This window comes from Methanobrevibacter sp., from assembly GCF_015062935.1.
In the GTDB taxonomy this organism is placed as follows: domain Archaea; phylum Methanobacteriota; class Methanobacteria; order Methanobacteriales; family Methanobacteriaceae; genus Methanocatella.
The window spans coordinates 113,417-164,167 of sequence record NZ_SUTM01000003.1 but is presented as its reverse complement, the minus strand read 5'-3'; the positions used below and the strand labels follow the sequence as shown (position 1 = coordinate 164,167).

At 34.8% G+C, this 50,751-nt stretch carries 51 protein-coding genes and 1 tRNA gene (1 of these 52 running past the window's edge); 29 read left to right on the top strand and 23 right to left on the bottom strand.

From position 1 onward, the window contains the following. The first annotated feature begins 156 nt into the window (after window positions 1-156). The 5 genes from E7Z81_RS02455 to E7Z81_RS02435 all read left to right on the top strand — a co-directional run bounded on the left by E7Z81_RS02455 (window position 157) and on the right by E7Z81_RS02435 (window position 8,761). Window positions 157-300 (top strand): hypothetical protein, encoded by a 144-nt coding sequence (locus tag E7Z81_RS02455; protein WP_292743724.1) that lies wholly within the window; start codon window positions 157-159, stop codon window positions 298-300. Window positions 301-309: 9 nt separating this feature from the next. Then, window positions 310-1,122, top strand: a complete 813-nt coding sequence (locus E7Z81_RS02450) for a hypothetical protein (protein ID WP_292743721.1) — start codon at window positions 310-312, stop codon at window positions 1,120-1,122. Beyond that, on the top strand, window positions 1,112-2,521 hold the full coding sequence (locus tag E7Z81_RS02445; protein WP_292743718.1) for a phage terminase large subunit: 1,410 nt from the start codon (window positions 1,112-1,114) through the stop codon (window positions 2,519-2,521). Before E7Z81_RS02450 ends, E7Z81_RS02445 begins: the two co-directional genes overlap by 11 nt. Before the next feature lie 188 nt (window positions 2,522-2,709). Then, window positions 2,710-5,187 (top strand): MBG domain-containing protein, encoded by a 2,478-nt coding sequence (locus E7Z81_RS02440; protein ID WP_292743715.1) that lies wholly within the window; start codon window positions 2,710-2,712, stop codon window positions 5,185-5,187. 46 nt (window positions 5,188-5,233) lie between these two features. Continuing rightward, a complete protein-coding gene (locus tag E7Z81_RS02435; RefSeq protein ID WP_292743712.1) occupies window positions 5,234-8,761 on the top strand; it encodes an Ig-like domain repeat protein in 3,528 nt (1,175 codons plus the stop codon). A 164-nt stretch (window positions 8,762-8,925) separates the two neighbouring features. Here E7Z81_RS02435 and E7Z81_RS02430 read toward each other — a convergent pair whose 3' ends face one another. The 8 genes from E7Z81_RS02430 to E7Z81_RS02395 form a co-directional block, all read right to left on the bottom strand. Then, window positions 8,926-9,390, bottom strand: coding sequence for a type II toxin-antitoxin system CcdA family antitoxin (locus tag E7Z81_RS02430; RefSeq protein WP_292743710.1), 465 nt, complete (start codon window positions 9,388-9,390; stop codon window positions 8,926-8,928). Window positions 9,391-9,500: 110 nt separating this feature from the next. Further along, window positions 9,501-11,477, bottom strand: a complete 1,977-nt coding sequence (locus tag E7Z81_RS02425) for a minichromosome maintenance protein MCM (protein ID WP_292743707.1) — start codon at window positions 11,475-11,477, stop codon at window positions 9,501-9,503. A gap of 12 nt (window positions 11,478-11,489) precedes the next feature. Continuing rightward, window positions 11,490-11,990, bottom strand: a complete 501-nt coding sequence (locus E7Z81_RS02420) for a hypothetical protein (protein WP_292743704.1) — start codon at window positions 11,988-11,990, stop codon at window positions 11,490-11,492. A 23-nt stretch (window positions 11,991-12,013) separates the two neighbouring features. Continuing rightward, the gene (locus tag E7Z81_RS02415) at window positions 12,014-12,565 is read right to left on the bottom strand and encodes a hypothetical protein (protein WP_292743701.1); all 552 of its coding nucleotides are present in this window, start codon (window positions 12,563-12,565) and stop codon (window positions 12,014-12,016) included. A 14-nt stretch (window positions 12,566-12,579) separates the two neighbouring features. Beyond that, entirely contained in the window at window positions 12,580-12,714 is a 135-nt protein-coding gene (locus E7Z81_RS02410) for a hypothetical protein (protein ID WP_292743698.1), read from the bottom strand. Beyond that, complete coding sequence (locus E7Z81_RS02405; protein ID WP_292743695.1) at window positions 12,707-13,030, bottom strand: hypothetical protein; 324 nt, start codon at window positions 13,028-13,030, stop codon at window positions 12,707-12,709. Before E7Z81_RS02405 ends, E7Z81_RS02410 begins: the two co-directional genes overlap by 8 nt. A 158-nt stretch (window positions 13,031-13,188) precedes the next feature. Then, on the bottom strand, window positions 13,189-13,347 hold the full coding sequence (locus tag E7Z81_RS02400) for a hypothetical protein (protein WP_292743691.1): 159 nt from the start codon (window positions 13,345-13,347) through the stop codon (window positions 13,189-13,191). 745 nt (window positions 13,348-14,092) lie between these two features. Further along, window positions 14,093-15,088 (bottom strand): tyrosine-type recombinase/integrase, encoded by a 996-nt coding sequence (locus E7Z81_RS02395; protein ID WP_292743688.1) that lies wholly within the window; start codon window positions 15,086-15,088, stop codon window positions 14,093-14,095. A gap of 228 nt (window positions 15,089-15,316) precedes the next feature. Here E7Z81_RS02395 and E7Z81_RS02390 point away from each other — a divergent pair, with 228 nt between their 5' ends. Genes E7Z81_RS02390 through argS form a run of 4 tightly spaced genes read left to right on the top strand, consistent with a single transcriptional unit; the run spans window position 15,317 to window position 19,377 of the window. Then, window positions 15,317-15,946, top strand: coding sequence for a cobalt-precorrin-8 methylmutase (locus E7Z81_RS02390; protein ID WP_292743685.1), 630 nt, complete (start codon window positions 15,317-15,319; stop codon window positions 15,944-15,946). Window positions 15,947-15,955: 9 nt separating this feature from the next. Continuing rightward, the gene (hemL, locus tag E7Z81_RS02385) at window positions 15,956-17,230 is read left to right on the top strand and encodes a glutamate-1-semialdehyde 2,1-aminomutase (protein ID WP_292743681.1); all 1,275 of its coding nucleotides are present in this window, start codon (window positions 15,956-15,958) and stop codon (window positions 17,228-17,230) included. Between the two features lie 4 nt (window positions 17,231-17,234). Then, window positions 17,235-17,660, top strand: coding sequence for a signal peptidase I (locus E7Z81_RS02380; protein WP_292743744.1), 426 nt, complete (start codon window positions 17,235-17,237; stop codon window positions 17,658-17,660). 16 nt (window positions 17,661-17,676) lie between these two features. Next, entirely contained in the window at window positions 17,677-19,377 is a 1,701-nt protein-coding gene (gene argS / locus E7Z81_RS02375; RefSeq protein ID WP_292743678.1) for an arginine--tRNA ligase, read from the top strand. A 221-nt stretch (window positions 19,378-19,598) separates the two neighbouring features. Here argS and E7Z81_RS02370 read toward each other — a convergent pair whose 3' ends face one another. From E7Z81_RS02370 to E7Z81_RS02350, 5 genes are all read right to left on the bottom strand, one after another. Beyond that, window positions 19,599-20,132, bottom strand: a complete 534-nt coding sequence (locus E7Z81_RS02370) for a nitroreductase (RefSeq protein WP_292743675.1) — start codon at window positions 20,130-20,132, stop codon at window positions 19,599-19,601. Beyond that, window positions 20,129-20,545, bottom strand: coding sequence for a MarR family transcriptional regulator (locus E7Z81_RS02365; protein WP_292743672.1), 417 nt, complete (start codon window positions 20,543-20,545; stop codon window positions 20,129-20,131). Before E7Z81_RS02365 ends, E7Z81_RS02370 begins: the two co-directional genes overlap by 4 nt. Beyond that, window positions 20,535-21,905, bottom strand: coding sequence for an MATE family efflux transporter (locus E7Z81_RS02360; RefSeq protein ID WP_292743669.1), 1,371 nt, complete (start codon window positions 21,903-21,905; stop codon window positions 20,535-20,537). Before E7Z81_RS02360 ends, E7Z81_RS02365 begins: the two co-directional genes overlap by 11 nt. A gap of 125 nt (window positions 21,906-22,030) precedes the next feature. Then, entirely contained in the window at window positions 22,031-22,648 is a 618-nt protein-coding gene (locus E7Z81_RS02355) for an Ig-like domain repeat protein (RefSeq protein WP_292743666.1), read from the bottom strand. A gap of 178 nt (window positions 22,649-22,826) precedes the next feature. Beyond that, window positions 22,827-23,429 (bottom strand): Ig-like domain repeat protein, encoded by a 603-nt coding sequence (locus E7Z81_RS02350; protein ID WP_292743663.1) that lies wholly within the window; start codon window positions 23,427-23,429, stop codon window positions 22,827-22,829. 129 nt (window positions 23,430-23,558) lie between these two features. Between E7Z81_RS02350 and purD the strand changes: the two genes are divergently transcribed. From purD to argF, 3 genes are all read left to right on the top strand, one after another. Next, window positions 23,559-24,869: a phosphoribosylamine--glycine ligase gene (gene purD / locus E7Z81_RS02345; RefSeq protein WP_292743660.1), complete on the top strand. Its 1,311-nt coding sequence runs from the start codon at window positions 23,559-23,561 to the stop codon at window positions 24,867-24,869. Window positions 24,870-24,893: 24 nt separating this feature from the next. Next, window positions 24,894-25,739 (top strand): TMEM175 family protein, encoded by an 846-nt coding sequence (locus tag E7Z81_RS02340; RefSeq protein WP_292743657.1) that lies wholly within the window; start codon window positions 24,894-24,896, stop codon window positions 25,737-25,739. Between the two features lie 124 nt (window positions 25,740-25,863). Next, the gene (gene argF / locus E7Z81_RS02335) at window positions 25,864-26,772 is read left to right on the top strand and encodes an ornithine carbamoyltransferase (protein ID WP_292743654.1); all 909 of its coding nucleotides are present in this window, start codon (window positions 25,864-25,866) and stop codon (window positions 26,770-26,772) included. A 7-nt stretch (window positions 26,773-26,779) separates the two neighbouring features. Here argF and E7Z81_RS02330 read toward each other — a convergent pair whose 3' ends face one another. Beyond that, a complete protein-coding gene (locus E7Z81_RS02330) occupies window positions 26,780-27,046 on the bottom strand; it encodes a zinc ribbon domain-containing protein (RefSeq protein ID WP_292743651.1) in 267 nt (88 codons plus the stop codon). Beyond that, a complete protein-coding gene (locus E7Z81_RS02325; RefSeq protein ID WP_367262998.1) occupies window positions 27,024-27,338 on the bottom strand; it encodes a DUF2085 domain-containing protein in 315 nt (104 codons plus the stop codon). The genes E7Z81_RS02330 and E7Z81_RS02325 overlap by 23 nt, the downstream gene beginning before the upstream one ends. Window positions 27,339-27,464: 126 nt before the next feature. On the opposite strand from E7Z81_RS02325, the gene E7Z81_RS02320 reads away from it, so the two are divergent. The 3 genes from E7Z81_RS02320 to E7Z81_RS02310 are packed head-to-tail and all read left to right on the top strand — an operon-like array spanning window position 27,465 to window position 30,175. After that, window positions 27,465-29,159: an acetolactate synthase large subunit gene (locus E7Z81_RS02320; RefSeq protein ID WP_292743646.1), complete on the top strand. Its 1,695-nt coding sequence runs from the start codon at window positions 27,465-27,467 to the stop codon at window positions 29,157-29,159. Then, window positions 29,160-29,645, top strand: a complete 486-nt coding sequence (gene ilvN, locus E7Z81_RS02315; protein WP_292743643.1) for an acetolactate synthase small subunit — start codon at window positions 29,160-29,162, stop codon at window positions 29,643-29,645. Window positions 29,646-29,647: 2 nt separating this feature from the next. Continuing rightward, the gene (locus E7Z81_RS02310) at window positions 29,648-30,175 is read left to right on the top strand and encodes a carbonic anhydrase (protein WP_292743598.1); all 528 of its coding nucleotides are present in this window, start codon (window positions 29,648-29,650) and stop codon (window positions 30,173-30,175) included. 5 nt (window positions 30,176-30,180) lie between these two features. Here the strand turns inward: E7Z81_RS02310 and E7Z81_RS02305 are convergent, their stop codons facing one another. After that, window positions 30,181-32,307: a carboxypeptidase-like regulatory domain-containing protein gene (locus E7Z81_RS02305; protein ID WP_292743595.1), complete on the bottom strand. Its 2,127-nt coding sequence runs from the start codon at window positions 32,305-32,307 to the stop codon at window positions 30,181-30,183. A 182-nt stretch (window positions 32,308-32,489) separates the two neighbouring features. Between E7Z81_RS02305 and ilvC the strand changes: the two genes are divergently transcribed. Then, the gene (gene ilvC, locus E7Z81_RS02300) at window positions 32,490-33,482 is read left to right on the top strand and encodes a ketol-acid reductoisomerase (protein WP_292743592.1); all 993 of its coding nucleotides are present in this window, start codon (window positions 32,490-32,492) and stop codon (window positions 33,480-33,482) included. Window positions 33,483-33,526: 44 nt separating this feature from the next. Next, complete coding sequence (locus E7Z81_RS02295; protein ID WP_292743590.1) at window positions 33,527-34,531, top strand: methanogenesis marker 12 protein; 1,005 nt, start codon at window positions 33,527-33,529, stop codon at window positions 34,529-34,531. 3 nt (window positions 34,532-34,534) lie between these two features. Here E7Z81_RS02295 and E7Z81_RS02290 read toward each other — a convergent pair whose 3' ends face one another. Then, window positions 34,535-34,744, bottom strand: coding sequence for an LSM domain-containing protein (locus tag E7Z81_RS02290; protein WP_292743587.1), 210 nt, complete (start codon window positions 34,742-34,744; stop codon window positions 34,535-34,537). 78 nt (window positions 34,745-34,822) lie between these two features. Here E7Z81_RS02290 and E7Z81_RS02285 point away from each other — a divergent pair, with 78 nt between their 5' ends. Next, window positions 34,823-34,966 carry a hypothetical protein gene (locus E7Z81_RS02285; protein WP_165814077.1) on the top strand — a complete coding sequence of 48 codons (144 nt, stop codon included), beginning with the start codon at window positions 34,823-34,825 and terminating at the stop codon, window positions 34,964-34,966. A 5-nt stretch (window positions 34,967-34,971) separates the two neighbouring features. Here E7Z81_RS02285 and surE read toward each other — a convergent pair whose 3' ends face one another. Continuing rightward, the gene (surE, locus tag E7Z81_RS02280) at window positions 34,972-35,748 is read right to left on the bottom strand and encodes a 5'/3'-nucleotidase SurE (RefSeq protein ID WP_292743585.1); all 777 of its coding nucleotides are present in this window, start codon (window positions 35,746-35,748) and stop codon (window positions 34,972-34,974) included. A 125-nt stretch (window positions 35,749-35,873) separates the two neighbouring features. Between surE and E7Z81_RS02275 the strand changes: the two genes are divergently transcribed. Continuing rightward, a complete protein-coding gene (locus tag E7Z81_RS02275) occupies window positions 35,874-36,788 on the top strand; it encodes a restriction endonuclease (RefSeq protein WP_292743581.1) in 915 nt (304 codons plus the stop codon). On the opposite strand, the gene E7Z81_RS02270 is transcribed toward E7Z81_RS02275, so the two are convergent. Both E7Z81_RS02270 and cfbB read right to left on the bottom strand, forming a co-directional pair. Next, a complete protein-coding gene (locus tag E7Z81_RS02270) occupies window positions 36,774-37,835 on the bottom strand; it encodes an oligosaccharide repeat unit polymerase family protein (protein ID WP_292743578.1) in 1,062 nt (353 codons plus the stop codon). The two genes, E7Z81_RS02275 and E7Z81_RS02270, sit on opposite strands and share 15 nt — an antisense overlap. A 1-nt stretch (window position 37,836) precedes the next feature. Further along, a complete protein-coding gene (gene cfbB / locus E7Z81_RS02265) occupies window positions 37,837-39,192 on the bottom strand; it encodes a Ni-sirohydrochlorin a,c-diamide synthase (protein WP_292743575.1) in 1,356 nt (451 codons plus the stop codon). A 164-nt stretch (window positions 39,193-39,356) separates the two neighbouring features. Between cfbB and E7Z81_RS02260 the strand changes: the two genes are divergently transcribed. The 3 genes from E7Z81_RS02260 (at window position 39,357) to E7Z81_RS02250 (ending at window position 42,820) form a co-directional block, all read left to right on the top strand. After that, window positions 39,357-41,180 (top strand): threonine--tRNA ligase, encoded by a 1,824-nt coding sequence (locus E7Z81_RS02260; protein ID WP_292743572.1) that lies wholly within the window; start codon window positions 39,357-39,359, stop codon window positions 41,178-41,180. A gap of 66 nt (window positions 41,181-41,246) precedes the next feature. Beyond that, a complete protein-coding gene (locus E7Z81_RS02255; RefSeq protein ID WP_292743742.1) occupies window positions 41,247-42,488 on the top strand; it encodes a bifunctional 5,6,7,8-tetrahydromethanopterin hydro-lyase/3-hexulose-6-phosphate synthase in 1,242 nt (413 codons plus the stop codon). A gap of 50 nt (window positions 42,489-42,538) precedes the next feature. Then, window positions 42,539-42,820, top strand: coding sequence for a zinc ribbon domain-containing protein (locus tag E7Z81_RS02250; protein WP_292743569.1), 282 nt, complete (start codon window positions 42,539-42,541; stop codon window positions 42,818-42,820). 42 nt (window positions 42,821-42,862) lie between these two features. Here the strand turns inward: E7Z81_RS02250 and E7Z81_RS02245 are convergent, their stop codons facing one another. Continuing rightward, the gene (locus E7Z81_RS02245; RefSeq protein WP_292743568.1) at window positions 42,863-43,717 is read right to left on the bottom strand and encodes a phosphoserine phosphatase; all 855 of its coding nucleotides are present in this window, start codon (window positions 43,715-43,717) and stop codon (window positions 42,863-42,865) included. 178 nt (window positions 43,718-43,895) lie between these two features. Between E7Z81_RS02245 and E7Z81_RS02240 the strand changes: the two genes are divergently transcribed. The 5 genes from E7Z81_RS02240 (at window position 43,896) to hisB (ending at window position 47,679) form a co-directional block, all read left to right on the top strand. Next, the gene (locus E7Z81_RS02240) at window positions 43,896-44,480 is read left to right on the top strand and encodes a flavodoxin family protein (RefSeq protein ID WP_292743565.1); all 585 of its coding nucleotides are present in this window, start codon (window positions 43,896-43,898) and stop codon (window positions 44,478-44,480) included. A 49-nt stretch (window positions 44,481-44,529) separates the two neighbouring features. Next, window positions 44,530-46,092, top strand: a complete 1,563-nt coding sequence (locus E7Z81_RS02235) for a flippase (RefSeq protein WP_292743563.1) — start codon at window positions 44,530-44,532, stop codon at window positions 46,090-46,092. Between the two features lie 66 nt (window positions 46,093-46,158). Next, on the top strand, window positions 46,159-46,851 hold the full coding sequence (locus E7Z81_RS02230) for a TOBE domain-containing protein (RefSeq protein ID WP_292743560.1): 693 nt from the start codon (window positions 46,159-46,161) through the stop codon (window positions 46,849-46,851). Window positions 46,852-46,861: 10 nt separating this feature from the next. Beyond that, on the top strand, window positions 46,862-47,062 hold the full coding sequence (locus E7Z81_RS02225; RefSeq protein ID WP_367262997.1) for a 4Fe-4S binding protein: 201 nt from the start codon (window positions 46,862-46,864) through the stop codon (window positions 47,060-47,062). Window positions 47,063-47,100: 38 nt separating this feature from the next. Next, window positions 47,101-47,679, top strand: a complete 579-nt coding sequence (gene hisB / locus E7Z81_RS02220; protein WP_292743557.1) for an imidazoleglycerol-phosphate dehydratase HisB — start codon at window positions 47,101-47,103, stop codon at window positions 47,677-47,679. A gap of 152 nt (window positions 47,680-47,831) precedes the next feature. On the opposite strand, the gene E7Z81_RS02215 is transcribed toward hisB, so the two are convergent. Further along, window positions 47,832-48,659 carry a F420-dependent methylenetetrahydromethanopterin dehydrogenase gene (locus tag E7Z81_RS02215; protein ID WP_292743554.1) on the bottom strand — a complete coding sequence of 276 codons (828 nt, stop codon included), beginning with the start codon at window positions 48,657-48,659 and terminating at the stop codon, window positions 47,832-47,834. A 264-nt stretch (window positions 48,660-48,923) separates the two neighbouring features. Beyond that, window positions 48,924-48,995 (bottom strand) — tRNA-Val (locus E7Z81_RS02210). A gap of 120 nt (window positions 48,996-49,115) precedes the next feature. Here E7Z81_RS02210 and E7Z81_RS02205 point away from each other — a divergent pair. Both E7Z81_RS02205 and uppP read left to right on the top strand, forming a co-directional pair. Beyond that, the gene (locus E7Z81_RS02205) at window positions 49,116-50,039 is read left to right on the top strand and encodes a branched-chain amino acid transaminase (RefSeq protein ID WP_292743550.1); all 924 of its coding nucleotides are present in this window, start codon (window positions 49,116-49,118) and stop codon (window positions 50,037-50,039) included. A gap of 12 nt (window positions 50,040-50,051) precedes the next feature. Further along, window positions 50,052-50,751 carry the 5' portion of an undecaprenyl-diphosphatase UppP gene (gene uppP, locus E7Z81_RS02200; RefSeq protein WP_292743547.1) on the top strand. The gene runs 137 nt beyond the window's last position, so the window shows 700 of its 837 coding nt (coding positions 1-700); it begins with the start codon at window positions 50,052-50,054; the stop codon falls past the right edge of the window.

The following is a 50,751-nucleotide window of genomic DNA, read 5'->3' as shown; positions in this document are numbered from 1 at the left end:
TATGAGGTGTAAGTCTCACGTACGGTTCTTAGGAGAGTTTGGGGAAGTAATTCCTCACTCTTATCCGACAACATCAGCGCAAGAGTTGAAATAACACTCAAAAAAATAGTAGAAGAATCTAGTTTTACCCACAAGGATGCTTATGAGCTTGGAGCTATGCTAATAGCTATCGGTGATGCTGAAGATACAATAACACTAATACATAACAATCCCAATTATCAAAAAGTCATGAAACAGACAGAGTACAGATTAATTGAAGCTAGAAAAGAAGAGCTTGAAAGGGAATTAAGAAATCTGTAGGGGGATGTTATGAGTAGAGTAAATTCAGACATACATTATTTTCTAGAGCAGCATGAACAGGAAATAATAAACTGCTGCAAGAAGGCAATGAGCAACAAAGAAATCATAGAGCTGTTAAATACAAAATATGGTCGTGAAGTTTCACTTACAACATTCAAGGAATTCAAGGCAGGATTAAAAATAACCAAAGGAGATTTCCTGGAAACATTGCTGGATGAAATTCAGGTAATGAAGACTCAAGGAGCAACAGATGAAAGCGTCAGAAGATGGCTTGAAGAGGAACACAAATTCGAAGTAAGCAGAGCAACATTCTCCAGATTCAAAAAGAAATATCATCTAACAGATAATGATAAAGACCCGAGAGCCAGACAAAAAGAGGCATTAACAGACAGGGCTATCACTCAAAAGCAAATCACAGACAATAATGTTTACGAGGACAATATAGATTTAGCTATTGATTCAATTCTTCAACAACAAGTCACAGACATTAAAACAGGTCTTGAAAACTTAGATAAGATTACTAAAAATGCAGTTGGCCTTGAAATCGACTTTGAAAAACTTGACCAGGAAGTAAGATACAATGCCAATGAAAAAAGTCTAGCCAGATATTTAATTGACATTACCGAATTAAAAATAAGATATCTGGAATTGTCCGTTAAAGCGTTTGAAGCTAAAAACAGATTATTCAAAGATGAAATGGACAGACTATTCAAAAACCGTGTGTTAGAGTTAGAAGATAAGAAAATTGAAATCTCACAAAAGGACATCATGAATGAAATAGAAATCCTTGCAAAACAAATAGACGATAACAATGTACAATGAAAAAGATGAATTCTATCTCAGTGCTAAAGATAAAGCTATTCTTCAGAAGTGCGTATATGAGAATCCATATATTCCCTTCTCTCCTTTTCCAAAGCAGGCTGAAATGATACTAGCTACAGAAAAGGAAGTGTTGATTGGTGGTGCAGCAGGTGGTTCCAAATCCACCAGTCTGTTAATGAGAGCTTTGTTTTATGTGCAGGATGATGCCAATGAATACCACGCTCTCATCTTGAGACGTACATTATCTGACCTGAAACGTAAAGGAGCTTTAATTCACAAAGCTAGTCAATGGCTTAACAGAAAGGAAATTCAAAATAATTCAGCTATTAAACCAAAGTGGGATGGAACTGAACATTCATGGACATTTCCCAATGGAAATTCATTAACCTTTGGATACTTGAGAAACATCAATGACCTCGATACCTATCAGGGTTCTGAATACCAGTTCATTGGCATTGATGAGCTGACACAGCTTGAAAGATTCAAATACATTTACATGAGGTCTAGAGTAAGGAAGACTAAAAATAATAAACTTCCAACACAACTGATGGCATCGTCAAACCCTGGTAAGCGTGGGAACAAATGGGTAAGGGAAAGATTTATTGAAAAGATAGATGAGGATATTCAAGATAAAAGTCAGATAAGATTTATTTCATCCAGCTATTTAGATAATGTTTATTTGGATAGAAAAGATTATGAAGAATATCTTATGGGCTTGGATAGAGTAACACGTGAGCAGTTAATGAACGGTAACTGGTATGCATCAGTTAAAGGCCAGCTATTCGATGAATCAGACTTCCACCTGATTTCCCATGATGAATACATGAAAATACCAATCGTTAAAGTCATCCGATATTGGGATCTAGCTGCAACTGAAGTATTAAATGATGACAGATTGAAAGGCAGTGATCCGGATTATACTGCTGGAGTCATGTTGGCTAAAGATCTAAACGGCAACATCTACATTCTGGACTCATATGAATTTCAGCTTGAGTCAAGAAACCTGATCAATGAAATCATAAACACTGCAGCACGTGACAAGTCAGATGCCCAATACATTGAACTCGACGGAAGCACAGGTAAAAACTTCGGATTATTAATCATAGATGAGTTGAACCGAAGAGGCTTTGCTACAGGCACAGGTAACTCAAGAGAGAATAAAGTTGACCGTGCAAGAAGGGTTTCAGCAGATATTCAAAAGAAGGGAATTTACTTAGTTGGAAAGGATTCGACCGGGTTCACGAAAAAATGGGCGATGGAATTTCTTGAAAAAATTACCGCTTATCCTAATGAAGCCATTCATGATGACTGTGTTGTAGCATTCACTGGAGGTTATGAAAAAATAGCTAGTGATAATCAAGTTAAAAGAGTTGATGTAGATAAGTGGTATTCCACATGATTAATTTGTGAAATGTTAATGTGGCCTGTTAATGCATATTATATTCTTCATTTTACATGTAATATATTTTTAACTTATATTTTTCTCCATACTGGCCTGAAAAGCCTTTAATTTAAATACAACCGGCGATATATATATATATATATCTTTTGATTAAAAACTGATAATTTTAATTTGAGGTAATTTAAATGAGATTTAAAAAGCTGATGCTGGTGACACTTCTGTTACTGGCTATCTTGACAATAGGTGCTGTCAGTGCATCTGAGGACATTTCTGATATTGCAGATGCATCTCAAGATGACACACTGGCAGTTGAAGATGCTCAGGAGGATTTGGCTTTAAATCCTTCCGAGAAAAATATTGCAGGTGACGGTGCAGATGATGCGTTGTCATACGATGCAAGCGATTTTAATGTAAAGATTAATGAATCAATGGATTTGGCTGATGAATGCCCTGCAGTCACTTTTAACGTGCCAAGTGACGCTGACGGTGAAATTAGAGTACATACCAATTATACCAGTTATCTATTAGGTTTTGACCCTGAATACTTCGATGAACCTCAGCTTACTTTGGATGATTTGCATATCTCTTCAGCCGGATCATACTTTATCAATGTTACTTTTGTCACAAAAGATTATAATGAAATATATCTGGCCTCAGGAACAATTGATGTGACCGGAACTGTTTCTCAAAGGGATTTCAACGGAAAAATAAGCCATGCAATCTCTACCTACCAGGTTGATGATGAAATTCTTGAAGTTGAAGGCTGTCCTACCGACGGAAGCATAGTCGTTTTTGTAAACGGCAATAAGGACTATTCCAAATCTGTTTCTGCTGGTGAAAATGTTACCATACTGGATTCAGATTTAAGTTTTTATGGTGTAAAAGGAGAATATAACATTCTAGTCAAATTCAACACCACCTATGGAAAAGCATTCACAATTAGTGAGTTTAACTTGAATTATGATGTTGACGAGGTTGACCCATTCTACGGCAAAAAAGCTTATAGTGATCATACCACTATAACTGACACTGCAATCTTCTGGATTGACGACTGTCCGTATGATGGAAACCTGATGGTTTATGTTGACGGAAGTCTGGAATATAATAAGTACGTTTCTGCAGGAGGAGAAATTTCCATATATGATTCAAATTTAAGTTTTTATTACAAAAAAGGAGTATATGATCTTTCATTTGAATTCAACACTACAGAAGGAAAAGTATTTGAAATTATTGAGTTTGATTTGGATTATGATATAGAATCCTCATCAGGCGGTTCAGATTTATATATAGATTTACCAAATAAAGTTGATTTCAGTTCTTATCTGGTATATCTTGCTTATATCAGTGACAAGAATAATGTAAGCGGTAAAGTAACACTTTCCATTGACGGCAAAGAGTTTTATAACAAAGAACTTACCGGAACAAAGGATTTCCTCCTCATTTATGACACTGATTTGAAAGGATTTGACATTGGAGATTACCTTGGAAACCACACTGTAAAATTAACTTACAATAATATTACTGAATCATCAGACACCCAATTTATCTTTGAACCATATTTCATAGCTCCTTATGAATTGGCTGTAGGCGAATCATCATGCATTGTATTCAAAGCCACATCCAAATCAAAAGGTAGCGCAAAATTGTACAATACAGTTCATAACGAGTCAAACAAAACATACTCCCCAGGCACTCTGATTGGAACATATTCCATCAGTGGTGCTTCAACCGTTGTTCCATTGCCGGCTTTAAAAACTGCGGGAGCCAATGTATTCTATATGAATTATACCATAGACGGCATAAGCGATGCAGGAATGATTGGAATCAAGGCCACTGAAAACTCCAACCAGTTCACATCAAGCATATCCGCCAGTTTAATCGGCGTAGGCGACTCAGTCACCCTAACAGTAACAGGCCCTAAAGCAGGTGGAATTGACTTTATCCGTGATGCTACTCCAATCAAATATTATTCTCTAAAAAATGGTACTGTCCAATACACATTTTCAAATCTCACAATAGGAAAACATGTAATTGGAGTATCATTTGACGGTTTGGATGAAAGCGATCTTTTCTACTCAAATTCATTCACAATAACCGTGACCAATGAAAGCACTCCAAAACAGACTGACATTTCAACTGTAAATGTGGCACTGTCCAAAACAGATTTCACCTACAACGGCAAAGTCCAAAAGCCAACAGTCACCTTAACAAATGGTGCTGTTTTAAAAGAAGGCGTTGACTATACTCTTGACTGGTCCACCGCTTCACCTAAAAACGTTGGAACATACACAGTTACAGTTACTGGAATCGGAGCATACAACGGAACTACCAAAGCAACATTTAAGATTAACAAGGCCGCAAATCCTTTAGCTGTCAAAGCAAAAACAGTTAAGGTGAAATTTTCAGCTGTTAAAAAGAAAGCTCAAACATTAGCTGTTTCCAAAGTGGTTACTTTCACTAAAAAAGGACAAGGTACATTAACATATGCCAAAGCAAGCGGCAACAAGAAAATTACCATCAACAAAAAAACCGGTAAGGTAACTGTTGCAAAAGGCCTTAAGAAAGGAACATATAAAGTTAAAGTTAAAATCAAAGCGGCAGGAAATGCCAACTACAAGGCATCCGCCTACAAGACTGTTACTTTTAAAATTGTAATCAAATAAGGGATTAAATTCCCTTTATATTATTTTTTTAAATGAGGTTATTTAAATGAAATATAAAAAGCTGATGCTGGTGACACTTCTGTTACTGGCTATTTTAACAATTTCTGCCGTAAGTGCAGATGAAAACGCTACAGCAGATATTGAAGAAATAAGTGATGCTGTAGAAATCGATGATGAAATAAATGATGATGTTCTGGGTGCTGATGATGAGGATGTAATAAGTGCTGATGGAAACGGCACATTCTCATTCGGTACCCTGGCCCGTCAATTTATATGGTATCCTGAAAGTGAGATTTATCTCAATCACGATTATATTTATATTGGACCTGAATATTACGTAGACGAAATGGGAGTAAATAGGACTCTTGTAGATAAATACGGTATTGATATCGGTTATAATGTAACAATACACGGTAACGGACACAAGTTCGAAGCCTATAATCTAGCAAGGATTTTTAACATCCACAGTTCAAATGTGGTGCTGAAAGACATAGTATTTGTAAACGGTAAATCCGATGATGAAGGCGGTTCCATCCTGTGGATAGCTAAAGGTGGTACTTTAGATAACTGTACATTCATAAACTCCAATGCAAGGACAGGTGGTGCGGTTTACGTAAACGGTGATGGCATGACAATAACCAGCTGCAAGTTTGATGGATGCAGTGCAAACACTGGAGGTGCCATCTACATGAACAGTACTGGTGCCGAAGTAACTTACTGCAAGTTTGAAGACACAAGTGCAAATGGTCCTGCCGGTGCAATCTACTGGGAAAGTGATGGTGGAATAGTGTCAGGATGTAAGTTCATAAACTGCTCTTCCGGCCAAGGAGGCGGAGCGGCCATCAAAATGATGGGTGCAGATGGTATAGTAACTGACTGTACTTTTGAGAAATGCCGTGGCGGGGATGGTAATGGTCCTATTGACTGGCGTGGAGCCCGTGGAAAAGTGTCCAACTGTAAATTCAAAGATACTTATTCCGGAAGAGCAGGTGCAATCTATTGGGAAGGTGTTAACGGTACAGTAAACAACTGTAACTTTGATAACTGTTCTGAAGATTATTATGGTACTATTTTCTGGAATGGTGAAAACGGTAATGTAACTGATTGTAATTTTTCCAAATCTCATGATGGTAAATCTGGTGCGGGTGCAAGAGGTGCAGCCATTTGGTGGAATGGTGCAAAAGGTATTGTAACAAATTCTAATTTCATAAACTGTACTTCCGCTGCTGGTGGTGCTATTAACTGGGAAGGTGCTAACGGTACTGTAAATAACTCTAATTTCATAAGATGTTATGCTGGAGAAGCAGGTGCTGTTCGTTGGCCTGGTGATATGGGAACTCTTTCTAATTCTACTTTCATAAGCTGTTACGCTGATAATGGAGGGGGTGCTGTCTTCTGGCCGGGAGATAAAGGCATACTGTCTGATTCTTATTTCTTAAACTGTTCCGCTAAAAATGGAGGTGCTATTTTCTGGAATACTGGGACAAATTCAAATTGTACTTTCATAAACTGCTCTGCTAAGGAAACTGGAGGTGCTGTACATTGGCTGCTCAGTGTAGGTGCTGTCTACGACTGCACTTTCTTTAACTGCTCTGCTAATGGAGACGGTGGTGCATTATATGATCAGGCAAATCTAGTTTATGGGTCTGCATATGGTAATGGAGTTCATGTTTACAACTCCAATTTCATAAACAATTCCGCATACAATGGTGGCGCTTATAAGACCGCTGATTCTAAGGGTAATGTGATTGGATGTATATTCATCAACAATTCCGCCAGTAATGATGGGGGGGCTATTGCATCTGTCCGTGATGTGATTGATTGTATTTTCATCAATAACACTGCAAACGGAAGACACAGCGGTGCTATCGATTCCCCTTATGATGTAATCAACTGCAGTTTTTACAATTGTTCAGCCATTGAATATGGTGGGGCTATTAAATCAGCAGACAATGTAATCAATTCCAGTTTCTACAATTGTTCTACTAATAAAAACGGTGGAGCTATTTACGAGGCTAAAGAGGTTATTAATAGCAGCTTTAATGACTGTTATGCTACAGAAAGCGGAGCCATCCATAATCCTTCCAGCGTCATTAATTGTACTTTCGACAATTGTCTCTCTCTTAATTTAGCCGGTGCTTTAAGCTGTTATAAAAACAGGATTGTAGTGAATAATTCCAATTTCACAAATTGTTTATCTGTCAATGGAAGTGCAGGTGCTATATATTGGTCCGGTGAACTGGGAGTTCTTTCTTATTCCAATTTAATTAACTGTTCTTCTAAAGAAAGCGGAGGTGCAATTTACTGGTATGGTCGTGATGGAATCATGAGGGATTCTAATTTCACAAACTGTTCTGCAGATTATGGTGGAGCGATTTATTCTGGTTCTGCAAGAGATTGTATTTTCTACGGAAACAAAGCAACTACAGAAGGTAACAACTGGTATTCAACTTCAGTTCCTAAGCTTTATTTGACAGTTCCAAATTTCAGCTCTACATACGGCTTTGGTGATGCACTGTTCTTCAATGCAACAAATGCTGACGGAATTGCAGTAAATGACGTTATCATTACTGTCAGAGTATATAAAAACGATACTCTCATCGGTACTTATGATGTTTTGACTAACGAAAACTGGACTGTGGGACTTGATGCAGGTAACTACACAGCAAAAATGGCTATCGAACATCATGCATATGTCTTTAACAAAGCGGTTACAGTAGCACTTGAAATTGCTAAAATGCCAACAGACATTGCAGCGGATCCGGTCATAACCGTATACAATGCAGACAGCTACCTTGTAGCTACCATAAAAGATGTAAAAGGCAATCCTGTTGCTGATATGCCGATGTCTGTTGATTTAAATGGAATTCACAATGTAACTTCCGATGAAAACGGCCAGATTAACATTTCCACTAAAGGCCTGCCTTCAAACGTATATTCAGCTGTTATCAGCTTCAACGGCAGTTCCAACTATGCAAACTCATCTGCAGTTGTTAATGTATCTGTCGAAAAGGCAGCTTCTACTGTTTTAGCTTCTTCTGTAACTACAGTTTACAATGGTGGAAAATATCTTGTTGTAACCTTAAAAGATGCAAATGGAAATCCTATTGAAGGTGCAAAAATATCAATCAACATTAACGGCGCCAAATCTGCAACTACAGATAAAAACGGTCAGGCCAAAATAACAACTAATGGATATGCTCCAAAGACCTACACTGCAAAAATAGCATTTGCCGGAGATGACAACTACAACGCATCATCTGCAACCGCAAAAGTTACAGTCAAAAAGGCAACACCAAAACTGACTGCAAAGGCAAAAACATTCAAAAGCAGTGTTAAAACCAAAAAATACACAGTAACTTTAAAAACCAATCAAAATAAGGTCATGAAAAACACAAAAGTTACAATAAAAGTCAACAAGAAAACCTACACTGCTAAAACCAACAGCAAAGGAGTTGCAACCTTCAAAATCACCAAACTGACCAAAAAGGGCAAATACACTGCAACTGTAAAATATGCGGGAAGCAAATACTATAACGCAAAGTCTGTAAAAGTTAAAATAACTGTCAAGTAGATGTATTTTTTACATCTGCTCTTTTTTCTTTTTTTATTTAAGCAACAATATCACTGTTTATTCTACTTGCCCAAGTAACATTTACTGAACCCCATGAAAAAATAGCTATCAAAAAACAAAAGAGTTAATGTGGATGATAGCATCACACATAACCCAATTCAATTTCAGAATTCATCTTCTCTGTATTTCTCATATTTTTCTAAGACATCCTGCCAGGAATTGGTATCTACCTTAATGTCTGTCATGTAGACCCAGTCAAGAATATCTTCTAATTCTTCTTCATTTTTTCCTAATTGTTCAACTGCTTTTTTCAATAAGGTTTCATCAGGAATTAATCTTGGTCTGAAATCATTCCATAAGAATCTCCATGCTTTATTCTTTTCTTCATTTTCAACGTGTTTCATACTTTCTTCTGCATTGTAGTTTTGATTTATTAAAAACAATTCTACATTCAATTTACCGATCTTATCTGTAATTTCATTGATGTTTCCTACAGGTATTGTTCCTTCTGCATAACCGAGGTAATGTTTTAAACATTCTTCAATGAATGCAGATAGATTAGGTATGTGTTTTTTTGCTTTTTTTAATAGCTCACTATCTATTGAAATATTTATTCTTTGTTTTGTCATACTTTCGTCCTCAATTCATAATACTCAATTCTCAAAAAGGTGTCGGGGGTTTTTGAAAATCATACACACTTGTGTATCATACACATATACACACGATTTCAAAAACTTCCCTATAGAGAGTTTTTCACATTTGAATATGCAATGTCAAATATGCCCTCACGATTAATGCCTTTCTCATGACATAATACTCCACATTCCATTTCAAGATGCCTTATTGATTCGGCAGATAATGGCACTCCTTCAATAGCTATATTGCTTCTAATCATATTCTCCATTTCAGATATAGCATTTAATTCATTTTCAGAATGAATTCCATGTAGCTCACCTGCGGTTGCTAATGTTAATCCCAATCCACTTAATGCTTCCTTGTAAATATCAATAGCTTCAATTGCATCTGTTATTGTTGCTTCTTGTCTGTATTCACATTTTGCTCTAGCTATTGTCAATCTCTCCAATGCCTTTAAATCACGTGGAGTGATTGGTTTGCCGTCACTGGTTTGCAATGCTGTTTTTCTTGTATCGACATAAAACTCCCTAAGCAATGTTTTTGCCTCACTGCTTAAGACTGGAAAGCAGTTGGCCTTAATCCATGTGATGTATTTTTTAAAGAGTTCAATATCCATGATTTCAGATTCATCTACAATATAATCCTTGTTAAGTAATGCATCTGCTAGCTTTGAATCTTTTTCCTCATCAACATCATCTTTTAAGACAAATATCAAATCGAATCTGGATAAATTAGATTCCGGAATATCCAATTGCTCCCGATGTGATTTGTATGGATCGAACTTGCTGTACTTTGGATTTGCACCTGCAAGTATTGAAGTTCTAGCTGACATTACCTGAACGAGCCCAGCCTTTGCTGATGAAACACTTGACTGTTCCATAGGTTCGTTCAAGCTCTTCTGTGCTGATTGTGAAAGCTTGTCATATTCATCGATACATAATACTCCGGTGTCTGCAAGTACTGTTGCACCTGCTTCCATTGTCCATGTTCCTGTAAGTTCATCCTTAACTGTAGATACTGTCAGTCCAGCCTGTGATGTGTTTGTTCCGGATATTGTAATGTTTTTAGGTGCACGCTTTTTCATCGATTGTATCAGTTGTGACTTACCTATACCTGGGTCTCCTATAAGCAGCACATGTATTGTCCATCTGTCCATCATGCTGGATTTGAAGCTGTCGTTTACTGGCCTGTTGCCTTCAAATAATTGAAGTATCAAACCTTTCTTCACATTTTCATAGCCGTAAACTTCAGGAGCTAAGCTATTGCATAATAATTCAAAAATGTCGTCCTGCTCAGATAGATTAATTATTTCATTAACATCATCTTCGGATATTCTTGAATCCTCAAAGACATCATCCACTTGAGTAATGTTGTGAACATGGATGATGAATTCATATCCGTCACTTCTTCCCTTTACTCGTCGTGGTTCTATCTTGAATGTTCCGCAAACATTGACAACATCACCAACTTTCAGATTGGTGAATGGTGAGGCAAGATAATCCAATACAATAGCTTTGAATTCCCTTGAACTTCCACCACTCCTTAATTCCAAAGGTTCCTCAAGTTTCAACAGCTTATAGTTTCTGTAGATGCTGGTGTCCTTGTCAAGAAACATTGATTTGCTGGTTCCCGCACAATCTGGATTTCTACAGTATGCAGGTATAGTTTCGCCCTGATTGGGGTCAGCAATATTTACAATGTTCTGCGCTCCGCATTCCCTGCAGACATAACTGGCCTGTTTCAAGTCAACTCTAACGTCTGTCATATTTTTAATCATTGCTTTTGTGCTTATCCATTTGTTATTGCATGTGGCATCCAGATCATGGAGGTTATCCCTTTCAGGTACATTCATGAATTTTAAGGCAACATTGCCAGTATTGAAAATCTCCTCCATCTGATCAATGTATTCATAAATCTGATGTTTCCAGAAATCCTTTCCAGATTGTTCAATTAGAAACTGATTGAGGTCTTCATAATCAATACTGACTTTACACTGTCTGTTTTGAGATTTGAGTTTATCAATCTCTTCTTTAAGATTATCTTTAATGAATTTCTTTAACAGTGCTTTACCACTTGCCATTGGCCTACTCCATTATCTTACTTGAACATCACGTACAATGAAGCTGTAATAGGTATAGCTTCCGGTTTTCTCTTTAACCTGAATTGTCATTTCTCCCAAATTGTTAACGAATTCACGATATTCTTTTAAGTTAACGTTTCTGATGATATTGGATTTACCAACACTTCCTGCATTTTCGAGTTCAAGAATTGAAGTGATGAAATCAAAGAGCACACTTCCTTTTCTGATGTTTTTGTGGAGGTCTCCGTCGTTTTTGAGGTTGACATTGATTTCAATGTATAGTTGGTCTTCATCTTGGAAGAGGTATAACTTGAATCTGTTAATGGTTTTTTCTTCACCATCATCATCGAAGGTGTAGGAAGTTACTGAAGACATTTCTGGTCTGCCTCTTAGGAGTTTGCCATCTTCAAAGTCTTTTAGCTCTGCTTTTTCATATCCTTCTGGAATATCTACAATTTCTTCATAATCAAGTTCGGTACCTGTGAATATTGTTTGTTTGGAATTAAAACTCATTTAAATATCTCCTAAAAAATTATTTAAGAGGAATTATCCTCTTTTAGAAATTTTGATTGGTTAACAATTTTTTCTGCTGACATTTCTTCAGCACTAACTTCTCCAGCCCCAATAAGTTCAGCTATTGCACGATTGGTAGCACGTGTTTTAGCAGTGGACATTATAGTGTGGTCTGAAACTTTATCCTTTCCTTTTTCAGACCTGGAGCATAATGCATCTGATTCTACGCTGCGGCCGTTAGGCAGTGTTGCTCTAACGCAGTAGTAGGCTTCACGTACTCTTCCCATTTTTGTTCTCTCAATTTCACGATCAACAATATGTGTATCAACATTGAATGCACGTGAGAGTTTCTGCCATGCTGATTTTTTCTTGAAGTGTCTTTTCACTTTAACGTAGTTTCCGTCAGCATCTTTTTCCTTAACGATTATTTCCTGATAATCTGTTTCATTCAGTAATCCTTTACAGAGTTTTTGATAAGCATCCCATTGTTCGATAGCTACATCAACGTTAGGGACATTATCGACATTAACAATTCCGGTTTCTTCCGGACTTTCAATTAATTCGGCTTTTACCATTTTATATCACCTTTTTATATTCCTACGGTTGTTGTTGCAATTCCAATCCATCCGATAATTATAGCAAACACTATGCTTCCCATAAGGATTAATCTTGGATTTGGATTCATAGGTTCTTCTTTAGGATACAGTCTGGCAGGCTTAGACATTTTTGTCAGCTCCTTTGTTTTTCCTGAATCCTACAATGAAAGCTTCACCTCTTCTGAATTTCACAAATCCAATATCTCCTTTGCATGCATAGTGCATTAGTGACAATAGCTTTGCATGAATTTGGGTTACATATGCCTTTTCTCTTCCCATCACCAGTACGGTTCCGTTATCGTCAATGTGAAGGATAACTTGCTCCACATCAGCTTTAGCAACTTTAATCTCACCCTTATGGGTTAGTATTCCGTGATAGTTGTCTTCGAACTGGTTGACGGTTGGTTCCTGGTTGATCTTAGGATATGGTGAATAGCTATTCATTTCTATTCTCCACTGTTTTGGATTTCTCCAAATACGTTCATTATGTCATCCCACACGTCTTTCGGTACTAGGACGTGGGTTACTCCATTTACTTCTTGTTCTAACATAGTTTGCAGACTCCTTTAATGTTTTTAAATTTAGTTCAACGGTTTAAGCTATCAGTCCAGTTTCATTATCTTGATTGCGTATGAATCAAAGAATTCCTTTTCATTTCTGAAGTTTTCACTTTCCTGAATCTCATCGATAGCTTCTTCAAGTGCTCTGAAATTATTTGAAATTATTATTTCATTTGGCCGGGGTTTTATTATTTCACACATTGTTTTTGATTCTCCAGTAGTGCCCTTAGGGGCTTAAGTCATGTTCAACAATCTAAAAACACTGGGTCCAGGAATCGTTTGAAAATAAAAATAGTTTGGTAAAATTAATTTTTCACTCTTTACCGAAATATTAGTGTATAATAAGTTTCTTGGTATATAATGTGACAAGTTTTATATATTCTTTAAAATAAACTAGATATTGGGTTAAGTTTTGAAAAGTATTAATTTTTAACATAGTTTGCAGACTCTGTCGATTATTTTTATTTTTCTTACTGGCCCATTAGGATTATGTTAAAAAATATTAATAGCTCGTTATTCAATCAATATTTTTTTATAATCCTTTTTTTATGATTTATTTTTTTCATTGCTTTTTTTGATGTTTTACCTCCTTGTTTTAAGTTTCAGCCTTTTCTAAAAAAAAGTTGTACGAGTGTGGAAAATTGTTCTCACTTCGTAAAATTGCTTTTACTTAGTAATGGCTAATCATAGTTTATTAGTTTTTGTATATAAACATTACCATTTCTTTTTTTATTGTTAAACTGTTCAGTTTTTTTGAAAAAAATTGTGTCCATAAGGCATGTATTTTTGCGATTTTCTGTAAACAGTGAAACACAAAATTGTATGAAAAAGTATCCATTGTATAAAATCAAAATTAGAATATTTCAATAATTACTGAAAATGTGGTGTTGAAAAAATAAGAAAAAAATAGTGAAATGTAAAAATTTCACTTTTAATTTAAACCTGATTATTTAGCTTCCTCGTCTAAACGGCTCATGATGCTTGCAATATCATTTGTAAGTTTATCAATGGTTTGTTTATATTTTTCATTCTCTCGTTCCATAGTTATGAACTCCGGAGATTTGATAGATAACTTTTCTACTTCTTTATTTATTGTAACTGCATGTAAATGTTTGATGTATTCATATTTCAGATCTTCAGGATTTGTCATGAAGTATGCAGCATCAGTTTTGTTTTTGGCTTTGCCTTGTAAATCATTGACTTTATCAAGACTCATTCCATCATTGTATAATGCACTGGCGTGGAATTTACGGAGCATATGACTTCTAAATCTTGCATAGATTCCTCTATTCCCTAATCCTAGTTCATCATTGATTTTTTTAAAAGATGTATTAAAATAGATTTGTTCAATTTTAAAAAGAGGAGAATCATTGGTCAATCTGTCTTCTCTGCTTAATAAATAAATATTAATTGCTTGAACAGCTTCTGGACTGCAATAAGTAGTATAATACTTGTTTGTTTTTTGTCTTAATACATTAAAAGTTGGAATGATGTCCTTTGAGCTATCGATTTCTGAAAGAATATCATAAATATCATCTTTAGTAGTATACTCTGATAATGCGTCGATATAATCTCCAATTGTCAAGTTCAATGTTTCTCTTCTAGCACAACCACTTGATACCATAAATAATATTATCGCCCTCATTATTGGAGTTGCAATTTTTAAAGCATTTCTAATAATTTTTTTATCAGGCAAATCTTTAAATTCAATAGGTTTTGCTACTTTTACACTTTTTCTATTAATTTTAGGTAATTCAAATACTTCTATTTCAAAATATTTATAAATTACTAAAATAGGTTGAAAAAGTGATTTTGCGGTGTTTAAAGAATAGTTGTCAATTAAATATTGTCTAAAAGATAATAATCTTCTTTTCAATGTTCTTTTTTTCCATCTAACACCTTTATCTTCTTCATCTTCTGCTTCTTCTAGCAGTTCTTCCATAGATTTTTCACAAAAAGCAGTATATTTCCCAACCGCTTGTTTATAAACTAATTTTGTGCAATCTGAATGGTTCTTTACAATATGTATTTCTTCCAATAGTTGCTCGTTATTCATATTTATCACTCTTTACAAAATTTATATTTAATTTTTTGAGAGAGCATATGATAAGTAATAAGTTTGTGATATTAAACCAAATATTTAACATATATATAATTTAAAAATTATCTTATGACAGACAAAATGTTCATGGGTGCATCAACCAAGCAGGGTCTGGATATTGCAAATAAAAGTAGAGAAATTATCCGTGGCCTTATTGGGGATGATGTCAAAGACTTAAAACCTATTGAAAGAGACATCGTTGAAAGGATTGTTCATTCAACTGCAGATCCTGAATATGCAAAATTGGTCTGTATGAGTCCTGATTTTGTAGATGCAGCTATGGCATCCCTTAAAAACAAGGAAACCATTTTAACTGACATTAACATGGTTAAATATGGTATTACAAGGTATGAGGGAGAAGTTGAATGTTATATCAAAAACGAAGAAGTTGTTAAAATAGCCAAAGAGCATCAGATTACCAGAGCCGCTGCGGCCATGAGATATGCTGCACAGAACGGTTTTGAAGGAATAGTTGTTTCAGGTAATGCTCCAACTGCTGTTTTTGAAGCTATGGATTTATATGAAAAAGGTGAAATGAATCTTAAAGCTATTGTTGGAGTTCCTGTTGGTTTTGTTGGAGCTGCTGATTCAAAAGAAGCTTTAAAAAATTCCAATATTCCAAATATTATTGTCGAAGGACCTAAAGGCGGAACACCTATTGCCGTGGCTTGTGTAAACTCGTTAATTCAACATTTATAGTGTGATAAAATGAAGTCTGAAGAATTGTTTAATGAATCTAAAAATTATTTTCCTGGTGGAGTAAACTCTCCTGTACGTGCTTTTAAACCTTATCCGTTTTTCGTTAAAAGTGCAGGAGGTTCCAAACTAACTGATGAGGATGGAAAAACCTATATTGACCATTGTTTGGCATATGGTCCTTTAATTTTAGGCCATGCTAATCCTAAAGTTGTTAGGGAAGTTTCAAATCAGCTTACTATCGGAACAGCTTATGGTACTCCAACTGAAAATGAAATTACCCTTGCAAAAGAGGTCATTGATAGAATACCATCAGCTGAAATGGTAAGGTTCTGTAACAGTGGAACTGAAGCTACCATGAGTGCAATAAGGCTTGCAAGAGGTTTCACAGGAAGAGATAAAATTATCAAATTTGAAGGTGCCTATCATGGTGCACATGATTATGTACTGGTTAAAGGCGGTTCAGGTGCTGCAACTTTGCCGGACTCTCCAGGTATTCCTGAAGACACAACTAAAAATACCTTATCCGTCCCGTTCAATGATGAAGAAGCTCTAACAGAATTAATCGAAAAAGAAGGTGAAAACATTGCCTGTATTATTATGGAAGTGGTCATGGGTAATGTAGGTTGTATTGAACCTAAACCTGGATTTTTAGAGTTTATAAGAAAAATTACTGAAGAAAACGGTATTGTATTGATATTTGATGAAGTCATAACCGGTTTTAGAGCATCACGTGGTGGGGCTCAGGAGTATTATGGTGTCACTCCGGATTTAACCACATTAGGTAAGATTGTCGGTGGAGGACTTCCAATGGGTGCATTCTGCGGTAAAAAGGAAATCATGGAATTGATTGCACCGCAGGGACCTGTTTATCAGGCAGGTACATTTTCCGGAAACCCTGTATCTGTACAGGCAGGTATTTCCACAATGGCACAGCTCGATGATGCATTCTACAAGGAATTGGAAAGAAAAGGAAATTACCTGAGAGGCAACATCCAATCCATAATTGAGGATGAAGAGTATAACATCCAGCCTGTCGGACTTGCATCAATGTTTCAGATTTATTTCAATCCTGCACCTGTGTATAACTATGCAGATGCTCAAAAATCAGACAGAAGACAATTCTTAAGATACTTCAAGGCATTATTGAAAGAAGGCGTATTTATTCCGCCATCTCAATTTGAATGTAACTTTATTTCAAATGCTCATAGTATGGAAGATTTACAGAAAACTTCTGATGCAATAGAAATTGCATTGGAAATGGCATTTAAAAAACGAAGAAGGTAATACAATGGATATAGACTTAAAGGAAGTTGCATCATATATTATTATTCTGGTAATAGTTTTGATAGCTGCACAACATCTGAATGTAGTTGTATCAGGCAGTATGGAACCTGCATTCTATAGAGGAGATATTGTTCTTGTTGAAAAAGCGGATTTCCTCGGCATACATGAATTTGACCCTAAAACAGTTCAGGTAGGCGATGTCGTTGTTTATGATGCAGCATGGTATGACCAGCCGGTCATTCACAGAATTATAAATATTACAGATATTAACGGAACTACGATGTATGTAATAAAAGGGGATAACAATGGTTCTCCTGATCCGTATTACGTTAAAGCAGACCAAATTAAAGAAAAGGTAGTTACCTTAGGTGATAATTTGGTTGTTATTCCAAAAATTGGATATCTTTCCCTCTGGTTAAGAGGTTTATGATTATTAAGGTGAGTTAATGTATTTTGAAATTGAAAGACAAGCTATAGAAGCTATTAATAAAGCTTTAGATCAGTATGATGAAGAAATAGACAGGAATTTTAAATTGGAATTTCCTCCAAATCCTGAATTAGGGGACCTTGCAAGTACAATTGCATTTGCCCTTACAAAAAAATTAAGAACTTCTCCTCCGGAAGTTGCAAAAGATTTAGTTGAAAAAATAGAAGTGCCTGAAATTTTCACAAAAGTTCAAAACTTCGGACCGTATGTTAATTTCTTTATAGACTATTCCAAATTCTCTAAAATGCTATTGGAAAAGGTCGATGAAAACTACGGCCAGCTTCCTGCATACGATGAAAAAATTGTATTGGAACACACTTCAGCTAATCCGAACGGCCCATTGCACATCGGACACATCAGAAACTCCATTTTTGGAGATTCACTTGCAAGACTCTTAAAATTAGGTGGAAGAGATGTCACAACCCAATACTATGTAAATGATATGGGAAGACAAATTGCCATTATTGTATGCGGAATAACCGAATGCGGCCTGAAAATAGAAGATTATGAAGGAGATAAAATAGACCACAAAATCGGAAAATTATACTTCGATGCAAACAAGGCTGTGGAAGAGGATGAAGCTTTAAATGCTAAAGTTGATGAATTAATCCAAAAATACGAAGAAGGCTCCGATGAAGAGCTCAACAAAGTCTTTGAAGATGTTGTATCCAAATGTATCAGCGGAATGAAAGAATCTCTTTTAAGAATGAACATTGTACATGATGACTTTGTATGGGAAGGCCAATTCGTAAGAAACGGCGAAGTCGATGACCTTGTTAATTACATCAAAAAAGAAGGATTTACAAGGGAAAATGATGTACTTTACATTGACTTGACTGACTTTAACATTGAAAAAGAGTTTGTTTTAAGAAGGTCAAACGGTACTTCACTTTATTCCACCCGTGATTTGGCTTATCACAAATATAAAGCTACTTTAGGTGATACTGTACTTGATATTTTAGGTTCAGACCATAAGCTGGCTGCAAAACAAATCAAGGTAATCTTTGAAGAAATATTCAGACAGGAAGCTCCTGAAGTAATATTCTATGAATTCATTACACTTCCTGAAGGTTCAATGTCAACAAGAAAAGGAAAATTCGTATCTGTTGATGAACTTATTGATGAGGCAGTCTCAAGGGCTCATGATGAAATCAAATCAAGAAACCCTGAATTGTCTGAAGAAGAGATTGCTCCAATGGCTGAGGAAATTGGTGTAGGTGCTGTAAGATTCTTCATTGCTAAACTGTCTCCTGAAAAACACTTGACATTCAAATGGGATGAGGCTTTAAGCTTTGAGAGAGGTTGTGCATCAATTCAATATGCTCATGCAAGAGCATGCAAGCTCATTGCTAAATCCGGAAAAGATATTAGCTCTTTAGAAGTTTCTGATGACTGGGTTCCAAATGATGCGGAACAGGATTTAATCAGACAAATCGCTAAATTCCCACAGGTTGTTGAAGACTGTGCCAACAAGAAAAGGGTTCACAATATCACACAGTACTGTCAAGATTTAGCAGGTTCATTCAACAAATTCTACAAATCAGAACAGGTCATTGGATCTGACGTCGAAGATACAAGACTTATTTTGGTTGACAGAGCAAAAATAACCATTAAAAACGCTTTAGATATTTTAGGTGTTTCAGCACCTGAAAAAATGTAGATGGGTTTTAACTCATCTTTTAATTTCTTTTTTTTTAACATTAACATTTAAAATCCGGTAATTTACTTTTGATTTTACCTTTGCATATATATCCCCATATTAAATCATGATTGTTTTTGCAAATGTGTGATGTTAATGTAGAGTTCGGTTGATTATTATTGGGTGTAATTCAACTATTGTTAAAATTATTATTCGTTATTGTATTTAAAAAAAGTGAAGATTTAATCCACATAGTGGATATAATCCTCTTTTCTAGGTAAAGGTTCTGGGGCCTCCATATCAGGATAGCCTAAGACAACATGTCCCACTCCTTCAAATGTTTCTGGAATTCCCCATTCCTTCAATAATTCCTTTCCTTTTTCGCTTGAAAATTCATCATATGCCCTGTGAATCCAGCATGACCCGATTCCAATTGCATGTGCTGCATTAACAAGTACAGCCAGTACACTGGAACCGTCTTCCTTCCATGTTGGCAATTCACTGTCTGCCAAAACAATCAGCAGTGTAGGGGCTCCGTAAAAAGGGTCCATGTCTTCAGGCATTTCCATAGGAAAATAGCTTCTGTTCCAGGCTGAAAATTCCTTAATTGTTTCCGGGTTTTGAACTACGACAATTTTTGGGGATTGAAGACCTCTTCCTGTTGGTGCATAGGTTCCTGCTTCCAATATTGTTTTCAATTCTTCATCTGAGATTTGTTCGTCTTTGAATTTTCTGATACTTCTTCTTGTTTTCAAGTCTTCAATTGTTTGCTTCATTTTAAGTCCTCACATATTTTTATCAGTATATTCCTGAAATTTTCAAACTCTTCATCTGTTAATGATTTTTTGATATTGCTGTCCCACTTCTCATCAATGTCCATTATATTCTGAGCTATATCAGCGCCTTTATTGGTTACACTAATGATTTTTTTCCTTTTTTCAGGAGTTCTTGTTATCAGTTCTTTCTTTTCTAGTTTTTCCAGATTTCTAGTAACTGTACTTTCATTGACATGCAGAGCCTCAGCCAGTTCTTCCTGGCTGATTCCTTCATTCTTATAGCTTTTGATTAATAATGGATACAGTCCTGAGCTCAGGTTAACATCCTTCAGTTCATTGTTAATGCATGTGGTCTGTTTTCTGTGTAACAGTGAAACCAGAGGTGCTGTGGGAATATCGCTATCAAACGGCATTTTGATTACCTCTAATCAGTTTGTTAATGTAAAGCTCAATGCAGGCATAACAGATGAGAGATCCTATTCCTCCTCCTAGAAGCATTCCGCAGTAAATACCGAATTCTCCCATATGGAATGTAAATCCTAAAAGATATGCAAATATCAATACCAATATGAATTCCCTGAATGTTGTAAGGATAAATGATATTGTTCCTTTTCCAACACCCTGGAAAACGTTACCTGCACTTGCACCGAAGGGCACGTATAATATGAACAGGCACATTATCTGCAGGAAACTTGCTATCAGCGGTGCCAGCTCAGCGCTGCTTTCTGAATATGAGAAGATGAATGCAATCTGGTTTGAAAATACATTTAGAATTATACAGACTATAATTGAAGCTATCAATGCCACTTTTACAGCATATCTTGCAACAACTCTTAGGTTTTCATATTTTCTGGCTCCGAATGCAACTCCTGCAACGGATATTGCTGCAGTTCCAACTCCTATTGCCGGAAGCATTCCGATATTGACTATTCTCCATCCTGCAGTATAGACCGCCACTGCTGTAGGTCCTGACACGATTGTAAGCATATAGTTTACAAATATTGTCAATACAGATAATACCAACTGTTCCAGGCTTGCAGGAATACCTACAACTAAAATGTCCTTATACATCTTGAGGTCGTTATGGAAGTCTTTAAAGTTATATGACAGGTATGTGTCCTTTTTGACAAAAATCCAGTAGAACATTAAAAGCAGGCTTATGAAAGGTCCAAGAGCGGTTGCCCATGCTGCTCCTGCAATCCCCATATTGAATGTGTATATGAATATCGGATCTAAAATCATATTGATTATTGCGGCCAGCGCTATTGGTATTGTTGCTCTTTTGATGTCTCCTTCTGCTCTGAATGCTCCCCCTACAATTGGCGGCATTAGAAGTCCGAATGTCCATGCGAATATGATGAACCCGTACTCCATTGCATAGCTCAATACTGATGATGCACCCATCATTATGAGCAGCGGTTTCATAAATGCGATGAATACTATTGAAATAAATATTGATACGATAACGCTTAAAATCAGGTTGTGTATTGCTGCGTTGTTTGCTGAGGCCTTATCCTCCGCTCCAATGTATCTTGAAATCAGGGAGTTACCCCCTGCTCCAAGTCCGTTTCCAAATCCTACCAGTATCATGAATAGTGGTGTGATATATCCCAGTGCCGCCAGCGGTTCGGGTCCCAGTCCAGCTACCCAAATACTGTCAATGATGTTATTTGCAAAAATCAAAAACATACTGGCTATAATAGGAACGGATAATTTGTTTATTGCCTTTTTAGGGTCTCCTGTAATCATTTCAACATTTTCATTTTTCTCCATATTTTACCTCTCTCTTGCATATGCAATTATACTCTTGTATATGCAAGTGTTAATATATAAAGATTTTGCATGAAATTGAAATTTTAAAAAAGAAAAAAAGGTGATTAATCAGTAATCTGATTAATCTATTCTAAATTACCGTTTTCATCAATTTGTGGTTGATTGTTTCTAACCTCATAGATGCTAGCACCATCATTTTGTCCGCCAATAATTTTACCGTTTGAATCGTAGTAGACATTTAAATCAGCATCATAATAGGATTGTGATGATGTTGCTTGTTGTTGTCCTGATCCGGTTGAGGTAGCATTATTGTATGCAGCAGTACTTGCTGTGGAATTAGCAGTTGAATTTGCTGCAGCGGTGGAAGTACCTTCTTCAACTGTAACTGTTGTTTTTGCAGTACATCCGTTATATTTAGCGGTTCCGTTGTAATCAACGGTCACATCATATTTACCCGGTTCTTCACCGGCAATTGTTAGGAATGCTTTACCTGAATTATCAGTAACTACAGAATATTTTTCGTTATTGTAAGTAATGTTAACGATTTGACCTGTAACTGCATTTCCCTGTGCGTCTTTAAGTTCAAATTGAATTTGGTCTCCATTTTTTAAGGTATCTGCACTTAAAAAATTGATTTGGGTGTTTAGTTTACCATCGGTTGTAGCTGGTTGGGTAAATACAAAAGCAGCGACTGCAGCTATGATGATGACAACTAAAATTGCAATTATAATATTTTTGTTCATAATTTCCCTCCTATTTTCTTTTCTAAATTTGTAATTTATATACTTTATCAATTTTTTTATAATTAAAAGAACATATTTTGATAAATTATTTAAAAAAATTTCATATTTTTAAATTACATTGTAATTTATTTAAAATAAAAAAGAAAAAGTAGATTAATCATTTGATTAATCATAAATATTATACCAGATTGCCTTCTTCATCTACTTGCGGTTGGTTGTTTTTGAGCTCTTCATAGCTTGCACCGTCACTTTGCCCGCCAACAACTCTTCCGTTGGAATCATAATTCACATTCAATTCACTGTCATAATTCACATTTGAGGAAGATGATGATGACGAATATGAGCTGTCACTTGTAGATTGGCTGGCACTATCAGAACTGCTGTAATCGTTATTGGCAGTGTTTTGCTCGCCGACAGTTATCTTTTGAGTTGCAGAACAGCTGTTGTATTTGTCATCTCCTGCAAAACTGACGGATATTGTATAGTTACCTGAACCTTCATTATTTAAAACCAAACTTCCTTTTCCCTGGCTGTCTGTAATGATGGAGTATTTTTCAACGTTTCCGTTGCCTTCAAATAATATGCTCACGTTTTGATTTGCGAGTGGATTTCCCTGTGCATCTTTAAGAGTAAAATTTATTGAATCTCCATTATCTAAACTGGTATTGCCTGAAAAAGTAATTTGAGTATCTGATTTTGCAGTATTTTGAGAAAATACGACAAGTCCTCCAAGAATTACTAAAACAATAATTATAAGGACTATTAAAATGTTTCTATTCATAAAATCACCAATGATTGTAGTCTGTTTTTATTAATATATAGGTTTTGTTAAATAATGTTAAAATCCTTTTTGGATTAAGACAATTATAAATATTTTTAAAGATATAATTTTATCAAAGGAGAATTTATTATGAAGGTTTTAGTTGTTGGAACTGGTGCTCGTGAACATGCTATTGCTGATGCCTTAAAGGATGATGTTGAATTATACTGTTACATGAGTAAAATTAACCCTGGAATGTCTAAAATTGCCGAATTCAAGCAAGGTGATGAAGGGGAAGTTGAAAAAGTTGCCGAATATGCAGTTGAAAATGATATTGATATCGCATTCATTGGCCCTGAAGCCCCTCTCGGAAAAGGAATCGTGGATGAGCTTCAAAAAAACGGAATCAAATGTGTTGGACCAACCCAAAGTGCAGCACGTATTGAAACTGACAAATCATTTATGAGAAAACTCTTCGAAGACTACAAAATCGAAGGATCATTGGTTTACAAAGTATTTGATAATTCCGAAGATGTATCCGCATTTTTAGATGAATTTGACCGTGATGTTGTAGTAAAACCGGTAGGTTTAACAGGCGGTAAAGGAGTAAAAATCGTAGGTGACCATCTTAAGGACAATGAAGAAGCAAAAGAATATTCCTGTGAAGTAATCGATAATGAAATGGGCGGATTTGCTCAGGTTATTATTGAAGAAAGATTAATAGGTGAAGAATTCACTATCCAGGCATTCTGTGATGGAGAACACCTGGCACCAATGCCTGCAGCACAGGACCATCCTCATGCATTTGAAGGAGATGTCGGTGCTATTACAGGAGGTATGGGTTCATACTCTGATGTTGGTGGTTTATTACCATTTTTAACTCAAGAAGATTATGATGCAGCTGTTGAAATTATGCAGGCTACATTAAAAGCTATTGCCGAAGAAGCAGAACCCTACAAAGGTATTTTATATGGGCAGTTCATGCTGACCGCTGACGGACCAAAACTCATTGAATATAATGCAAGATTCGGAGATCCTGAAGCAATGAACGTTTTACCACTTTTAAAAACTCCATTGGTTGAAGTTTGTCAGGCTATTGTTGACGGCAATTTGGATAAAGTCGAATTTGAAGACAAAGCAAGCGTATGCAAATACATTGTACCTGACGGATATCCTGAAACCCAATATGCCGGTGAATTGATTGAAGTGGATGAGGAAGCTATTGAGGATATGGGTGCTAAAGTATTTTATGCAGCAGTTTCTGCCGAAGAAGATGGAATTCACCTGTCTGGCTCAAGGGCATTAGGTATTGTAGCTAGCGGTGAAAGCATTGAAGAAGCTGAAAAAATAGCTGAAAAGGCATGTGAGTTTGTTAAAGGTAATGTTTACCACAGAAGAGATGTCGGTACATCTGAACTTGTTAACAAACGTGTTGAACATATGAAAGAAATTTTAAACTAAATTTCTTTTCTTTTTTTTGATTTTATGAATGATAAGGAAGTTGAAGACAAGTATAAAAAACTTGTAGAAATTAAAAAACATCTTGATGCAATTAAAGATGAGTGGGATGAGGAAACTCTTGATGAATTAAAGGAGTTTCTGCAGGAAAAATACTCTAATGTTAATTTTGAAAAGATTCCTAATGATAAAACACCTTATTTAATTGAGGCATCTGGTGAAAATACTTCCAATATAGGCATGTTTGGCCGTATTAGGGATGCATTTGAAAGGGATGTTGGAATTGATCCAGGAAGGTTATTGGGTCTTACCGATGGTATTTTCGGTATGGTAATGACACTTTTAGTATTCGGTATTGCACTTCCTGAAGTAGTTTCATCCTACACCAATTACATATCATTCTTTGAAACTTTAGCTCCCACAATAGGCATTACAATTGTTAGTTTTGTCATAATTAGTTCATTTTGGATTTATCATCATGAGTTTATCAAGATTAAAAATCTAAACATTCCTTACCTGTGGATTAATATTTTCTTTTTGATTTCACTTTCATTCATTCCATTTACAACTTCACTGATTGGAAATTATTCCCACTTTTTCCTGTCTGAAGTTATTTTCGGAATCAATATCCTCCTGACAATAATCTCATTCCTGTTCATGTACATATATGCTAGTAGAAGGGACTTTTTAGAAGAAAAACCCACAAAAGAAGAAAAAAGGCATGTTTTAACTACTCTTGGAAGCATAATGGGTTTGGTTGTTATTATAAATCTTTTGGATTTCAATGTTTCAAGCAATTGCATATATTTATTCCTGCTGATTCCGGTAATTTCCACAGTTTTGGATATCAGATATCAGTACAGAAATTCCTAAAATTTACTTTTTGATTATTTTCAATTCTTTTAGTAGTGCATATTCATTTAATGATATGCATGGAAACATTTAATATATATAAATAAGAAATATTTATTTTTGTTAATATTATAAGGGGATTATAATGGGTAGTTTATTGTCAGTAACAGACATCAAAGACGATGTTAAACATATTCTTGATTTAGCTAGTAAAATTAAAGCGGGAGAAATTGAGGAAAAACCTCTCAAAGGTAAAACATTAGCGATGATCTTTCAAAAATCATCAACAAGAACCAGAGTTTCTTTTGATGTTGGAATGTATCAGTTAGGCGGAAGAGCAATATTTTTATCTTCCAATGATTTACAGATGGGCAGAGGAGAACCGATTTCAGATACTGCAAAGGTTTTAAGCCGTTTCGTTGATGGAATAATGATTCGTGCAATAAAACATTCAGATGTTGAAGAACTGGCTAAATATGCTGACGTCCCTGTTATTAATGGATTAACAGATTTGGAACACCCTTGTCAGGCACTTGCCGATATGCTGACAATCAAAGAACATTTAGGTGACTGGGAAGGCAAAAAAATCTGTTTTGTTGGTGATGGAAATAATGTATCCAATTCCCTTTTATTGATTGCTCCACTGCTTGGTATGGACATGTCACTGGCTTGCCCTAAAGGTTATGAGCCTGCTGAAAGTATTTTAAAAACTGCTTTTGAATATGCTGAAGAAAACAACACTCAGATAACTATCACTGATGATATTGGTGTTGCAATGGAAAATGTTGATGCAGTATTCACCGATGTTTGGGTAAGTATGGGTGAGGAAGATGAAAAAGAAAAAAGGGAAATTGATTTTGCCCCATTCCAAGTAAATAGTGATTTGATGGCTTTAGCTAATGATGGAGCTATATTCATGCATTGTTTACCTGCAATCAGAGGTAAGGAAGTAACTGCTGATGTTATTGACGGGCCACAGTCCGTAATCTATGACGAAGCGGAAAACAGAATGCATGCTCAAAAAGCTGTTTTATACTATTATCTAAAAGATTAACTTTTTTTTAAATTCCGCTGAATAATGCTGACAGGATAAATACAACAATTAAACCTAGACAGCAGCATCCTATCCATGCAGAGCTGTCGCTGCTTCCTGATGAGGTGCTTGTTGTTGTAGTGGTAGTCCTTTGCTGTTGTTGATTCTGATTGTAATTTGGAGAATCAATGACCTCCACTTTTTTTACTTCTTCGTCCCGGTTCAATGGTGCGCCGCAATTTCTACAGAATTTAGCTTCATCAGGATTGTCTTCACCACATTTGTAACAATACATTTAAAACCCACCTTATCATAATCTTTAAAAATATTATTAAACCTACACCGCCAATGAAACCTGTTGCAAATCTTAAGGCATTTGTGCTTTCCCTAGGTCCAAAATATTGTGTGATTCCGTCAATAGCTACTGGTATCATTAAGATAATGGCTATCAATAATGTATAAATGTCATAGTTGTGTTTAAAGAAAGAATTAAATATTAAATAAACAACCAATCCTGTGTAAAACCCTGTGCATCGGGCACACACTGGGAATTGATGACCTTTAATGAAGAAACTTCTCTCAGGCATTCTATGGCAAATATACTTTGTAAGATTCATATTCATCACAAGTTAAATACAATAATATTATTTTCAATAATTATATATATTTTTTTATTCATATGTAATTGTATAATATATAAAAAGGTTTTTACAATGAGAGGCGGAGAAGCAATAATAGAATCCCTCAAAAATATGGGGGTCAAAACTATATTTGGTTATCCTGGCGGACAAACCATACCATTTTATGACATGTTGTATGATGCAGACATGGAGCATATATTGGTTAGACACGAACAGTGCGCAGCTCATGCAGCTGACGGTTATGCGAGAGCTTCAGGTCGTGTAGGTGTGTGTTTGGCAACTTCCGGACCGGGTGCGACCAACCTTGTAACTGGTATTGGAACAGCTTATATGGATTCTTCTCCTATTGTGGCAATTACCGGACAGGTTCCTACCCATTTAATAGGAAATGATGCATTCCAAGAAGCAGATATTATTGGAATTACAATGCCTATTGTAAAACATAGTTTTCAACCTAAAGATCCAGATTTAATACCTTCAATTGTTAAATCCAGTTTTGAAATAGCAGCAACCGGAAGACCGGGTCCTGTTTTAATTGATGTCCCAAAAGAAGTTCAGGAAGGAGAATTGACTGCTTTTGATGATACTATAATCGATACACCGGGTTATAATCCGACCATTAAAGGTAATCTTAGACAAGTTAAAAAAGCCTGTAATTTAATTAGAGAGGCTAAAAAACCTTTAATTTTAGCAGGTGCAGGTGTTATCATATCAAATGCATGCAGTGAACTAAAAGAATTTGCAGAAACTATAAATGCTCCTGTAATGACTTCACTTTTAGGTAAGGGAGCTATTGATGAAACCAGTGATTTGGCATTGGGAATGCTTGGTATGCACGGTAGAAAAGTTTCTAATGATACTGTAAATGAATCTGATTTGTTGATTGCTATCGGTATCAGGTTCTCAGACAGAACAACCGGAAGACTTGACAGCTTTGTTCCGGATACTAAAGTTATTCATATTGATATTGACCCTGCGGAAATCGGTAAAAATGTAGATGTGGATTTACCTATTGTAGGGGACGCAAAAAATATTTTATCTTCATTAAATAAATCATTAAAAGGTTATAGCACTTCAGATGATGTTAATAAGTGGACAGACATGATCAAACAACGTAAAATTGATTTACTTCCAAGAGTAACATATGATGATGTGCCTCTTAAACCTCAAACTGTAATAAAAGAAATTTCAGAAGTTTTAACTCCTGATTCAATTTTAACAACTGATGTCGGTCAGAATCAGATGTGGGCGGCACATTTCTATGATACTCAAAAACCGCGTAAATTCATATCATCAGGAGGACTTGGAACTATGGGATTCGGATTCCCGTCAGCTATCGGTGCTAAAGTGGCATGTCCTGATGATCCTGTTGTTTCTATAAACGGTGATGGTGGATTTTTAATGGTTTGTCAGGAACTGGCTACCGTTTATGATTATGATATACCTGTAATTGCAATAGTTTTAGAAAACAGAACTTTAGGAATGGTATATCAATGGCAAAGTTTATTATACAATAACAGACATTCACAAACTGTATTTAAAGACAGTCCGGACTTTGTCAAATTGGCTGAAAGTTTTAACATTAACGCTGAAAGAATTACCAAACCTGGTGAAACTAAAGAGGCATTATCAAAAGCAATAAAAGATAATGAAGCAATATTGCTCGATATTGTCATTGATTCGGAAGAGGCTCTGCCTATGCTGCCTCCAGGGGCTGGAATTAACGAAATGATTGGTGAATACAAACTTGAAAAGGATGTGATTTAAATGACACTTAAATATCATGTCATTTCTACATTGGTTGAAGACAAACCGGGTGTTTTACAGAAAGTCGCAGGAATGTTGAATAGAAGAGGAATCAACATTGACGGCATAACTGTTGGTGTATCTGAAGTTGAAGGCCTGTCAAGAATGGTCATAACAGTTCATGCTGATGAAAAAGGTTTGGAACAAGTCACAAAACAACTTAATAAGTTAGTTGATGTTGTCAAGATTAAAGATATTACTGAAAATGCTGTTAAAAGGGAATTGTGCCTTGTAAAGGTAAAGATTCCTAATGCAAAAGCAAGAGCTGAAATAATGCAGTATTCCAATATCTTCAGGGCCAATATTTTGGATGTTACAGAAGAAACATTAATTATTGAGATAACTGGAGATAAAAAGAAAGTAAATGCATTCATATCTTTATTAAAAGGTTATGGAATCAAAAAAATTTCACGTACTGGCCTAACCGGAATGGCAAGGGGAGTATAAAAATGACTATATTAGAAGATGTATTAAACGACAATAAGGAATTTGTAGAAAACTTTGAAGGCGAAGAAATGTCTCACCATGCAGCTAAAAAATTAGCTATTTTAACCTGTATGGACTGCAGATTAATCGATTTCTTCGAACCAGCTTTAGGACTTAAAAGAGGAGATGCAAAAATAGTCAGAAATGCAGGAAACTCTATTGTTGGAGAAGACGCAATCAGATCTATCGGCGCAGCTTTATACAATCTTGGTGCTGAAGAAGTAATGGTTGTTGGTCACACTGAATGTGGTATGGCTGGTGCAGATGCTGAAGCTTTAAAAGAAAAAATGCTTGCAAGAGGCATCAAAGAAGAAGATATTGCAAAATATGACCTTGAAGAATGGATTGGTGGATTTGAATCAGAAGAAGAAAACGTAAAAGACGTTGTGGAAAAAATCAAAAACCACCCATTGATTCCAGATGTACCAGTACATGGTCTTATCATAGACATTGTAACCGGTGAGTTAAAAGTTTTAGTAGATGGCTATTAAACCATCTATTTTTTAATTTTTATTGCACTTTTTGCAGATATTTTATAGTTGTTGTTTGCAGAAGAAATAACAACTTTATGTGTTCCTATTTTTAAGTTTTTAGTATTTATTGTTGCTATTCCTTTTTTATTTGTTTTAGCTGTATATGTTTTGAATTTTTTACCAGTAAACACTTTTATTTTAACTTTAACGTTAGAAAGCATTTTTTTGGTTTCTTTATTTTTGATTGTTACTTTGAAATATCTTGATTTTTTGTATTTATTGGTTACTTTTGGAGCTTTTACGATTGTTCTTGCTTTGTCAATTTTAATGGAAGTTGTTTTCATTATCTCTTTTCCAATGATAACTTGGATTTTATGAGTTCCCGCATCAAGTTTTGTAGGAATTTCAAAAACTACATCTCCATTAGAATCTGTTGTTTCACGATATGCTTTGTATTTATTGCCTGTAAATACTTTAAAAATAACTGGAATACCTGATAAATCACCAGTATAGTTGCTTACTGTTTTTAATTCTAAAAAACTATTGATATTTGAATATTTATTGAATTTAAAGTCTTTAATTAACTTTATATCAGATATTTTTGGATTTACGGTTAAATTAACTTGCATTTGATTTATATTGGATATCCAATGTAAGTTAAAAGATTCATAAGATATTTCAAGTGTTAATTCACCTATGTCTTCAAGAGTATAATTCGCATTACCCTTTTCATCTGTAAAGATTAAAACTGTATAATAATTATTTGAGTTTTTAATTGTTAATCTGAAATTTGAAACCGGATTTCCCTTATAGTCTTTCACATTAAAGGTAATGTTTTCATTAATGTGGTGTGGAATATTTTTATCAAATGTTATTCTATATGATGTATCAACATTGATGTCAGAATCATTGATTTCGTATTTTCCACTATTGTTGATGAAATATGAGTTTTCTGAAGTATAACTAGTATTAACTGGGATAATAAAGATTTTTTCAATGAATGTTCCATTTTCGTCTCTTGTAGGGAATGAATCTTCGATAATTGTTTTTATGGTATCGTTCATGTTTCCGTCATTGTAAAATATTGAATTGTATAAGTTTAAATTTGATAAGTATAACTCTATGGTTGATTTATTGAAATTTGAGTCATGTGATTTAATGTTGGTATCTACTGTTTTAATTTCACACTCCTCAACAGAGGAATTTTGAATTATTAAATTTGACGGTCTAGATCCAATATTTGTGTCAAATCCAAAAGTAGAGTTGGTGATTTTACTATCTTTTAAAACTATTTTACATCCTTTTGCATAATATCCTGCCTGCAATATGAATTCAGCATTATTAATAATAGTTTTTTCAAAATTGATATCTGTGTAGTCATAGTCAATTACAGGGTTAGCAAATGATGTGTTTGTAATGTTTATGATGTCGGACCATCCTTTTAAATTTGAATCGTGGAATTTCAAGTTTGTCATGTTAATGTTATAGTGGGATAGCGTAATGTCTGAGCTGAAAAGACTTGAATTTATTAAATCTATACTATTATGCATAAATATTCTGGAACTTCCAACAATTTGGAGAAATATATTGGTCTTTGAAGTAACTGTTGAGTTGTAAAAGGTACAGTTGATTATTTTTGAATAGTATGTATATCTGAACATGTCATATTGGTTCAATTCAATCTTTGATTTATCAAACACACAATTATCAAAGCTATTGTTTAATTCTTTGCTTGTGAAATTTGTATTTATGAATTTACAATCTAAAAAGCTCATATTGTGATGACTTATTAAGTTTAAATCCTTGAAAGTGATATTTTTAAAAATAATGTGTTTTCCAGTATTTTTAACATCATAAATGTCTTTTGCAATTATGATTGTTCCATTATAGTCAGGCTCTGGCTCTTTTTCAACATCTAAATATAAAGTGGAATTTTTCCCGTAAATGACTGTTTTTCCATGTGTTCCTTCAATTGAAATGGTTTTATTTAAATATAAATGTGTCTCATTGTCAGGATTTAATTCATATGTTTTTTCATCAAGTTTTATTGTACCTTGGTCTTCACATTCATCAATTAGATTTCCAATATCTCCAGTATCGGTGGTATTTTCTGATGCAGACACTATTCCGATAGCTAAAAATAAAATCAATGAAAATAACAATAGATTATATAATTTCTTAATAATATCACCTTTTTATTGTATACTATATATTACAATAATAGTATTTAAAGTCTTTTTTAAGTTACTTTTATAAATATAAAAATTCATATTTATTAAATGATATTTTATATATCTTAATATTATTAAATTATTTTACGAGATGATTTAAAATGAAAATGTATTATGATGCAGATGTAAATACAGACGCTCTTGAAGGTAAAACCATAGCTGTTATCGGATATGGTTCCCAAGGAAGAGCACAATCCAGAAACATGGCTGACAGTGGAGCTAATGTTATTGTTGGTGTAAGAGAAAATGGTAGTTCTTGGAACTTAGTCCAAGAAGATGGAATGACTGTAAAAACCATTGAAGATGCAGCAAAAGAAGCTGACATCATTCACATCTTGCTACCTGATGAAATCCAGGAAAAAGTATACAACGAACAAATTGCACCATATGTTGAAGCTGGAAACACAATTTCATTCTCTCACGGTTACAACATCCACTTTGAATTAATCAAACCGGGTGAAGACGTAAACATTGTAATGTTTGCACCAAAAGGACCAGGATCCATGGTAAGAAGAACCTACGAAGAAGGATTCGGTATCCCTGGTTTAGTAGCTGTACAGCAAGACGCTACCGGTGACGCTTTACAACTTGCATTAGGTATGGCAAAAGCTTGTGGATTAACCAAAGCTGGTGTTTTAGAAACCACTTTCAAAGAAGAAACCGAAACTGACTTATTTGGTGAACAAACTGTTTTATGTGGTGGTATTACTGAATTAATCAATGCAGGATTCACCACTTTAGTTGAAGCAGGTTATCAGCCTGAAATCGCTTACTTTGAAACCTGTCACGAAGTAAAACTTATCGTTGACTTAATCTACGAAAAAGGTTTCGCTGGAATGTGGCATGATGTAAGTAACACTGCTGAATATGGTGGTTTAACCAGAGGTAAAAAAATCATTACTGATGAAGCAAAAGAAGGTATGAAAGAAACATTAAAACAAATCCAAGATGGTACCTTCAAAAAAGAATGGGCTGATGAAAACATTACCGACGGTGCTAACTTAAAAGAAATGAGAGCAGAACAAAGTCAAATGGACATTGAAATTGTCGGTGAAAGATTAAGAAAAGCTTGTGGATTACAAAAAGACGATTAAGTCTTTTTATTTTCTTTTTTTATTTTAATTTTTTTGTGATAATCATGGTATTTATCGGGATGGACCATGGAACTACTGGAATCTCTTTTTGTTTGATGTCTGATGAAGGCAATGTTATTGATGTTTTTAAAATAGGAAGAGAGGAAAGTAAGAAAGGTCTAGTTTCAGCAACTGAGGAACTTGCGAAACGTGTTGATTTTGAAGACGTAAAACTGATGGCCATTACCTACGCAATGGGTGACGGTATTAATAAGATTCTTCCAACTGAAAAAGTGGAGGACAGGGGAATTTTATCAATCAATGGTGCCGGTAAGGTTACTGGCGGAGGAACATCTGTTTTTTCTGAGTTGGAACAGCTGGATATTGATTCAATCATGATTCCTGGTCTTCATAAGGATTCCACTTCTTTAAATGAATTGTTTAGAGCGGCTTATTCTCACCAGGCAAGTCCCGAAAAGGTTAGTATTTCATACAATGCAGTAAAGGAGACCGGATGGTCCAATTTTATTGTAGCGGATATCTCTTCCAATAGTGTAGACATACTGATTGAAGATGGAAAGATAAAAGGAGCTATGGACGCTTGCGTTGGTGCAATGGGTATTGTTCACGGACCAATAGATTTGGCAATGATTAGAAACATTGACGAGAACAACGCATCAGCCAATGACTGTTTTTCACATGCAGGGGCTATCAAGATAGCAGGCATTGATGGCAAGGTCGCCAATATGAAAGATCAGCTTTTGGAAAATTACAGAAAAGGTGACGAGAAAGCGAAACTAGCTATCGATACACTGATAATGACAGTAGCTATGGAAATAGCAGGTCTTGAAGTTGTATGTGAAAATGAAATTGAAGGGATAGTTTTAACAGGTTCTATAGGAAGTGCAACAGAGCCATTCAATTTTGAAGATGAAATAAACAAATATTTCAAAAATAAATATGACTTGAAAGTCATTTCAAAAGAATCTGGAGCTATCGGTGCAGCTCAAATAGCAATGGATGTTTATAACGGTAAAAAAGAGATTTTAGGAATTGAAGTTGATATTTAATTCCTATTTTTTGTCTTCTTTTAAACTGACAAATACTACGTTTCCGCCTTTGATAGTTTCAAGGCCGTTTTCATTTTCAAGGACAATATTTAAGTAATTATCAATAGCTACTATTTTTCCTTCACTTTGATTGTTATCTCTTAAATCAACACTAACGTACTTATTTTTAAATTGTGCAAAAAGTTTGTTTACATTATCTTGTTCTCGACTCATTTTTTCAAATCCTTGAATATTCTATTTTATTATTTTGATGTTCCAACTTTATATAGTTTAAGTTTAATAATATATACTATGGCAATAAATCAATTAGAAAGTAATTTAGAAGCTATTACTCGTACAATAGCTCAATTAAAAAAAGACGGATGTACAGATGAAAAGATTTTAAATGAGCTTAGGGAAGAAAGAGAAAAAATTCTTAAAGATTTAAACTTATAAGTATTTTAATCTAACCATTCTTTTAATAAACTCATATCACCTGTCATATCTATTGTTAAAGGTGTTATTGTAGTTTTATGAGCTTTACGTAATTCATAACCATCAGTGCCGGGTTCATCACTATCATATGGATCTCCGCCAATCCAGTAATAAGGTTTTTCGCGTGGATCCAAACGAATATCAATCTCTGGCACATACATTCTTTTTCCAAGTTTAACGACTTCAAATTCTTCATTTACAGGGTTTTCCGGAATATTAACATTCAATAAATCAATTCCTTCAGGCAACCCTTTTTTTAATATTATTTTAGCTAATTTTTTAAGCATTTTTCCGGCAAAACTGAAATCAATCTCGTTTTCACCATTTTCAAATTTAATGTCGTCTCTTGTCACTTCCTGGGAGATGGCTATTGTTGGAATTCCGAAACTGGCTGCTTCCAAAGCTGCACCTAATGTTCCTGATGTTGTAAGTTCGGCTTTGCCTATGTTGTATCCGGTATTTATTCCGGAAATCATCAGGTCAGGCTTTTCATTAAGAATCTTAAAAAGGCCTATGGTGACCGCATCGGTCGGGGTTCCGCTTACTCCATAACCTTTACTTCCGTCTTTCAAAGTGTAGTCATTTATTCTTAATGGTTCATATAAGGTTAATGCATGGCCAATTCCGCTTTGTTGTCTTTCAGGAGCTACTACATAAGTGTCACATAAGTCATCGACAGCCTTTTTGGCAGCAAATATTCCTGATGCGGTTATTCCATCGTCATTACTTACTAATGCTTTCATATATTTATTAAGGCAGTTTATTTTTTAAATAATTTTAGGTTTTTTGGTGATTATAAAAAACTTTAATAATAATTTTAATTATAAAATATATTATTAATTTTGAAAAAACACACACGGGTGGAAACTTGGAAAAACCACAATTGATTAATTTTATAGCAAAAGTTATGGAGGACTCTGGTTTCAAGGTTTATAAGAATTTTAAAACCTCTCAGAAAGTCATAGACATATATGCGATACTTCCTACAACAATTGGTGATTTTGGTGTCGTTGTTGCATGTAAAAATTATGACAAGGACTTTGAAATTGGAGTGGATGTTTTAAAAGAAATGGAAGATGTGCAAGAAAGCTTAAAAGCTTCAAAAGTTACCATTGTATCCTCTTCATATTTCTCCAATCAGGCAAGAAATTACGCACTTAGGAAAAATATTAAATTAGTTGACAGAGACAACTTACTTGAACTGGCTAAGCGTTATCAAGACAGAACTTCTCAGACTACTTTGGACAATACTCCTTATGACGGTGGGGCTTCTGCGTACCTCGATGAGGAATATCCTGAATATGAATACGATGCATCTGATATGGAATATTTTATGCAGAGAAGAGAAGCACATCCGAATGTTTATAAAAGTTCATTGTATCGTCAGATTGATGAGCCAAGGCATTCAAGAGCAAGTGGTTTGACCTCTTTGATAAATAAGAACAGGTTCACTCAGGGCGGTATTTCATCCTATCAGCCAACTAACCTGTACAATTATGACAGCAGGCGAAATTCAAATTATGAACCATTATTATTTAGATTAATCAAAAATCCGATTGTTTTAATTATTCTGGTTGTAATTATTTCCTATGCTCTTGCATACCTATTCGGTAACATTTTAGGTGTAGATGCAGGTATTGCAGGATTAATAGAAATGGTTGTTGCATTGCTTTTATCATATGGTTTATCATTATATACAGAAAGAAACAGCGAGTTCGTTGTAAAAGGAACATTCGTATTCTTTGTTTCATTAATTATTTTAATTATCTTAATCTTTGTTTAATTTTATATGATTAAAATTAATTATTAATAGAATGAATCCTATTAGGTATAAAAACCATATCATAATGTCTGTTGGTCCGGTTTCTATCCAAATCAATGTGTGTGTTAAGATTATAGAATAGATACCAACACCAATTCCTTTTTTTAATTTATGGACTAATCCTAAAAATACTCCCATAAAAGCCATCTGTATTGTAAGGCCTATTAAACCGAAGTCAAGATATACTGGTCCGAATAATGTTGATGTTAAGCAAACATTGTCTGTGAGTACATACTGGCCAATAAAGGTTCTCGGACTGCCTGATGAAAAAATCATACTTAATATGTGTCCGTGGGTGGTTCCGCCAAGTATTAATATTCTTTCAAAGACTTCCAGTGTAAATGCTGCCCTGTAGAACACCAATTCAAGAGGATTCAATGTCCAGTGCTGGTTTGCTATTGACTGTGAGGCGATATATCCTATGGCCATTATTCCCAGTACAATGACGGCTATGAATATTATTCCTACTTTTCTGGATATTTTATCAAGATAATAAAGGGTTATGAAAGTACTTCCTAAAATTCCCAATACTGAAGTTCTATAGCCGTTAAGACCAAAAATCAATGCTCCTAAAACAACCAGAAGCAGATATTTCCTGTCATAATACTTTGCAAGCAGCACGTTCATCATGATTAAAAATAATGGATATGCAACTCTCCAGATGTTTGTTGTTGCATTTGATTTCAATACGCTATCGAAAAGAGGAATTCCCCCTATTAAAACAATATTCAAAGCCTGCAGTATCAGTGCTATAACAACAAGAATTATCAGTAACTTTTCAGATAAAAAATCGATTTGTTTGCTGTCATCTATCTTAATTTTATATTTTACAATTAATGCGCCAACTGCAAATATCAGGCATGCAAAAACAACAGTTAAAATCACTTCCAAATCCAAAGGATCTTCAAACCTGTAATTGAATGATCCGATATATCCCATTGATAGAAAGGCCAGAATTGCAACCACTAAAATCATGGGCTGGAAAAAATCGATTTTTTTGAAATTCATTCTAACCACCTAGTTCCAATGAGGAAATGGCGAGATTTCCACCAAAGTTAGGCATTGCCGCAACGTGTGTGTGGACATAACTTGCAAGTGTATTTCTTTCCATAAATCCGTCTTGCAGATTGTATGACCCTTTTCCTCTTAAAATACTAAAGGCAAGGTTATGCTTGATATTATTGTCATCGACAAGAACTTTTGAATAGTGGAATTCATGTCCGTTAAACTTTTCACCCTTCTTGGAGATGATGTTGTCCTGTGTAACTTCAGCTATTGTGTACTTCAACGCCTGTACACGGTCTGTTAAAACTGACTTGTAAGGGTATACATTCACCATTCTGTCATCATGGATGGAATTCATAAGATACATTAAACCGCCGCATTCGGCAAAAATAGGTCTGTTTTCCAGGTGGAACTGCTTGATTTGCTTAAGCATGTTTTCATTTTCACTGAGCTGTTTTGAAAACAGCTCAGGATATCCTCCACCAATGTATAGTCCGTCAACATCAGGCAACCCTTCATCTTTCAACGGTGAAAAATAGACAACCTTTGCATTGTTCGCTTCAAGTGATTCTATATTTTCCTTATAATAAAAATTAAAAACTTCATCAAATGCAACACCGATTTTGACAGGCTGCTTATTGATTTTGTTCCAGATAGGAATGATGTCTGATGTTAATTTGGGTGCTGTTTTTGCAATTTCAACCAATCTGTCCAAATCAATTGAGTTTTTGATGACCTCTGACCAAATGTCAATATATTTAAGAGAATTTTCTCTTTCTACAGCAGGAACAAGACCTAAATGTCTTTGTTCAATAGATATTTTATCGTCTCTTGTTATTCCACCAATCACTTCGGTGTTTGTTATCTCTTCAATGGAACGTTTGGTTTTTTCAAAATGAGCTTTATTTTTAACCTTGTTGAGAATAACACCGGCAATATTAATTTCTGGATCCAATGCCTTGAAACCCAAAACCAATGCGGCAGCACTTTTAACGAGACTTCTTGAATTAATTATCAGAATAACTGGAGCCTTAAGTGATTTGGCAATTGAAGCGGTACTTCCAATATCATTAACGGAATCAATTCCTTCGTATAATCCTCGAACACCTTCGATAACTGCAATATCTTTATCGCACATTGCCTTAAGGTAGGAATCTCTAACCTGTCCTTCTTTCATAAAAAATGAATCCAGGTTTCTGGAGGTGTTTCCAGTAGCTAATGTGTGGTAAGACGGGTCAATGTAATCAGGTCCAACTTTGAACGGCTGCACATTATATTTTTCGCTTAACGCTTTCATTATTCCTGTAGCTATTGTTGTTTTTCCAACTGCACTACCGGTTCCTGCTAATATTATTCTCATAATAATACATTGTAGTTATATCATATTAATTAATTGTTTTTTTGCCATGGGAATCTAAGCTAAAAATTTTTAAAAAATGTTGTAAAATTTTAATTTAATGTATTAATTAGCTATTTTTATATAACATTAAAACTAAAATTTATATCATAATATATGGTGGTATAATGAGAATTTTATTAATCCATTCTGATTATTTAAATTATAATGTAAAAAATAAAACACCTGTAGCTGAAGAAATCGATGAAGCTTTACATGAAGGTTCCTTTGATGATTCTTTAGTAGTATTTACAAGTGTTGAAAAAGAAGATGAAGATAATCCAGAAGGTATCGTTAAGAACTTAGTTAGCGAAGTTATAAAAACTAATGAACAAGTTAAAGCAGAAAATATCGTATTATATCCTTATGCTCACTTATCTTCTTCATTAGGATCTCCAAAAGTTGCTATCCAAATCTTAAAAGATACAGAAGAAGCACTTTTAGCTGAAAACTTAAATGTTAAAAGGGTACCTTTCGGATGGTATAAGGCATTTGAAATTTCCTGTAAAGGTCACCCATTAAGTGAACTTTCAAGAACAATCACTGCCGATAAGGAAGAAGTAAAAGTAGAAAGGAAACCTTCCAAATGGCAAATTCTTGAAGGAGACAAAATTACTGAAATTGATGACTTTGATTTTGATAATCATGCATTCAAGCAATTGGTTGATTATGAACTTGGTCGTGGAGCATCTGATGAAGGCGAACCTCCTCACGTTAAAATAATGAGAGAAAAGGAAATCTGTGACTATGAACCTGCATCTGATGTCGGAAACCTAAGATGGTATCCTAAAGGAAAATTAATCAGAGATTTGCTTGCGGATTATGTTTATGACTTAACTGTTGAGCGTGGAGCAATGCCTGTAGAAACTCCAATCTTCTATGATTTGGACAACCAGGCAATTTACGAGCACGCTTACAAATTCGGTGAAAGACAATACAGAACCGACACCAAAAAGAATTTAATGCTTAGATTTGCAGCTTGTTTCGGCGCATTCAGATTAATGTCCGATTCCTACTTGACCTGGAAAAACTTCCCTGCTAAAATTTTCGAATTAACCAGATACAGTTTCCGTTATGAGAAAAAAGGTGAAGTTGTTGGTCTTAAAAGATTAAGAGCATTCACCATGCCTGATTGCCACTCATTCTGTACTGATGTACCTTCATCCTTGGATGAGTTTTCCCAGCAAACCGACATGTGTATGCAAACCGGTGTGGACTTGAATTTAGATTTCGAAGTAATTTTCAGAGCAACCCAAGACTTCTTCGATGAAAATGAACAATGGATGTATGAAATTGCCCGTAAATTCAACAAACCAATTCTTTTAGAAATTTTACCTGAAAGACACCATTACTGGGTATGTAAAATAGATTTAGCAAACATTGACGCATTAGGACGTCCAATTGAAAACCCTACAGTTCAAATAGATGTTGAAAGTGGTAAAAGATTTGACATTACTTACTTGGGAGAAGACGGCAAACAGCACAATCCTACAATCCTGCACACTTCACCAACCGGAAGTATTGAAAGGGTTTTATGCGCAATGCTTGAAAAAACAGCTATTGAAATCAATGAAAGGGCTCCAATGTTACCAACCTGGTTAAGTCCTATTCAGGCTAGAATTATTACTGTCGGAGAGGCACATGAGGAATTTGCAGAAGAATTATATCAAAAAATCAACGCTTCAAACATCCGTGTGGATGTCGATGACAGGGATGAAAGTGTAGGTAAAAAAATCAGAAATGCATCCCAAGAATGGATTCCATACATCTTCGTTGTCGGTGATAAAGAAGCTGAATCCGGTAAATTCCAAGTAACCGTACGTGAAACTGGTGAAAAGGTTGACATGACAGTCGATGAGTTAATAGCTGAAATCAATGAAAAATGTGAAGGTAAACCTTTCAGAAAATTACCTTTACCAAAAAATATCTCAAGAAGGATTAATTTCCAATAATTATATTTACAAATAAAAATATACTATAAATTGTTATTATATTACGGAGGAAATTTAATGGACCCAATGTATAGAATAGGAGAAGCTCTTATTGGAGATGGCCCTGAATTAGCACACGTTGATTTATTAATTGGTGATAAATTTGGACCTGTTGGCCAAGCTTTCGCTAATGGTTTATCTAACCTCTCAGTAGGACACACTCCACTAACTAGTGTAATTAGACCTAATCTAATGACCAAACCAGCTACTTTAATTATTCCTAAAGTAACTGTTGGAGATTTAGATGATGCAAGTAAAATATTTGGACCTGCACAAACTGCTGTTGCAAGAGCAGTAGCTGATGCAGTTGAAGACGGATACATTCCAAAAGATATTGTTGAAGATATTGTAATTAATGTTAGTGTATTCATTGATCCTTCTGCAGAAGATTACAGGAAAATTTATCAGTACAACTATGGAGCAACCAAATTAGCTATCAGAAGAGCAATGGAAGGTTACCCATCAATCGATAAAGTCCTTGCAGAAAAAGACCGTGGAACTCACCCAATTATGGGATTCAAAGTCAAAAAACTTTGGTCACCACCATACTTACAAGTTGCACTTGACCTTGATAATGAAGCTGCAATGGAAAGAATTATTTCAGAATTGCCTGACAATGACAGAATCCTTCTCGAAGCAGGTACTCCACTTGTCAAAAAATTCGGTGTTGGAATTATCGGTAAAATCAGAGCTTTACGTCCTGATGCATTCATCATTGCTGACTTAAAAACTTTAGATGTTGGCCGTGTTGAAGTTAAAATGGCTGCTGATGAAACTGCAGATGCAGTAGCTATTTCCGGTTTAGGTACTATTGAATCTATTGCTAAAGCAATCCACGAAACTCAAAAACAAGGTATTTATTCCATCCTTGATATGATGAACGTTGACGGATTTGCTGATAAATTAGCTTTACTTCCAGATGATTTAAAACCAGACATTGTTTTATTACACAGAAATGTTGACATGGAATCATACAGAGCAGAACATGGTGAAGATACTGGTGACATGACCGAATGGGGTAATATTAAAGATATTAAAGAAGTCCTTGGTAAAAAAGGTCTTGTTGCTGTTGCTGGAGGTATTAAACCTACAAATGTTGAAGAAGCTATCGGCAAAGGTGCAAACATCATTATTGCAGGTAGATACATCATTGGTTCAAGAGATGTAAGAAGAGCTGCTCAAGACTTCTTAGAACACTTTGACCCAGATCCAGACAACATGAGACTTGCTATGGATGAAGATGAAAATATTGAAGTGAAAGACAACTAGTAAATTAGATTATTTCTAATTTACCTCTATTTTTTTTTAAGGTGTTTATTATGGGATTTTGTAATTCATGTGGTAGACCAATCGTTAAGGAAGATTATGGAACTAACAAAGATGGAAGTCTAAATCCTGAATTTTGCATTGATTGTTTTCAAAATGGAGAATACACTGAGCCAGATATAACTCTTAATGAAATGATTGTTAGAAAAACAAAAGAGATGATGGCAAAAAATCCTAGACTTGCTGAAACTCAAGCTACAGGTATTACAGCAATGTTCATTCCTGGATTAAAAAGATGGAATCCTGAATTTCAGGATGACTATAAAACTTTATAATATTAAAAAAAATATTCTCTAGCTTTTTTAGGCTTGAGAAATTTAACTTCTACTTTTTAAAATAAATTCTTTAACTTTATTGGCTATATATTCATCATGTGACCTTGTATTTTTAATGTTATATAGCTCTTCTTCTAAAGCGTTGTATTTATCAACCAAATCATTGTATTCAATGCGAAGGTTGTCATAATCCTTTTCTAAATCTTCGTTAAGCTCATACATTTCAGCATAACTGGTTTTAGTGTTGAGATTTTCCTGTTTCAGCTGATCATATTTACTGCTTACTTGATTATAGCTTTCTTTTATTGAGGTGTGTTCTTCTTTTAAAGTGGAGCATTTGGTTTTTAGGTTTTTATTTTCCTCTTTTATGCTGGTGTATTTGGTTTTGAGGTTTTCGTTTTCGGTTTTTATATTGACGAATTTGGTTTTGAGGTTCTCATTCTCAATTATTAGTTTGGAATGCTTATCTTTAATTAAATTATTTTCATGTTTCAGTTCATTGAGGTTATCTTGGTGCAAGGATTTAAATTTATTTTCCATCTCCTCTAAATCACTGTTCTTTTGTGCGATTTCCGCTTTTAAATTTTCAATTTCATTTTGAAATTCTAAAGTTGATGGGTTTAAATTTTCTTCTAGCTGTCCTTCCAATTCCTTCACTTCCTCAACATGTAAATAATTAGCTATTTTTAATGATTCGTTTTCTTTTTCTAAATTTTTAAAGTTTTCAATTTCGTCTTGAGGAATAATGAGTACTTCTTCTTTGTTTTCATAAATGTCTTCGTTTTTTGGTACTGTTATTTGAATCTGTTCTGTAGTGTACTTTTTGCGTTCACCGTTTTTTAATGTTCTGTTATATTCCCTTGAATATTTTTTTACAATACCTTTACCCACTTTCATTTTTAAATCCTCACATTACTGTTTGTACTTTTTTTATTATAAACCTTACCTAAACTTTTCCTGTTTTAACTTAGAACAAGGTCTTGGAAATAAGTATTACTTTACGTTTGCCTATTCGTTTAAAAATCCGCAAGTTCTATTCTTAAAATATTTAAAAAGGCTATTACAAAGTATTCTCATGAAAGTTTTTGGAATTTGCGCTAGTCCGCGAAACAATACTACAGCATATGTTTTAAATAATGCATTGGATAAGCTGGAAAATGACGGTTTTGAAACAGAAATTTTTACCTGTCAGGCTAAGAGCATAAAACCTTGTATGCATTGCGATTACTGTTTGGAGCATAAAAAGTGTATTATCGAAGATGATATGCTTGAGGTATATGAAGGTCTTCAGGAAGCAGACGGCCTTATTTTAGCCACTCCTGTTCAAAGCGGAGGTATAAGCAGTAACCTGGCAGCTATTATGGATAGAACCAGGGCATTGGAGGCGATTGACTATAATCTGCTTCGAGGTAAAATTGGAATGAGCATTGCAGTTGGCGGTGACAGGACAGGAGGTCAGGATTTCGCCCATCTAAAAAATATTACATATTTCATGATACATGGTATTATTCCTGTTAGTGGAGGACCATTCGGTTCAAATTTGGGGGCTTCTTTCTGGTCAAATGATTCCATAGAAGATATTAAAGAGGATGATTACGGTATGGAGTCATTGGACAGGACTTTACATGAATTTAAAAATTTTTTAAATAAGTATATTTAAATACTAAAATCAATTTATATTTATAATAACTACTTTTTAAAGGTATATTATGGGCAATAAGTTAGTACGTGGGAGTTTAATAATTTTTATTGGAAATATCATTTTCCGTATAGGCGGTTATCTTTATCGTTTTTTAATGGCTACACTGTTAGGACCTACCGCTTACGGTGTTTTGGGAATTACCTTGCCTTTCCAAGGAATATTCCAGACTCTCGCTGCGGGGGGACTTCCTCCGGCTATTGCCAAGTATGTCGCAGAATATGAAGCAGTCAATGAGCATGACATGGCAAGGCATACCATATACACGGCCTTAAAAATCATGGTATTTCTGGGGATATTTCTGGGAATTCTGATGATTTTCGTTGTTTCTCCATGGTTGGCTTATGATTATTTGGGAAAACCTCTTGCATTGATTCCATTGCAGATTGTTGGTTTGATTACTCCGTTCAGTGTTATTGTAGGTGCATTCAGAGGCGCATTTCAGGGAGTATATAAAATGGAATATATTGTATACACCCGTGCGGTTGAGCAATTAGGAATGATTTTGTGTGCAACTGCATTTGTTTTAATAGGGTTTTCCACTGTCGGGGCTCTATGGGGTACTGTTATAGGTTATTCTCTTGCTGCTGTTGCTGCAATTTATATTTTTAAGGTGTACATGCCAAAATATATTCCAAAACCTAGTGAAGATTTTGTTTTCACACGCCGTGATGAATTGGAATTGGCGTTCACACTGGTCAAATTCTCCATTCCGGTTATCATCACAGCTATTGCTGAAATGCTGATTTATAATATTTGTACAATAGCTATGGGTAAATTTTTAACTTTCCAGGATGTCGGATTTTTTGCAGCTGCTGATCCTATTTCAAGACTGCCTTTAATGATTTCTATTTCTGTTGCAACAACAATCCTTCCGGCTTCATCCGAAGCGTTCAAGGTTCATGACATTCCTGCTCTTCAAAAGTATGTCGGCGAATCTTATAAGATTTCATTGTTGTTTGTAGTTCCAATGTGTATCGGTTTAGCTCTTTTCGCTACTCCTACTTTAAGATTACTTTATTTCAAAGACCCTGCCTACGTTGCAGGAGCATCCGCTTTAGCAATATTGGCTATAGGTATGACATTCTATTCAATATTTTCAATTTCCACCAGTATTATTCAGGGAATTGGAAATCCTAGAATTCCTATGTATATTCTGATAGTCGGATCAATTATTACCGGAATTTTCAGCTGGATGCTTGTTCCTGATATGGGTATTGCAGGTGGTGCTTTAGCAACTACCATAGCCTGTTTTGTAATGATGGTTCCTTGCGTTTACTTTGTATTTAAATTAACAGAAACAAAGGCTCCAACATTGCCGGTAGTTAAAATTATAGTTGCTTCCGCTATTATGGGTATTGCAGGTCTTTTCATTCCTAAAACTACCTTGTTTTTATTCCCTGGAATATTTGTGTGCATGATTGTTTATTTCTTTGCTTTAATTTTAGTTAAATTTTTCACAAAGGATGATATCGAGACTTTAAGGGAATATTCATCTAAGTTGGGCCCTCTTTCTAAAATAGTTAATAAACTGTTAAACTTTGTTGAAAAGATAGAATTTAGAAATAACTAATTGAAAAGTTATTTAAATTATAAAAAATATAGAATTAATCATATTATATGATTGGGGGATTATATAATGGCTGATGTGAGTGCAGGTGTTGAATATAAAATCAATGTAGATGGAAACTCTTTTTTACTTGACAGTAAAAAATATCAGTTATTAGAGTCCATATTAGGCACTGGTTCTTTAACTGATGCAGCAAAGGACGTTAATGTTTCCTATAGGACTGCATTAAATTACATTGAAAAAATTGAATCAACACTTAATGTAAAAATTGTTAGTACAACTAAAGGTGGAAAAGGTGGGGGTGGTGGAACTACCCTTACTGAAGAAGGATATTCTATTTTGAAAGAATGTAAAAAAATTAATGCGATTATGGAGCTTCATAAAGATGTTAATGAAATTGAAGCGGAAATAGTCAATATTAATGAAACTAAAGGCGTAATGACTATTAAGATGGAGGATTTTGAAATCAATGCTCCATTAAATAGAAATTATAATTTGGGAGATAAATTGCTGGCTTTAATTAGTTATGATAATATCTTTCTAATGTTGGAGCCACAGACTTCAAGCATTCGTAATATTCTCAAAGGTCAAATTGTTGAAATGAGACTTAATGGTGAAATAATTCGCGTTAAAGTGAATGTTGGCGGAGTAGAGTTATGCTGTGATATAACCGTATCTGCTGAAAAAGAATTAAATCTGAATATTGGAAAAGAAGTCTATCTCGGATTTAAAGCAATGTCTGTTGCTACTTTAAAATTATAATGGTGATTATATGTTGCAAATTTTAGTCGATGAGGATAAATGTATTGCATGTGGTAAATGTGAGGAGATTTGTCCCAAAGCTGCTAAAATTTGGAAAATTACTAACGTTGCACGTATATTGGACTTAAGATATTGTCATGTTTGTACACTATGTGCAATGAAATGTCCTACAAACTGCATTAAAATCATACGTCCTGGACAAGATGGGTAAATGCTTGAAGGTAAAATCAATTTAAAGACAGGTATAATATGACAAGAATTTCAAACGTTTCAAGAAAAACTTCAGAAACAGACATCAGTATAAAAATGGATTTGGACGGAATAGGAAATTATAACATTTCCACAGGTGTGAACTTTTTTAATCACATGCTCGAGTCCTTTTCCAAGCATAGTATGATTGATTTAGACGTTCAGGCTGTCGGAGACATTGAAATTGATGATCACCACACTATTGAGGATGTTGGAATATTGCTTGGTGAAGCATTTAGCGAAGCTATCGGTGATAAGAAGGGAATTAAAAGAATGGCTCATGCCATCGTTCCTATGGATGAATCTGTAGCTACAATTGCAATCGATATCAGTGGACGCAGTTATTGCAATATGAATCTCAATTTTAAAAATGAAAAAATTGGGGACATGACCTCTGATATTGTAATTCACTTTTTCGAATCATTTGCGTCAAGTGCTAAAATTAATATTTACGGTACTGTTGAAGGTGCAAATGACCACCATAAGGCTGAAGCTATTTTTAAGGCATTCGCCAAATCTTTAAAAGATGCAATAAAAATAGAACATGATCAAATTCCTTCTACAAAAGGAACATTATAACTTATTTAGCTATTATCTTTTTTTACTTTTTTTTAATATTTAATTAAACTGTCAGATTGAAAAATAGATATTCTAAAATAAGGACTTAACTGATATTATCTGATTTTGGGATGGTTTAAAAAATAAAAAAATGAAAGTAGCAAGGATGCTACTTATTCTGGTTTTGAAATTAAATCTGTTTTACAACCTGGGTTTCCTTCTTTCATGTGAGGGGTTCTTAAAACAGTATCATTTGCTTTTTCGATGTCTCTTGCTTCTTGTGCTAATTTAGCAGCACATGCAGCAATTTCGTGAGCAGCAGCAACTAATGGGATGAAGTTTTCGTAACCTTTGGTCATGAAACAACCTTTCATGTCTAAGTTAGCAACGGATCCAGCCATTTCGTATGCAGCAATAGCTTTTGCTTTTGCGTATGGGTTTGCGAATCCACCAGCTTCTGCAGCTTTTTCAGCAGTAATGATGAGTTTAGGTAATTCGATTTCTCCAGCTTCTGCTTGAGCAATAACACCGTCAATGGTTTTTTGGACTAATCTTAAAGCACCGGTTTCAGCGAGTACTTTTAAGATGTCGGAGTTGAAAATAGCCATTTCAGTTGGGTCTAACCATTCTCTTTTTGCACCGATCATTGGGTCGGACATAACGATGATGTAACCGAGACCTTGTTCGTCCATTTCATCTTTTTTACCTTTACCAGGTGCGTCACCAACGATAATAGCAGGGATGTCTTTTTCAGATAATAATTCTCTTGCTTTAGCTGGACCAGGTGCTCCTGGGTTTGGGCTAATGAAGATTGCGAAGTCAGGTTCGAAAGCGTCTATTTTAGGTACAACGTCTTCTACTTGTTCTGGGTTCATTTTTGCTCCAGATCCAAAGGTTCTAACATCGATGTTTGGTCTGTCTGCTCTTTCGTCTAACAATAGGTCAATTACTGGTGAAGTACCAATATTACCACTTTTAATAATAGCAATTTTAACTACCATATTTTAATCTCCTTTTTTGTAATTAAAATTTTAATTTAGAAACTATTTAAATTTTATTATTTGAAAATTTCAATGTAATGTCTATATCTTAATTTAAAGACTTTTTAAAGTAATTATTTTTTTTAAATAGTTAAAAGGAGTTATTTTTGTAAGTAATACTATGATAAATCATTACAAATAAAAGCATTTCTAAAATAATAATGAATTAAAACTATTACAGTATTAATAAGAATTTAATAAAATTTTTAAAAATAGAAAAAACAGTGGTTCCGACGAGACTCGAACTCGTGATCCCCTCCTTGTAAGGGAGGTATCATACCACTAGACCACGGAACCAACAAATAGTATTATGAATTTACTATTATATATATTTTTGCTTTTTTCCTATGTCCTATAAAAAAAATATATTAAACAATAATTACATAATAATTATCATTAAAAATATGATGTGATAAAATGGCATGGGATGATACAGCAAGTAAAATATGGATAGACGGAAACATGGTAGACTGGAAAGATGCAAATATTCATGTACTTTCTCACGTTGTACATTATGGTACAAGCGTTTTTGAAGGTATTAGAGCATACAAAAATGAAAATGGAGTTGCAGTTTTCCGTTTAAAAGAACATGTACAACGTTTATTCGACTCAGCAAAAATCTATAAAATCGATATTCCTTTCACTCAGGAAGAAATTGAAGAAGCAATTCTAGAAACCGTACGTATAAATGACCTTGACGGCTGTTACATACGTCCTATTGTATTTAGAGGATATGGAGAATTAGGTGTAAATCCTTTAAACTGTCCTGTTAATGTAGTTATTGCTGCATGGGAATGGGGATCATATTTAGGAGAAGAAGGTATGGCAAATGGTGTAGATATTGGTGTATCCTCTTGGAGAAAACCTGCACCGGACACTTTCCCTGCTCTTGCTAAATGTGGTGCAAACTATATGAACTCACAACTGGCAAAACTTGAAGCTATTGAACATGGATATGATGAAGCAATCATGCTCGATTATGAAGGACACGTTTCCGAAGGTAGTGGAGAAAACATATTCCTTGTTGAAGGGGAAAAACTGTTCACTCCTGCAATGTCTTCCTCCAACCTTAAAGGTATTACAAGAGATTCCATCATGACTGTTGCCCGTGACTTAGGTTATGAAGTTGTTGAAGAAGTTATTTCAAGAGAAAGATTATATTCTGCTGACGAAGTGTTCTTTACAGGTACCGCAGCTGAAGTAACTCCAATTCGTTCTATCGATCACAGACAAATTGGTATTGGAAAAAGAGGCCCAGTTGCTGAAAAATTACAAAAAACTTTCTTTGATATTGTTGAAGCTAAAGTTGAAGATAAATACGACTGGTTAAGTTATATTTAAGCGGTGTGATGTATGGATATATTTCAGGGAATTATAATCGGTATTGTTCAGGGATTAACTGAATTTTTACCGGTTAGTAGTTCGGCGCATTTGGTTTTTATCCAACATATCTTAGGTGTTGAAAGCTCTCTTGCTTTCGATACTTTTCTTCATTTGGGAACCCTGATTGCAGTTATATGGTTCTTCAGGTACGACATCATTAAAATGATTAGTGCTTGGATTTTAAGTATTCAGGACATTATTCGTGGCAGGTTTAAAGAGGGCTTCTATTCAGACCCATATAAAAGACTTGCATGGTATGTAATTTTAGCTACAATTCCAGTTGGTATAGTGGGATTGTTTTTCGAAGATGCAATTGATGAGCTGTTTTTTTCAGGTGGATTGTATGTTCCTGCATTCTTTTTATTTGTAACCGGTACTATTCTTTATTTATCTCAAAGAATGGCTAGTGGTAGGGTTAATATGAATAATATTTCCAAAAAAGAAGCTATATGGATGGGATTAGGTCAGGCATGTGCAATATTGCCGGGTCTTTCACGTTCAGGTACTACAATAGCAGCAGGTCTTACAATTGGATTGGATAAAGAATTTGCCGCTAAATTCAGTTTCATACTCGCTATTCCGGCAATTTTTGGTGCATTCATAGTGCAGGTATCTGACATTGGTTCAGCACTTGATGTAAACTTTTTACCTGTAATTTTAGGTTTTATTG

Excerpts from the sequence above, each read along its gene's own strand:
- E7Z81_RS02455 (WP_292743724.1), top strand. The coding sequence starts at position 157 with ATGCTAATAGCTATCGGTGATGCTGAAGATACAATAACACTAATACAT.
- E7Z81_RS02450 (WP_292743721.1), top strand. The coding sequence starts at position 310 with ATGAGTAGAGTAAATTCAGACATACATTATTTTCTAGAGCAGCATGAA.
- E7Z81_RS02445 (WP_292743718.1), top strand. The coding sequence starts at position 1,112 with ATGTACAATGAAAAAGATGAATTCTATCTCAGTGCTAAAGATAAAGCT.
- E7Z81_RS02440 (WP_292743715.1), top strand. The coding sequence starts at position 2,710 with ATGAGATTTAAAAAGCTGATGCTGGTGACACTTCTGTTACTGGCTATC.
- E7Z81_RS02435 (WP_292743712.1), top strand. The coding sequence starts at position 5,234 with ATGAAATATAAAAAGCTGATGCTGGTGACACTTCTGTTACTGGCTATT.
- E7Z81_RS02430 (WP_292743710.1), bottom strand. The coding sequence starts at position 9,390 with ATGACAAAACAAAGAATAAATATTTCAATAGATAGTGAGCTATTAAAA.
- E7Z81_RS02425 (WP_292743707.1), bottom strand. The coding sequence starts at position 11,477 with ATGGCAAGTGGTAAAGCACTGTTAAAGAAATTCATTAAAGATAATCTT.
- E7Z81_RS02420 (WP_292743704.1), bottom strand. The coding sequence starts at position 11,990 with ATGAGTTTTAATTCCAAACAAACAATATTCACAGGTACCGAACTTGAT.
- E7Z81_RS02415 (WP_292743701.1), bottom strand. The coding sequence starts at position 12,565 with ATGGTAAAAGCCGAATTAATTGAAAGTCCGGAAGAAACCGGAATTGTT.
- E7Z81_RS02410 (WP_292743698.1), bottom strand. The coding sequence starts at position 12,714 with ATGTCTAAGCCTGCCAGACTGTATCCTAAAGAAGAACCTATGAATCCA.
- E7Z81_RS02405 (WP_292743695.1), bottom strand. The coding sequence starts at position 13,030 with ATGAATAGCTATTCACCATATCCTAAGATCAACCAGGAACCAACCGTC.
- E7Z81_RS02400 (WP_292743691.1), bottom strand. The coding sequence starts at position 13,347 with ATGTGTGAAATAATAAAACCCCGGCCAAATGAAATAATAATTTCAAAT.
- E7Z81_RS02395 (WP_292743688.1), bottom strand. The coding sequence starts at position 15,088 with ATGGAAGAACTGCTAGAAGAAGCAGAAGATGAAGAAGATAAAGGTGTT.
- E7Z81_RS02390 (WP_292743685.1), top strand. The coding sequence starts at position 15,317 with ATGACAGACAAAATGTTCATGGGTGCATCAACCAAGCAGGGTCTGGAT.
- hemL (WP_292743681.1), top strand. The coding sequence starts at position 15,956 with ATGAAGTCTGAAGAATTGTTTAATGAATCTAAAAATTATTTTCCTGGT.
- E7Z81_RS02380 (WP_292743744.1), top strand. The coding sequence starts at position 17,235 with ATGGATATAGACTTAAAGGAAGTTGCATCATATATTATTATTCTGGTA.
- argS (WP_292743678.1), top strand. The coding sequence starts at position 17,677 with ATGTATTTTGAAATTGAAAGACAAGCTATAGAAGCTATTAATAAAGCT.
- E7Z81_RS02370 (WP_292743675.1), bottom strand. The coding sequence starts at position 20,132 with ATGAAGCAAACAATTGAAGACTTGAAAACAAGAAGAAGTATCAGAAAA.
- E7Z81_RS02365 (WP_292743672.1), bottom strand. The coding sequence starts at position 20,545 with ATGCCGTTTGATAGCGATATTCCCACAGCACCTCTGGTTTCACTGTTA.
- E7Z81_RS02360 (WP_292743669.1), bottom strand. The coding sequence starts at position 21,905 with ATGGAGAAAAATGAAAATGTTGAAATGATTACAGGAGACCCTAAAAAG.
- E7Z81_RS02355 (WP_292743666.1), bottom strand. The coding sequence starts at position 22,648 with ATGAACAAAAATATTATAATTGCAATTTTAGTTGTCATCATCATAGCT.
- E7Z81_RS02350 (WP_292743663.1), bottom strand. The coding sequence starts at position 23,429 with ATGAATAGAAACATTTTAATAGTCCTTATAATTATTGTTTTAGTAATT.
- purD (WP_292743660.1), top strand. The coding sequence starts at position 23,559 with ATGAAGGTTTTAGTTGTTGGAACTGGTGCTCGTGAACATGCTATTGCT.
- E7Z81_RS02340 (WP_292743657.1), top strand. The coding sequence starts at position 24,894 with ATGAATGATAAGGAAGTTGAAGACAAGTATAAAAAACTTGTAGAAATT.
- argF (WP_292743654.1), top strand. The coding sequence starts at position 25,864 with ATGGGTAGTTTATTGTCAGTAACAGACATCAAAGACGATGTTAAACAT.
- E7Z81_RS02330 (WP_292743651.1), bottom strand. The coding sequence starts at position 27,046 with ATGTATTGTTACAAATGTGGTGAAGACAATCCTGATGAAGCTAAATTC.
- E7Z81_RS02325 (WP_367262998.1), bottom strand. The coding sequence starts at position 27,338 with ATGCCTGAGAGAAGTTTCTTCATTAAAGGTCATCAATTCCCAGTGTGT.
- E7Z81_RS02320 (WP_292743646.1), top strand. The coding sequence starts at position 27,465 with ATGAGAGGCGGAGAAGCAATAATAGAATCCCTCAAAAATATGGGGGTC.
- ilvN (WP_292743643.1), top strand. The coding sequence starts at position 29,160 with ATGACACTTAAATATCATGTCATTTCTACATTGGTTGAAGACAAACCG.
- E7Z81_RS02310 (WP_292743598.1), top strand. The coding sequence starts at position 29,648 with ATGACTATATTAGAAGATGTATTAAACGACAATAAGGAATTTGTAGAA.
- ilvC (WP_292743592.1), top strand. The coding sequence starts at position 32,490 with ATGAAAATGTATTATGATGCAGATGTAAATACAGACGCTCTTGAAGGT.
- E7Z81_RS02295 (WP_292743590.1), top strand. The coding sequence starts at position 33,527 with ATGGTATTTATCGGGATGGACCATGGAACTACTGGAATCTCTTTTTGT.
- E7Z81_RS02290 (WP_292743587.1), bottom strand. The coding sequence starts at position 34,744 with ATGAGTCGAGAACAAGATAATGTAAACAAACTTTTTGCACAATTTAAA.
- E7Z81_RS02285 (WP_165814077.1), top strand. The coding sequence starts at position 34,823 with ATGGCAATAAATCAATTAGAAAGTAATTTAGAAGCTATTACTCGTACA.
- surE (WP_292743585.1), bottom strand. The coding sequence starts at position 35,748 with ATGAAAGCATTAGTAAGTAATGACGATGGAATAACCGCATCAGGAATA.
- E7Z81_RS02270 (WP_292743578.1), bottom strand. The coding sequence starts at position 37,835 with ATGAATTTCAAAAAAATCGATTTTTTCCAGCCCATGATTTTAGTGGTT.
- cfbB (WP_292743575.1), bottom strand. The coding sequence starts at position 39,192 with ATGAGAATAATATTAGCAGGAACCGGTAGTGCAGTTGGAAAAACAACA.
- E7Z81_RS02260 (WP_292743572.1), top strand. The coding sequence starts at position 39,357 with ATGAGAATTTTATTAATCCATTCTGATTATTTAAATTATAATGTAAAA.
- E7Z81_RS02255 (WP_292743742.1), top strand. The coding sequence starts at position 41,247 with ATGTATAGAATAGGAGAAGCTCTTATTGGAGATGGCCCTGAATTAGCA.
- E7Z81_RS02250 (WP_292743569.1), top strand. The coding sequence starts at position 42,539 with ATGGGATTTTGTAATTCATGTGGTAGACCAATCGTTAAGGAAGATTAT.
- E7Z81_RS02245 (WP_292743568.1), bottom strand. The coding sequence starts at position 43,717 with ATGAAAGTGGGTAAAGGTATTGTAAAAAAATATTCAAGGGAATATAAC.
- E7Z81_RS02240 (WP_292743565.1), top strand. The coding sequence starts at position 43,896 with ATGAAAGTTTTTGGAATTTGCGCTAGTCCGCGAAACAATACTACAGCA.
- E7Z81_RS02235 (WP_292743563.1), top strand. The coding sequence starts at position 44,530 with ATGGGCAATAAGTTAGTACGTGGGAGTTTAATAATTTTTATTGGAAAT.
- E7Z81_RS02230 (WP_292743560.1), top strand. The coding sequence starts at position 46,159 with ATGGCTGATGTGAGTGCAGGTGTTGAATATAAAATCAATGTAGATGGA.
- E7Z81_RS02225 (WP_367262997.1), top strand. The coding sequence starts at position 46,862 with ATGTTGCAAATTTTAGTCGATGAGGATAAATGTATTGCATGTGGTAAA.
- hisB (WP_292743557.1), top strand. The coding sequence starts at position 47,101 with ATGACAAGAATTTCAAACGTTTCAAGAAAAACTTCAGAAACAGACATC.
- E7Z81_RS02215 (WP_292743554.1), bottom strand. The coding sequence starts at position 48,659 with ATGGTAGTTAAAATTGCTATTATTAAAAGTGGTAATATTGGTACTTCA.
- E7Z81_RS02205 (WP_292743550.1), top strand. The coding sequence starts at position 49,116 with ATGGCATGGGATGATACAGCAAGTAAAATATGGATAGACGGAAACATG.